Origin of the sequence: Vibrio sp. 10N.222.55.C6, from assembly GCF_041473395.1 — a bacterium.
Classification (GTDB): Bacteria; Pseudomonadota; Gammaproteobacteria; order Enterobacterales; family Vibrionaceae; genus Vibrio; species Vibrio crassostreae_C.
In genome coordinates this window covers 1-57671 of record NZ_JBFRSD010000019.1, presented here as the reverse complement: position 1 = coordinate 57671, position 57671 = coordinate 1, and the positions used below count along the sequence as shown (strand labels likewise).

General features: G+C 45.4%; 58 protein-coding genes (1 of these 58 running past the window's edge). 23 read left to right on the top strand and 35 right to left on the bottom strand.

Annotated elements, in window-relative coordinates; translation table 11 throughout:
- The 30 genes from AB4486_RS13435 to AB4486_RS13290 form a co-directional block, all read right to left on the bottom strand.
- Positions 1-831, bottom strand: partial view of a flagellar hook-length control protein FliK gene (locus AB4486_RS13435; protein WP_372106525.1) — the 5' portion only. 1299 nt of this gene lie to the left of the window's left edge; the window shows 831 of its 2130 coding nt (coding positions 1-831); the start codon lies at positions 829-831; its stop codon lies off the left edge, out of view.
- 182 nt (positions 832-1013) lie between these two features.
- Positions 1014-1451, bottom strand: a complete 438-nt coding sequence (gene fliJ / locus AB4486_RS13430) for a flagellar export protein FliJ (RefSeq protein WP_102332837.1) — start codon at positions 1449-1451, stop codon at positions 1014-1016.
- A 19-nt stretch (positions 1452-1470) separates the two neighbouring features.
- Entirely contained in the window at positions 1471-2790 is a 1320-nt protein-coding gene (gene fliI / locus AB4486_RS13425; RefSeq protein WP_017060680.1) for a flagellar protein export ATPase FliI, read from the bottom strand.
- On the bottom strand, positions 2790-3590 hold the full coding sequence (fliH, locus tag AB4486_RS13420) for a flagellar assembly protein FliH (RefSeq protein ID WP_017060681.1): 801 nt from the start codon (positions 3588-3590) through the stop codon (positions 2790-2792). The genes fliI and fliH overlap by 1 nt, the downstream gene beginning before the upstream one ends.
- 124 nt (positions 3591-3714) lie before the next feature.
- Positions 3715-4776 (bottom strand): flagellar motor switch protein FliG, encoded by a 1062-nt coding sequence (fliG, locus tag AB4486_RS13415; RefSeq protein WP_017060682.1) that lies wholly within the window; start codon positions 4774-4776, stop codon positions 3715-3717.
- Complete coding sequence (gene fliF / locus AB4486_RS13410) at positions 4769-6511, bottom strand: flagellar basal-body MS-ring/collar protein FliF (protein ID WP_017064120.1); 1743 nt, start codon at positions 6509-6511, stop codon at positions 4769-4771. The genes fliG and fliF overlap by 8 nt, the downstream gene beginning before the upstream one ends.
- Before the next feature lie 16 nt (positions 6512-6527).
- Positions 6528-6839 carry a flagellar hook-basal body complex protein FliE gene (fliE, locus tag AB4486_RS13405; RefSeq protein WP_017060684.1) on the bottom strand — a complete coding sequence of 104 codons (312 nt, stop codon included), beginning with the start codon at positions 6837-6839 and terminating at the stop codon, positions 6528-6530.
- A gap of 132 nt (positions 6840-6971) precedes the next feature.
- Positions 6972-8381: a sigma-54 dependent transcriptional regulator gene (locus tag AB4486_RS13400; RefSeq protein ID WP_017060685.1), complete on the bottom strand. Its 1410-nt coding sequence runs from the start codon at positions 8379-8381 to the stop codon at positions 6972-6974.
- A gap of 33 nt (positions 8382-8414) precedes the next feature.
- The gene (locus AB4486_RS13395; protein WP_017060686.1) at positions 8415-9455 is read right to left on the bottom strand and encodes a PAS domain-containing sensor histidine kinase; all 1041 of its coding nucleotides are present in this window, start codon (positions 9453-9455) and stop codon (positions 8415-8417) included.
- 184 nt (positions 9456-9639) lie between these two features.
- Positions 9640-11106 carry a sigma-54 dependent transcriptional regulator gene (locus tag AB4486_RS13390; RefSeq protein ID WP_372117354.1) on the bottom strand — a complete coding sequence of 489 codons (1467 nt, stop codon included), beginning with the start codon at positions 11104-11106 and terminating at the stop codon, positions 9640-9642.
- Between the two features lie 228 nt (positions 11107-11334).
- Complete coding sequence (gene fliS, locus AB4486_RS13385; protein WP_004736194.1) at positions 11335-11745, bottom strand: flagellar export chaperone FliS; 411 nt, start codon at positions 11743-11745, stop codon at positions 11335-11337.
- A gap of 12 nt (positions 11746-11757) precedes the next feature.
- A complete protein-coding gene (locus tag AB4486_RS13380) occupies positions 11758-12063 on the bottom strand; it encodes a flagellar protein FliT (RefSeq protein WP_017060688.1) in 306 nt (101 codons plus the stop codon).
- Positions 12064-12066: 3 nt separating this feature from the next.
- On the bottom strand, positions 12067-14094 hold the full coding sequence (gene fliD / locus AB4486_RS13375; protein ID WP_372117352.1) for a flagellar filament capping protein FliD: 2028 nt from the start codon (positions 14092-14094) through the stop codon (positions 12067-12069).
- A gap of 22 nt (positions 14095-14116) precedes the next feature.
- Positions 14117-14542: a flagellar protein FlaG gene (gene flaG / locus AB4486_RS13370; RefSeq protein ID WP_017060690.1), complete on the bottom strand. Its 426-nt coding sequence runs from the start codon at positions 14540-14542 to the stop codon at positions 14117-14119.
- A gap of 81 nt (positions 14543-14623) precedes the next feature.
- A complete protein-coding gene (locus AB4486_RS13365) occupies positions 14624-15754 on the bottom strand; it encodes a flagellin (protein WP_102321179.1) in 1131 nt (376 codons plus the stop codon).
- Positions 15755-16341: 587 nt separating this feature from the next.
- Positions 16342-17475, bottom strand: coding sequence for a flagellin (locus AB4486_RS13360; RefSeq protein ID WP_048616124.1), 1134 nt, complete (start codon positions 17473-17475; stop codon positions 16342-16344).
- Positions 17476-18123: 648 nt separating this feature from the next.
- On the bottom strand, positions 18124-19260 hold the full coding sequence (locus AB4486_RS13355; RefSeq protein ID WP_017064128.1) for a flagellin: 1137 nt from the start codon (positions 19258-19260) through the stop codon (positions 18124-18126).
- Between the two features lie 418 nt (positions 19261-19678).
- Positions 19679-20869, bottom strand: coding sequence for a flagellar hook-associated protein FlgL (gene flgL, locus AB4486_RS13350; RefSeq protein ID WP_017064129.1), 1191 nt, complete (start codon positions 20867-20869; stop codon positions 19679-19681).
- Between the two features lie 10 nt (positions 20870-20879).
- Positions 20880-22760 (bottom strand): flagellar hook-associated protein FlgK, encoded by a 1881-nt coding sequence (gene flgK / locus AB4486_RS13345; RefSeq protein WP_017067655.1) that lies wholly within the window; start codon positions 22758-22760, stop codon positions 20880-20882.
- 220 nt (positions 22761-22980) lie between these two features.
- Positions 22981-23898 (bottom strand): flagellar assembly peptidoglycan hydrolase FlgJ, encoded by a 918-nt coding sequence (gene flgJ / locus AB4486_RS13340; protein ID WP_017064131.1) that lies wholly within the window; start codon positions 23896-23898, stop codon positions 22981-22983.
- 13 nt (positions 23899-23911) lie between these two features.
- Positions 23912-25003 (bottom strand): flagellar basal body P-ring protein FlgI, encoded by a 1092-nt coding sequence (locus tag AB4486_RS13335; protein ID WP_017062257.1) that lies wholly within the window; start codon positions 25001-25003, stop codon positions 23912-23914.
- Between the two features lie 94 nt (positions 25004-25097).
- A complete protein-coding gene (flgH, locus tag AB4486_RS13330; protein ID WP_017066181.1) occupies positions 25098-25874 on the bottom strand; it encodes a flagellar basal body L-ring protein FlgH in 777 nt (258 codons plus the stop codon).
- An 88-nt stretch (positions 25875-25962) separates the two neighbouring features.
- Positions 25963-26751 carry a flagellar basal-body rod protein FlgG gene (gene flgG, locus AB4486_RS13325; protein WP_017062259.1) on the bottom strand — a complete coding sequence of 263 codons (789 nt, stop codon included), beginning with the start codon at positions 26749-26751 and terminating at the stop codon, positions 25963-25965.
- A gap of 21 nt (positions 26752-26772) precedes the next feature.
- Positions 26773-27522 carry a flagellar basal body rod protein FlgF gene (locus AB4486_RS13320; protein WP_372117350.1) on the bottom strand — a complete coding sequence of 250 codons (750 nt, stop codon included), beginning with the start codon at positions 27520-27522 and terminating at the stop codon, positions 26773-26775.
- 252 nt (positions 27523-27774) lie between these two features.
- The gene (flgE, locus tag AB4486_RS13315) at positions 27775-29079 is read right to left on the bottom strand and encodes a flagellar hook protein FlgE (RefSeq protein WP_017062260.1); all 1305 of its coding nucleotides are present in this window, start codon (positions 29077-29079) and stop codon (positions 27775-27777) included.
- A 49-nt stretch (positions 29080-29128) separates the two neighbouring features.
- Positions 29129-29842, bottom strand: a complete 714-nt coding sequence (gene flgD / locus AB4486_RS13310) for a flagellar hook assembly protein FlgD (RefSeq protein ID WP_010439286.1) — start codon at positions 29840-29842, stop codon at positions 29129-29131.
- Between the two features lie 17 nt (positions 29843-29859).
- A complete protein-coding gene (gene flgC, locus AB4486_RS13305) occupies positions 29860-30273 on the bottom strand; it encodes a flagellar basal body rod protein FlgC (protein ID WP_004736176.1) in 414 nt (137 codons plus the stop codon).
- A 4-nt stretch (positions 30274-30277) separates the two neighbouring features.
- On the bottom strand, positions 30278-30673 hold the full coding sequence (gene flgB, locus AB4486_RS13300) for a flagellar basal body rod protein FlgB (RefSeq protein ID WP_004736175.1): 396 nt from the start codon (positions 30671-30673) through the stop codon (positions 30278-30280).
- Positions 30674-30928: 255 nt separating this feature from the next.
- Positions 30929-31756: a protein-glutamate O-methyltransferase gene (locus tag AB4486_RS13295; RefSeq protein WP_004736174.1), complete on the bottom strand. Its 828-nt coding sequence runs from the start codon at positions 31754-31756 to the stop codon at positions 30929-30931.
- Positions 31757-31767: 11 nt separating this feature from the next.
- On the bottom strand, positions 31768-32694 hold the full coding sequence (locus AB4486_RS13290) for a chemotaxis protein CheV (protein ID WP_017062261.1): 927 nt from the start codon (positions 32692-32694) through the stop codon (positions 31768-31770).
- Between the two features lie 77 nt (positions 32695-32771).
- Here AB4486_RS13290 and flgA point away from each other — a divergent pair, with 77 nt between their 5' ends.
- From flgA to AB4486_RS13275, 3 genes are all read left to right on the top strand, one after another.
- Positions 32772-33518, top strand: a complete 747-nt coding sequence (gene flgA / locus AB4486_RS13285; RefSeq protein WP_017062262.1) for a flagellar basal body P-ring formation chaperone FlgA — start codon at positions 32772-32774, stop codon at positions 33516-33518.
- A 178-nt stretch (positions 33519-33696) separates the two neighbouring features.
- Positions 33697-34014 (top strand): flagellar biosynthesis anti-sigma factor FlgM, encoded by a 318-nt coding sequence (flgM, locus tag AB4486_RS13280; protein WP_017062263.1) that lies wholly within the window; start codon positions 33697-33699, stop codon positions 34012-34014.
- 66 nt (positions 34015-34080) lie between these two features.
- Positions 34081-34506, top strand: a complete 426-nt coding sequence (locus tag AB4486_RS13275) for a flagella synthesis protein FlgN (RefSeq protein ID WP_017064136.1) — start codon at positions 34081-34083, stop codon at positions 34504-34506.
- A 257-nt stretch (positions 34507-34763) separates the two neighbouring features.
- Here AB4486_RS13275 and flgP read toward each other — a convergent pair whose 3' ends face one another.
- Both flgP and AB4486_RS13265 read right to left on the bottom strand, forming a co-directional pair.
- Positions 34764-35195: a flagellar assembly lipoprotein FlgP gene (gene flgP, locus AB4486_RS13270; protein WP_102428633.1), complete on the bottom strand. Its 432-nt coding sequence runs from the start codon at positions 35193-35195 to the stop codon at positions 34764-34766.
- A 9-nt stretch (positions 35196-35204) separates the two neighbouring features.
- Positions 35205-35840, bottom strand: a complete 636-nt coding sequence (locus tag AB4486_RS13265) for a FlgO family outer membrane protein (protein WP_017064137.1) — start codon at positions 35838-35840, stop codon at positions 35205-35207.
- Positions 35841-36032: 192 nt separating this feature from the next.
- On the opposite strand from AB4486_RS13265, the gene AB4486_RS13260 reads away from it, so the two are divergent.
- Positions 36033-37166, top strand: coding sequence for a flagellar assembly protein FlgT (locus AB4486_RS13260; RefSeq protein ID WP_017062267.1), 1134 nt, complete (start codon positions 36033-36035; stop codon positions 37164-37166).
- A 140-nt stretch (positions 37167-37306) separates the two neighbouring features.
- Positions 37307-37813: a hypothetical protein gene (locus tag AB4486_RS13255; protein ID WP_017062268.1), complete on the top strand. Its 507-nt coding sequence runs from the start codon at positions 37307-37309 to the stop codon at positions 37811-37813.
- Positions 37814-37941: 128 nt separating this feature from the next.
- Here the strand turns inward: AB4486_RS13255 and AB4486_RS13250 are convergent, their stop codons facing one another.
- The 3 genes from AB4486_RS13250 to AB4486_RS13240 are packed head-to-tail and all read right to left on the bottom strand — an operon-like array spanning position 37942 to position 40698.
- Positions 37942-39183 carry an NAD(P)/FAD-dependent oxidoreductase gene (locus AB4486_RS13250; RefSeq protein WP_372117348.1) on the bottom strand — a complete coding sequence of 414 codons (1242 nt, stop codon included), beginning with the start codon at positions 39181-39183 and terminating at the stop codon, positions 37942-37944.
- Positions 39184-39206: 23 nt separating this feature from the next.
- Positions 39207-40280, bottom strand: coding sequence for a methyltransferase (locus AB4486_RS13245; protein ID WP_017062270.1), 1074 nt, complete (start codon positions 40278-40280; stop codon positions 39207-39209).
- 28 nt (positions 40281-40308) lie between these two features.
- Entirely contained in the window at positions 40309-40698 is a 390-nt protein-coding gene (locus AB4486_RS13240; RefSeq protein WP_017062271.1) for a hypothetical protein, read from the bottom strand.
- 72 nt (positions 40699-40770) lie between these two features.
- Here AB4486_RS13240 and AB4486_RS13235 point away from each other — a divergent pair, with 72 nt between their 5' ends.
- From AB4486_RS13235 to AB4486_RS13150, 18 genes are all read left to right on the top strand, one after another.
- The gene (locus tag AB4486_RS13235) at positions 40771-41520 is read left to right on the top strand and encodes a beta-ketoacyl synthase chain length factor (protein WP_170962821.1); all 750 of its coding nucleotides are present in this window, start codon (positions 40771-40773) and stop codon (positions 41518-41520) included.
- Positions 41517-42287, top strand: a complete 771-nt coding sequence (locus tag AB4486_RS13230; RefSeq protein WP_017064140.1) for a 1-acyl-sn-glycerol-3-phosphate acyltransferase — start codon at positions 41517-41519, stop codon at positions 42285-42287. Before AB4486_RS13235 ends, AB4486_RS13230 begins: the two co-directional genes overlap by 4 nt.
- Positions 42288-42392: 105 nt before the next feature.
- Positions 42393-42653, top strand: coding sequence for a phosphopantetheine-binding protein (locus tag AB4486_RS13225; RefSeq protein ID WP_004736154.1), 261 nt, complete (start codon positions 42393-42395; stop codon positions 42651-42653).
- A gap of 10 nt (positions 42654-42663) precedes the next feature.
- On the top strand, positions 42664-42921 hold the full coding sequence (locus tag AB4486_RS13220; RefSeq protein WP_004739745.1) for an acyl carrier protein: 258 nt from the start codon (positions 42664-42666) through the stop codon (positions 42919-42921).
- The gene (locus AB4486_RS13215) at positions 42921-43478 is read left to right on the top strand and encodes a septation protein IspZ (protein ID WP_017062274.1); all 558 of its coding nucleotides are present in this window, start codon (positions 42921-42923) and stop codon (positions 43476-43478) included. Before AB4486_RS13220 ends, AB4486_RS13215 begins: the two co-directional genes overlap by 1 nt.
- 6 nt (positions 43479-43484) lie before the next feature.
- Positions 43485-44867: an AMP-binding protein gene (locus AB4486_RS13210; protein WP_372117345.1), complete on the top strand. Its 1383-nt coding sequence runs from the start codon at positions 43485-43487 to the stop codon at positions 44865-44867.
- A gap of 88 nt (positions 44868-44955) precedes the next feature.
- Entirely contained in the window at positions 44956-45318 is a 363-nt protein-coding gene (locus AB4486_RS13205; protein WP_017062276.1) for a 3-hydroxyacyl-ACP dehydratase, read from the top strand.
- Positions 45311-47110, top strand: a complete 1800-nt coding sequence (locus AB4486_RS13200; protein ID WP_372117344.1) for a glycosyltransferase — start codon at positions 45311-45313, stop codon at positions 47108-47110. The genes AB4486_RS13205 and AB4486_RS13200 overlap by 8 nt, the downstream gene beginning before the upstream one ends.
- A complete protein-coding gene (hutH, locus tag AB4486_RS13195) occupies positions 47088-48635 on the top strand; it encodes a histidine ammonia-lyase (protein WP_372104567.1) in 1548 nt (515 codons plus the stop codon). Before AB4486_RS13200 ends, hutH begins: the two co-directional genes overlap by 23 nt.
- 39 nt (positions 48636-48674) lie before the next feature.
- Complete coding sequence (locus AB4486_RS13190; protein WP_372117343.1) at positions 48675-49202, top strand: acyl-CoA thioesterase; 528 nt, start codon at positions 48675-48677, stop codon at positions 49200-49202.
- Positions 49189-49869, top strand: a complete 681-nt coding sequence (locus tag AB4486_RS13185; protein WP_017067760.1) for an outer membrane lipoprotein carrier protein LolA — start codon at positions 49189-49191, stop codon at positions 49867-49869. Before AB4486_RS13190 ends, AB4486_RS13185 begins: the two co-directional genes overlap by 14 nt.
- Entirely contained in the window at positions 49841-52213 is a 2373-nt protein-coding gene (locus AB4486_RS13180; RefSeq protein WP_372117342.1) for an MMPL family transporter, read from the top strand. Before AB4486_RS13185 ends, AB4486_RS13180 begins: the two co-directional genes overlap by 29 nt.
- Positions 52210-52833, top strand: a complete 624-nt coding sequence (locus tag AB4486_RS13175) for a DUF3261 domain-containing protein (protein ID WP_372117341.1) — start codon at positions 52210-52212, stop codon at positions 52831-52833. The genes AB4486_RS13180 and AB4486_RS13175 overlap by 4 nt, the downstream gene beginning before the upstream one ends.
- A gap of 5 nt (positions 52834-52838) precedes the next feature.
- The gene (locus tag AB4486_RS13170; RefSeq protein ID WP_372117339.1) at positions 52839-54038 is read left to right on the top strand and encodes a beta-ketoacyl-[acyl-carrier-protein] synthase family protein; all 1200 of its coding nucleotides are present in this window, start codon (positions 52839-52841) and stop codon (positions 54036-54038) included.
- A complete protein-coding gene (locus tag AB4486_RS13165) occupies positions 54031-54495 on the top strand; it encodes a hotdog family protein (protein WP_372117337.1) in 465 nt (154 codons plus the stop codon). The genes AB4486_RS13170 and AB4486_RS13165 overlap by 8 nt, the downstream gene beginning before the upstream one ends.
- On the top strand, positions 54492-55217 hold the full coding sequence (locus AB4486_RS13160; protein ID WP_017062285.1) for a 3-ketoacyl-ACP reductase FabG2: 726 nt from the start codon (positions 54492-54494) through the stop codon (positions 55215-55217). The genes AB4486_RS13165 and AB4486_RS13160 overlap by 4 nt, the downstream gene beginning before the upstream one ends.
- On the top strand, positions 55214-56437 hold the full coding sequence (locus AB4486_RS13155; protein ID WP_017062286.1) for a beta-ketoacyl-ACP synthase: 1224 nt from the start codon (positions 55214-55216) through the stop codon (positions 56435-56437). Before AB4486_RS13160 ends, AB4486_RS13155 begins: the two co-directional genes overlap by 4 nt.
- Before the next feature lie 128 nt (positions 56438-56565).
- On the top strand, positions 56566-57671 hold a 1106-nt coding region (locus tag AB4486_RS13150; RefSeq protein WP_372117335.1), incomplete at its 3' end, for an ISL3 family transposase.

Sequence of the window (57671 nt, the reverse complement as noted above, 5' to 3'; positions counted from 1 at the left end):
CAACTGTCGAATTTCAGTATCAGTTAGCTGAGAAACACCCTTACCTCCGGTAAGTACAGCGATTTCAGAATCGACTTCAAGGCTCTTCTCCTGATTTGCAGCCTTAGCTTGTTGTGTCGCCTTATCCGTAACGGAAACTCCTGCAACAGAAGCACCGGTGATATTACCTTGGGCTTGTTCTACCTGACCTTGCTGAGGCAAGCCTTTGCCGTTTGGCGCTTGATTTAGGGTTTTGTTTGCCTCATCCAATTGACCAAGCAATTTATTGCCTTCGCTCATCGCTGCATTGGCTTGCGATGCCTGCGTAGCACCATCTACCGCTGATGGACCCTGAGTTTGGGATTGAGCAATATGTTCTTTAGATTCGTTAGTCGTATCCTGCGCATCTTTACCATCTGCCTTATCTGCAACAGTCTTATCAGCGACAGTGCTATCAGTGCCCGAATTGGCTTTGAGCTGAGCCTCAGATCCAGACGCAGCCTCTGCTGATGTTTTATCAGCAGCTTTCTCGCCTTCTACTTCTGAAGCTGCTTGCTTGCTTTGCGCTTCGCTCACTTCGTCAGTAGCCTTTGATTCAGCGGAATCACCTTTGTTCGCTTCGGCTGACGCTTCACCTTCGGTAGATGTCTGTTTAGTATCAGGTTTCGCAGTGCTTTCTGTGTCTTTTGCTGCGACTTTACTGTCACTTTCTTCAAAGCCGAGCGCTTCTTTAAAGGACTCAAAGAAACCTTTAGAGTCGCCGGTTTCTTCTACCTTGGAAGAGGCAGAACCGGTGTCCAACAACGATGACATTTTGTTGGTCGCTGAATTTGAGGAAAGACTAACATTCATATATACAAGCTCTATCTACTAGCTTTGCTGCCATGAATCAGGCAACAAAAAGAAAGTCGGATGCTTTTCATGCCTTTGGTGGGCATAACGCGCAATTTTATATAAAACGGAGCAAGAAACATGCCTATAAGTTCGGTTTTCACAATATAGAGAACAGCACTGACGTCATTCGTGGCTTAGGATCACATCTTCTTTCGGCTGTATAACAGAGTCGAAAACTCATCCATTTGCTTTTGTTCTCTTCGATCTTGCAGCTTTGCTTTCTCTTTCTGCTTTTTCTCCATCAACCACTCGTAGGATTTACGTTTTTTGTGTAACTCCATCCAGTAGCTTTGGCAGTTGTCGACTTGATTTTTAAAGTGGTGCTCGGCTTCTCTCTGTTTGGATAATGTTTCATCCAACTGAGTTAAGAAGCGGTTCAAGTGACCATATTGGCTCGCCGTTAAGCCTGCCTTGCCGCGGTCAACGAGCTGCTGACAGTAGTCCAGTCGATACTTTTCAATCTGCGCAACCTGCTCATAGTAGCCTTGCAGCTCAGAGTTCGCTTTGTTGAGCGCAAGTACCGCTTGGTTCTCTTGATCTTTGGCTTGATCGAGCAAAAATTCTAATGCGTTATCCATGACTAACCTTATTCACCCGTTAGCCACCCAATACATGTTTCAACATGTTGACGCACATGTCGTATGGGACGGTCTCTTTCATCTTCTGCTGCAAGTACTCATCCAGTTTTGGTTTCAACGTGAAGGCACTATCGATTGCTGGATCCGTTCCTGGCTTGTAAGCACCAATCGACACCAAATCTTGGTTTTTACGGCAGATAGACAGCACTTGCCTTACCGCTTTCGACATCAAGACATGTTCTTCAGTGGTGATTTGCGGCATAACACGACTGACGGATTTCTCAACGTCAATCGCTGGGTAGTGACCGGCATCGGCCATCTCACGAGATAACACAACGTGACCATCGAGAATTGCTCGCGACGCATCCGCAATCGGATCTTGTAAGTCATCGCCTTCGGTTAACACGGTAAAGAAAGCCGTGATAGAACCTTGTTCATCATTGCCGTTACCTGCTCGTTCCACCAGCGCAGGAAGCTTAGCGAAGACTGATGGCGGATAGCCCTTGGTTGCTGGCGGCTCACCCACAGACAGAGCAATTTCACGCTGAGCTTGAGCAAAACGGGTCAATGAATCCATGAGTAGCAGAACATCTAAGCCTTGGTCGCGGAAGTACTCGGCGACAGCCAACGCGGTTTGACAGCCTTTTAAGCGCATCAATGGTGATGAGTCGGCAGGAGCGGCAACAACAACCGAACGCTTACGGCCATCTTCACCAAGAATCTCTTCAATAAATTCTTTAACTTCTCGTCCACGCTCACCGATTAGGCCTACGACCACTACTTGCGCAGTTGTGCCTCGAGTCATCATGCCCAGAGTTACGGATTTACCGACACCAGAGCCAGCAAACAGACCGATACGTTGCCCTTTACCCACGGTTAGCAAACCATTAATGGCTTTCAAGCCGACATCGAGTGGTTCAGAAATCGGTTTACGAGCTAACGGGTTGATTGGCTCCGCATTAAATGAAGCGCGTTGCTCTGTATAGATTGGACCTAAACCGTCGAGTGGATTACCTACGCCGTCGATCACTCGACCGAGCAGTTCCATTCCAACAGGGATACCACTTTCGGTAGTCATTGGCGTGACGCGAGCGCCAGGTAAGATCCCGGTGATTTGCTCACTCGGCATCAAAAATAGGTTATCGCCAGAGAAACCGACGACTTCGGCTTCCATCTGACCAGACATGGTTTCGACTAAACACAAACTGCCGATTGGCGCTTTACAGCCGGTCGCTTCAAGCGTTAAGCCAACAACGCGTACTAATTTACCAGAGGCAATTGGTCGCGATTTTAGCCCCTCGACTTTGTACTGACTGAGACGATTCGCTAACTCAAGCATTACTCATGACCTTGGTGACGATTTGCGCCGCAGAAATTTTGAATAACGTTCTTTACACGATCTTCCATGCGGTAGTTAACGCTCGACTCACCTGCTTCGATTTGCACGTCACCACGGTTGAGTGCTGGCTCTGCTACCAGTGTCCAATTACGACAGTCCAATTCAGTTTCGCCATACGCAGAGCGAATGATCGCGACATCTTCCGGATTGAGTTTCAATGTGATTGCGTGACCAGAAATCGGCAACGACTCTACCGATTCTTTAACGGTATCTAATATGATTTGTGGGTTGGTTTGCACTTCAACATGAACCACTTCTTTGACCATCGTAAGCACCATGTCGACCAATTGCTTCTCCACCTGAGCGTTCATCAACTCTAATGGTTGAGCGAACTGGTTTGCCAGCCCCATGAAGACGGCCACCTGCTGTTGAATGTACTCTTGACCCGCGGTTACGCCTTCAAGCTTGCCGGCTTCGTTGCCTTCTTCGTGACCGGCAGCAAAACCTTCTTCTTTGCCTTTTTCATAGCCTTGCTTAAAGCCCGCCTCTTGGCCTTGATGCAGCCCTTCCTGATAAGCGCCTTGTTTAATCAGCTCGATTTGCTCTTCAGTCAGAACCAGCTCTTCATCTTCAATGGCTTCTTCAACCGTTGGCATCCAACTAGGGTCGTAGTTAAAAGCGGTTTCTTTGGCTTGTTTGCTCACGTCAGAGGTGTAGTCAGGCAGCCCCCATTTCTGAGGTTGGGCAACCGTATTATCTTCTTCAGGGCGAAGGAAGCCGCGTTTTCTATCACCTGACATATCAGTACCTATCTATGAGTGGCTTAACTGTATTGTGAATTCAAGCAGTTAAACTGAGTTAATCTGTGGTTCGAGATTGGATAAAGAAAAGCCCCAACAGTGTGGGGCTTTTGAGATTTCTGTATTAAAGGAACTCGTCGGCGCCACCAGACAGCATAATTTCGCCACTGTCTGCCATCTTCCTCGCGATACCCAAAATCTCTTTCTGAGCCGCTTCAACATCAGAGACTTTGACTGGCGGCATCGCCTCAATATCGTCTCTCATCATATCGGCAGCACGTTTAGACATGTTCTTGAAGATCTTCTCACGTAGACCTTCATCTGCACCTTTAAGTGCTTTCTGTAGAATATCTTGTGGAACATCACGTAGTAGTCGTTGAACACCTTGGTCATCAACTTCAATAAGGTTTTCAAAGACAAACATCAGATCTTGAATCTGTGTTGCCATGTCTTCGTCTTGGTCACGGATTTGATCCATCAAGACGCCTTCCACGTTGTTATCCATGTAGTTCATGATCTCAGCCGCGGCTTTCAGGCCACCAATTTTGGCAGCTTGAGCACCCGCTTGACCCGCGAACTGTTTCTCCATGATTTCATTCAGTTCAGCAAGCGCCGAAGGTTGAACTTCTTCAAGGTTGGCAATACGCATCATCAGATCCAGACGAACTCGCTCTGGGAACTGAGACAGGATCTCAGCCGATTGATCGGCATCGAGGTACGACAACACAATAGTTTGAATTTGAGGGTGCTCGTTGATGATAATGCTCGCCACCTGACGAGGATCCATCCACTTAAGCGAATCCAAACCTTTCGAACCTGTGCCGAGAAGGATTTGGTCAACAAGGTTATTCGCCTTGTCTTCACCCAGAGCAGCAACTAACGCATTACGCATGAAGTCTTCGCTGCCCATACCAATGTTGGTGTACTTCTGAATATCATCTAAGAAAGCACGGTGCACAGCGCCTACTTTCTCTTGGGATAGGTCTGTAGCTCGCGCCATCGCACTACCCACACGCTGAACCTGCTTTGGCTCTAGGTGACGAATAATACCAGCAGCATCTTCTTCATTTAAACTGAGCAACAAGATCGCAGCGCGCTCATCGCCTGAGATAGAGCCGATATCCACGCTAGAGACATCAAGCACTTCACCGCCTTCAGTTTGTTGTGGAACTATTTCGTTAGCCATCTACCATCCAATTCTTAACTACTTGAGCTGCTAGCTCTGGTTCATTCGCTACAAGTGCACGTACTGCTTTCAGCACGTCCTCGTCTTTATGAAGGTTTGGTAAGTCGATACTTGAACCAAATTCAAACAGCTCACCACCTTCAATATCACCACCAATTAAGCTGGTTTCGCCGTCGGCACCAATTGGCATGCCATCAGGTCCGTACATCTGTTCATCGTTGTCTGCTGCTGGGTTAAGCAGTTTCTTCATTGCAGGGCGAACAAGTACCAACACCACCACAATGATAACCAAGGCACTTGCAAACCAACGAACCCAATCATTGAAGTTTGGATGCTCCCAGATTGGCACATCAGCAACAACATCTGTTACTTGAGGTGCAAACTGCATGCTTAATACGTTGAGCAAATCACCACGAGTTTCATCAAAGCCCACCGTACCAATCAGTACTTGGCGAATCGCATTGATTTCGCTCGCCGGGATTGGCGTATGAACCACTTCACCCGTATCTGGGTTCAAGGATTGGCGGTCTTTGATCGCAACAGAAACCGTCTGACGATTAACCGTGCCGCTCTGTTTACGTTCATGACTGATGGTGGTGTCTAGCTCAAAGTTTCGAGTCGCTTCTTTGTGAACAGAGCCTTGACCTGTCATCGCGCCGTCTTTCATCTGAGCCACATCTTGTGGAATTGAGGCATCCGCTGGAGGCTGGTTACTCAACGCACCCGGAATACCCGCCACCGTATTTCCATTGTTGTAATCTTCTAAGGTGTATTCACTTCGAGTCGCCGGTGTATTCGGATCAAAACGTTTTCTGGTTTGCTCCACAGCACTGAAATCGAGCTGGATATCAACCTGAGCGGTGTAGTTACCAAACCCAAGAATAGGAATCAGGATGGAGTCAATTTTTTCACGCAGCGCTTGTTCTTGATTGCGCTCTAACTCGTGTTCTTTACGACGCGCCGCTGACATAGGGTCTTGAGAGCCTGAGCTCAACAATCGGCCATGCTGATCGGTCACCGTAATACGTGAGGTTTTCATTCCCGGAACGGCACTTGCCACCATATCCACAACAGAATCAACTTCTTGCTGCTTGAGGTTAGTACCTGTTTTTAGAGTTAGGAATACAGAAGCAGAGGCTTCTTGATTATGACGTACAAAAACACTCTGCTTCGGCAGGGCCAATAAAACCTGAGCTTTACGCACCTGTTTCATCTGCTCAATGGCTTTGGCAAGTTGTCTTTCGCGGCTTAATTTAAGGCGTTCTTGTTCTAAACGTTGTGATACACCAAAACCCATGTCTTGCATGAGGATGTCATCACCCGCGTTTCGCTCTTGATTCAAACCCGCTCGTACCATATTAAGCTTTAATGAGTTGTACTCACTCGCCGGTACTGAGATGGTATTGCCTTCAAGCGTGTACTGGATCTTTTGCAGATCCAAGTAATCAAGAACGGGGATCAATTCTTCTGTTTCGTAAGCCCCTAATGGACGCATTTCTGGCTCTTTTACCCAGAAAAACAGCATCACAATCAGCGCTACACAGATAGAGATAGAAAGGACTAAGACGACCTGACGAAGTAAATCAAGATCACCGACAGCCATATCGAACTTCGATGAACTGCGTTCACCTAGATCGGGATTTTGCCCTTCTCCGTCTAGCTCAGAGCCTGCAATAAGTGCATGGTCGTTGCTATCGCTTACGGTTAAATCTGTTGTTTGACTATTATCTGCCACTATTTAACTACCCAACTTATACCGGCATATTCATCAGCTCTTTGTACGATTCGACCAATTTATTTCTAATTTGGATCGTCGCCTCAAAAGCCACACTAGATTTATTACGAGCAATCATCACGTCCGATAGGGATACGCTTTGGTCGCCACTATCAAAACGAGCTTGAAGATCACCTGAGGTCTTTTGTAATGAGTTCACATTATTGATGGCATTAGTCAGCATGTTGCCAAAATCTGCACCGACCGCTTGCCCCGTTGCTGCGGGACGCGCGCTGGCAGCTTCGACCATCATTGCCTGCATTTCGCCTTGTAAACCATCTATTCTCATCTACTACCTCAGGAGTCAAAATTATGACCATCTATTTAGCTATATTATTGACAGAGCAATTAGCGTGCCACACATTTAATTGACTAGATATCGTATTACACTAGTCAGAAAGCTGACACTACTAATCTATCCTCAGTTTGGGATATCTATTCCAGCATCGCGCATTTTAGCCAACTTGTAACGCAATGTGCGAGGGCTAATGCCCAGTTTTTCAGCCATATCTTTGCGTCGGCCATTACATGCAATCAGGGTTTCAAGAATGATCGCATACTCTTGATCTCTAAGCTCATTACCTAACCCTTCGCTGCTAGCCGCGATTTTATTGATTGGGTTTGCTTCGGCAATCGGCTTGATTTCTGGCGCAGCTACGTCACTGCCTTCAACGATTTGTTGTAGGCTGCTTGCGTCTTGCCAATCGACACCTTCAAGAAGGATATGCTCACCAGAGATGTTCTCTTGTTCGCTCAATATTAGCGCACGCTGTACCACATTGTCTAATTCGCGAACATTGCCCGGCCACGGATAATTGACGAGTTTGCTGATCGCTTGTGCTGACATAACGGGTACAGGCATACCAAGTTTGGTGCAGTGGCGCTCAACTAAGTGCTTGGCTAAAGGCTCAATATCGCCTTTACGCTCGCACAATGGAGGCCAAGAAATTGGGAATACATTCAGGCGGTAGTATAAATCCTCACGGAAATTCCCTTCAGAAACATACTGTTTAAGGTCTCGGTTACTGGTCGCTAATACACGAACATCCAATTTGATGCTCTTACGACTACCTAATCGCTCAACTTCGCGCTCTTGCAAAACACGCAGTAGTTTGGCTTGTAGGCTAAGATCCATTTCACTGATCTCATCCAACAGAATTGTACCGCCCTGCGCTTGCTCGAATTTCCCCGGGCAAGCTTGAATAGCGCCAGTAAATGCGCCTTTTTCATAACCAAACAGGGTCGCTTCTAACATGTTGTCTGGGATCGCCGCGCAGTTAATCGCGACAAACGGGCCATCTTTTCGGCTAGAAGCATTGTGAATGTAGCGAGACATCACCTCTTTACCAGAACCACTCGGGCCCAACACCATGACGTTGGCATCGGTTTTCGCAACTTTATCAGCCAGCATCATTAGCTTGATACTTTTTTCATCAGCAACGATAGCGTCGCCGTTGTCATCCGACTTTACAGGCGCATAACGGCTGACCATGTTGAGCAGCACTTCTGGCGCAAATGGCTTTGCCATATAGTCGATAGCGCCCTCTTTCATTGCAGCAACGGCATCTTCGATGTTGGCGTACGCTGTCATTAGCAATACCGGCAAATTTGGCCAATGCTGCTTAATGTTTCTCAATAGTGCCAAGCCACCCATGCCCGCCATCTGCACGTCAGATACGACAATATCAACGGAGTTCGATTTTAATTTGACCAGAGCATCTTCCGCACAATCCGCTTCCAGCCATTCATAGCCAGCAAGCGCGAGTGTGTCGACAAGGGCTTCGCGTAGACCTTCATCATCTTCGACGATTAACACTTTGCTTTGAGCCATAGGATTCTCCAGTGTAAATTCAGTTAAAACTTATTAGTCTTCAGAAGAAGCACTTCTTTCAAGCGGTAGACACATGGTAAAGCATGCGCCGTCGCCTTCTTCTGATATCAATTCCAGTCGGCCTTCATGTGCTCGACATACCATTTGTACAACCGCTAAGCCTAGACCTGTACCTTGTGAACGAGTGGTAAAGAAGGGTTCCATTATTTTACCTTGAAGCTCTTTCGGTACGCCGGGGCCACTGTCTTGCACTGATATCTTAAGCTCGCCATTTACGGGCCTAAAAAACACATCGATCTGCGATTCCTTACCCGCAATTTGAACCGCGTTCAACACTAGGTTGCTTAACGCTGAGGCGATAGCATTGGCGTTGCCGAACATTTGAGTCTGTTCGCCCTCAACTTCTTGGCAATAATCAATCTGGTTAGTTTTCAATGCCGCTTCCACCATAGGGTGAAATTCAGTGATCAATTCAGCCACAGTAAATGGCTTAACGACTTTGTTGTCACCACCTTTGGCAAACAACAGCATGTCGTTCACTTGCTTCTCTAAGTCATGCAATCTATCCATAAGCTTAGATTGAAAACGCGTTTTTGTTGCCGGCGGCAGATTTGGCGCGGCAAGGTTTGATGCATACAGCATCGCACTTGAAAGCGGCGTTCGCACTTGATGGGCAAGCGAGGCCACCATTCTACCTAATGAAGACAAACGCTGAAGATCACTCACGCGAGACTGCAATAGTCGGGTCTCGGTCAGATCGGTAATCAAAATCAGCTGACCCGTGGTAGAGGCTGAAATCGCCAAACGCACTTTTCGCCCGTTCTTCAATGAGATCTCATGACCGTCATCGTCTTTTGGGTCAAAGGCACTTTGAATCACTGAAAACCACTTCTCGCCAACCAACTCAACACCAAGAATACGATGCGCTTCAGGGTTCGCTTCTCTCACTTCGCCGTGTGTATCTAACAAGATAACCCCAGCTGGCATCACGTCGAGTACTTGCTTATAGCGCTCAACCTGCTGTTCAACAGAATCTAGGTGTGATTGATTTTCTGGTTCGTTAGATACGCGCATGTCAAAAATTTGCCTCAAATACTAAAACAGCCTGAGACGTACAACACGAGTCAGGCTATTTGCTATATTTATCACATAGTTAAGCAAGCAACAACTCGACTATGGTTTATCTGTTCACTTAGCTAGAGTTACCAAATAGCTAAAAAGTGTGTGCTAGTTTTTCGTTTTCATCGAAAACTGGACACTATCGCTGCAAGTTATATTTACGCATTTTTTCAACCAGAGTGGTTCTACGCATTCCAAGCATGTCAGCAGCACGAGCAACAATGCCGCCCTGCGCTTCCAAAGCTTGGTTAATCATGTTCACTTCCATATCCGCCAACAGCTCTTTCAAATTAACACCTTCTGGTGGTAACTCTTGAGGCGCATTCGCGTTATCGGCAAGATCATCTTGCTGGTCAAAGCTGAAATCTTCTGAGAACAAATCAGAAAGTGCATCACGTTCTTGCTCTTCTTCCGACACAAAGCGATTAAACTCTGGCTGGAACTCAGGGATATCGCTGTATCGATATTTAGTTGGCAGGTGATTCACATCAACCAAGCTGTTTGGATACAAGATAACCATTCGTTCAACCAGGTTCGCTAGTTCACGAACGTTACCTGGCCAGTAATGCTCCATCAAAGAGTTGATAGCACGAGCCGTGAAACAGATAGGCATGCTGCCTTCCGCTTCCATTCGAGTCATCAGCTCTTGAAGCAACAGTGGAATATCTTCTTTACGATCTTGAAGCGCCGGCATTTCAATCGGGAATACATTTAAGCGGTAGTAAAGATCTTCACGGAACGAATCATCGTCGATCATATCTTCAAGGTTGCGGTGGGTTGCCGCAATCACTCTAACATCAGCTTGTATGGTGCTATTGCCACCTACACGCTCAAAGCATCGCTCTTGCAGTACTCGTAGCAGCTTAACTTGCATCGCCATCGGCATATCGCCAATTTCATCAAGAAACAGTGTGCCACCTTCAGCCAATTCAAAACGGCCTTTACGTGCGGTAATCGCCCCAGTAAATGCGCCCTTCTCATGACCAAACAGTTCACTTTCAAGCAAATCAGGTGGAATCGCGCCACAGTTTACAGGAACAAAAGGCCCTGAACGACGTTTAGAGTGATAGTGAATGTTACGCGCTACGACTTCTTTGCCTGTACCAGATTCACCAAGAATCAGCACGTTCGCTTCCGTAGAAGAGACTTGTTCAATTAAGTGACGTACTTCTTGAATGCCAGCACTTTGTCCTACTAGGCTGCGAAACAGGGTGTTCTTGCGTGCCGAAGACACAACTTGAACACCTTTGCGGCCTAAGAAGTCTTTACAGTGTCTTAATGCATCACTTAATTGCGGGTAGTTAAGAGGAAGTTCAAGCTCACCAACATAGTTAGTCAACTCGTCAACCGGGTGATTGTTTTTGCCAATCACCAGTAAAGGGATGTGATTGGCGTGAACAAGCTTCTCATTCAGTAATGCGTTGAAGCCTTTACCTTTAATGGTACCAATAATGCAGCCGGCCCACTGTAGTGACCAGTCAACTTTACGTGCTTGTTCAGAGCTGATTACTTCGCAGCTCTCTCCTACAAACTCTAATATTGTGCTTAAATTGTGACGATCTTGAGCGTTATCGTCGACGACAAGCAGTTTTGCCAAACCTTGCATAAGTAGGAATTATTGCCTTTATTTTGGTGCGATGCGGAAAAACGGTGAGCAACGTAGTCTATAAAACAGTGAGATGTATCAATGATTATGGTCTACGTGGACAAATTTAGGAAATCAGCAACGAAAAAAGCCATTAGGCTATCTAATGGCTTCTATTTTATTTGATTAAAAAAATAAGGCAACCAACCAATTAAGGGATATGAGATTGGTTAAAACTGCAATTTTTCTTTAAATACCTACGTCAGCGGACGTCAAGTTGTGATATTCGTTCGGAATTTGGTCCCAAGCGCTCTTAATTTCGCGAATAATATCGATAACATCATCAATAGGCTGTGGGTCATTTTTGTGATTTGCCGCAGAAATTTGCGTGATCATGAACTCATAAAGTTGATCTAGGTTTTTCGCAATATCGCCACCATCGTCCATAGATAGGCAACTACGTAGGCTAATAATGATATCTAGAGCCTTACCAAGTCGCTCACCTTTCACTGGGATGTTGCCTGCTTGCATTGCCGCTTTGCCTTGAATCAAACGCTCGATAGCACCGGCCATTAGCATTTGTACAATCTTATGCGGTGAGGCAGCCGTTAGCTGACTATCCACTGATACCTTTTTATATGCCTGTAAAGAACCGCGCATAGTAAACCTCTTCTATAAAAACTTTTTGTATTGTTGAACTGATTTAGCGCCGTGACGGTATTTATGTAGGGTCTTACCTACTCGACTCGTCTCAGACTGCATCAATTCGACTAATTTTCTGGTTCTGGTAATGGCTTCAAACCATTCAGAACTTTGCTTAACGTCGGGATGTGAGTCGATTATTTGAAGCACGTTTTGCAATAACTGTTCTCTGTTATCGACAAGCTGCGTTATTTCTTCAGCATTAATTTCACTAAATTCCAGTTTAGAGATAATTAGTTGATCGAGTTCACAAAGCTCTTGTAGCTGGCTATTCATCTATTAGCCCAACGCATTCATCATACTGCCCAGCTGAGATTGCATCTTACTGGTCGCATCTTGCATGGCTGTGAACTTAGAGTGGGTACGGCTCTCTAGGCTGTCCATGCGGCGATCTAGTGCGCTTTGGTCATCAACCAAGCGGTAGTTTTGCTCGACTAAGCTCTTTTCTCTAGTACGAATCGAACCTGTGATACCAGTGATACCTTGAATCGCATCTTCCACTTTTTTGGCGAAACCGTTGTTGCCGCCAAAGAACTCACCCAACTTATCGAAGTTATTATTAAGTTGACGATCAAGCATGTCGTAGTTAATTTCTAGCGAGCCTTGCCTTGTGGTCGTGATACCAAATTCAGTCAATGACTTGAGATTAGCAGGCGCGCCTTCAATACTTGATGAGAACACCCCTTTCAATCGCGAGTCGGCATTACGCACGGTACTGTCACCAGACAGCGGGCCTTTTTGGCCAGTCGTTGGGTCAACACCCGCCAAGTTTTTAGACACTTGGTAAAACTGATTATAAGAATTAACAAAAGCTTCAATGTCTTGGCGAACACTATTACGGTCGTACTCCACACCAATTTCTGCCGACGGCTTATCTTTTGGCGTTTTTCCTTTCACCGTAATATCAATACCTTCAATGGCATCTTCAATTACATTGTTATTACTAGAGAGTTGAGCAACACCATCTAGGACAACCATAGAATCTTGGCCAGCCTGAACTTCAGTCATTCCACTATAGGTATCAAAAGATTGCTGTGCTTGTTCAAGGTCTGCTTGCGCTTTATCGACCTTCTCTAAGAGCTCGCGCTCTTCGGGTTCTAATTTGGCACGCTCAATTTTCTTGGCTTGCTCTGCGGTGAGTTCGCCTTTTTGAACTTTCTCAGCCAACTCCGCTTTTTCTTGTGAAATCTTCTCTTCGATACGCGCTTGCTCAGCCTCAAGCTTTTGTTGGGCTTCTTTCGGTGTCACGTATGAATCGGTCAGAGTACCTGAGGCAGCATTTGACCACCCCGGCACATCGGGTGCCTTCTCTATCGCTTTTTCATCAAGCTCAAGTTCTGGTGTGTAGTAAGAATCTAAAAGCGTACCTGACGCGGTTTCAGTCCAACCAGGGATATTGTCTTCAGGCATCACCGACTTTGCCGCTTGAGCTGCGTCTAGGGCAGCTTGACCGTCGGCTGCGGCTTGCTCACCGTAGCTGAGACTTTGAGAGTCTCCGTCAACATCTGAAGTAGAATCGGTTTGAGCTGCAGGGATGATATTGCCATCTTTATCGAGTGTTTCATTCGCATTTGGGTCATCGTTAGCGATCACTTCATCGATGAGTTCGACGGCTTTTCCTGCAGGGGTTAGAGCTAGAATATCTTGAGCAGCAACGCGCGCTTTCTCTAGCGCTTTAACACGTTCTTCAAGCGTTTTGTATTCGAGTTTTTTCAGGGGATTGGCAGCATCTGACTCAACATTAATGCTGATTTGCTGATCTGAACCAGACTGGTTCGAGGCAATAATAAGTCTTGGGCCTTCGACATCGTTGATAATAGATGCACGAACGCCTGGGTTGCTATCTGCACCGTTGATACCACGAACAACTTCGATAAGTCTCGATCTGTCGCCAACTTGCACATCAAAGCTGTCATCACCAAGCGAAATCTGCAGCTTACCTGGGCCAAATTTCATGTCCTCTGACAGTACATCAGAAGCCACTTTATGGCTTTGGGCAAGCTGCAACACATCGATGGCATATTTGCCAGCGATCGCTTCGGTAGTCGCGGTTGCAGAGACAAGACCTTCATCGGTACTTTCGACTGTTCGCACAGCAAAAGCTTTTTCCTGACGAAAGTTTGTCATCAGGTTTTTCATCGAATCAAGGGATTCTCTGAGTCTTCCATAGGCACTAATGCTGGTATCGATTCGCGTTCGTTCATTGTCGATTCGTTGCTGTTTAGGTACACGCTCCGAATCAACAATTGTGCTGACCATGGAATTGATATCCATGCCAGACGAAATCCCCATTGGGCCAAAACTCATTAAATCACCTCAATAATACGACTTAAACCTTCACCTCAAATATTCGACTATTCGAGTTTTGGGCTGCTAGGCGTCTTAGAATTTCAAGCATTTCTTCATCAGGGATCTGGCGAATAATATCACCGGTTGTGGTCTCATAAATGGTAACCACATCTCTCCCAGATTCTTCATCGACCTTAAAAGCCACACCTTTATTGAGAGAGGAGATAAACTCGTTTACCTTCTCCACCATTTTGACTCGCTCTTCATCATTTAACTCTTGTCTATGTTGAGCTAATTGAATCGCCGCTTCAGTAGCTTCCTCTTTCGATTTCTCTACCTTGCCATAAGATGTTGCTTCTTTTAGTCGCGAAATACTCGACGCACTACTACCTTCATCGCTTGCAATTTTAATGCCATTAGGTGAGCCATAAGGCTGGATGTTCGATGCGTTAGATGGTATTTCCATAACACTCTCCCTCCCTCCTTTATGAGCCAAACAGTAAAACTCTACCTAAAGTAGAGTTTACCGCTACTTACCGAGGTAAGTTTAGCCCAATAAGCTTAGAGCTGCTGATGGTGACTGTTTTGCTTGAGCTAGGATAGAAGTACTCGCCTGTTGTAGGATTTGAGACTTCGTCATAGCTGTTGTTTCTTTCGCGTAATCGGTATCTTTGATACGGCTCTTAGACGCATTAACGTTTTCGTTGATGTTGTCTAAGTTGCTGATTGCATGGTCAAAACGGTTTTGGAAAGCACCTAGAGAAGCACGTTGGCTATCAACAGATTTTAGAGCACCATCAATGATAGATACTGCTTCGTTTGCACCTGCAACAGAAGTTACGTCGATATCGTTAACGGTAACGTCTTTACCAGCACCGATACCTAGTTCGCCCGCAAGGCTGCCGCCAAACTCAACATCACCTTCAACTTTTTGGCTTGAAGCGAAAAGTTGCAGTTTACCGCCTTCACCCACAGACGCTTTAACGTCTTGGCTTTGACCATTGATGTAAGTTGCTAGCTCTTCGATATCGTTGCCTTCTTTAGCAGAGATAGATAGCTCTTGCGCTTCACCAAACTTATCGTTGTATTTGATTGTTAAATCAGCACCCGCACCTACACGCCAAGAAGCATCTTTGCCTTCTGTAACGCCGTAGCTCTTACCACCCATGTCTTGAGTGTCGGTGCGCATGTTCCCCATAGAAAGCATTACCGCCTCACCAGAATCTGCACCGATTTGGAAAGATTGACTACCGTAAGTTCCGTTAAGAAGCCTGTTACCACCAAAAGAAGTTGTTTCAGCAATACGGTTAAGTTCTTTGTTCAGAGCAGAGACTTCTTCTTGGATCGCAACACGTTCAGATTTGCTGTTTGAACCATTTGAAGATTGAAGAGAAAGGTCACGCATACGTTGCAGAATGTTGGTTGACTCATTCATTGCACCTTCAGCTGTCTGTGCAATAGAGATACCATCATTCGCGTTTTTCACAGCCATATCTAGGCCACGGCTTTGCGACGTTAAGCGGTTAGAGATTTGTAGGCCTGCAGCATCATCTTTTGCGCTATTGATTTTATAGCCAGAAGACAAACGCTCCATTGATTTTTGAGTACCTTCAGCCGCGCTATTCAGGTAGCGCTGAGCCGTCATTGCAGACACATTAGTGTTTACATTAATCGCCATAGTTGATCTCCTTTAGGCATTTTTTAATGCACTTATGTGACTCTCACCTCACACAAATACATGTCAATTTGTTTATGCACCAGTGTCTCTCTCACCTTACATTGGTACATATCATTTCTCTCAATCCCTTTAACGGCCCCTTAATTAGAAGCTTTAATAAAAAATGCGATTTTTTTCGTATTCTTTTCAACAACAAAGAAAAGTGTGATCAGGCTTCAATTAATAGGGCGACATTCGCTAAAGTTGCCCCATTATTTAAGTTAATCAGCGTAGTGTTGAATATAAAGTCAGAAGAGATCCCTGATATCTCGTTCTACTCGATTCTGGGGTGACGAAAGACTGCTTCGATGTAGTAAGCGAGGAAACCATCATTTCCCAATTCCCGTCACTCCCTACAGTGAGGAGCGAGCGTGATAGGGAATCTCGCTTTCCAATCAACGACCAACACCAAAACTCCCCCCTTCTCCAAATTGCAGGCAATAAAAAACCCAGCCGAAGCTGGGTCTGTTTAGCGCTCATCTCTCACCACGAGCTAATTTGTGGAAGCCTAACGTTGACGCTTATAGTCAACGTAGCTTTTTAATCGATTAACCTAGTAGGCTAAGTGCCGAGTTCGGAGCTTGCTTCGCTTGAGCAAGAATCGAGCTTGAAGCTTGAGAAAGGATCTGAGACTTAGTCATCTGAGTCGTTTCTTTCGCGAAATCGGTATCTTTAATACGGCTCTTAGATGCGTTAACGTTCTCGTTAATGTTGTCTAAGTTGCTGATAGCGTGGTCGAAACGGTTTTGGAAAGCACCTAGCTCAGCACGGTGGCTATCTACATACTTAAGTGCCGCATCGATAATAGCTACAGACTCTTGTGCGCCGCCAACTGATGTTACGTCGATAGTATCAACCGTTACGTCTTTGCCAGGTTGCATGCCTAGTTCGCCAGCCAGGCTGCCAGAGAATGCCACTTCGCCTTCAACCTTGTTGTTACCAGTGAACATTTGTAGCTTACCGTCTTCAGTTACAGACGCTTTAACAGAGTCTTGTTGACCGTTGATGTACGTTGCTAGCTCTTCGATGTCGTCACCCGCTTTTGCGCTGATGTCGATTTCTTGTGCTTGACCGAAGTTATCAGTGAACGACATTTTTAGGTCGTTAGAGCCTGCTTGAACGTTCCAATCTTTATCTTTCGCGTTCTCAGTTTGGTAGCTCTTACCACCCATCTGAGCGTTATCAGAGCGCATGTCTTTCAGTTGAAGCATTACCGCTTCACCGTTGTCTGCACCGATTTGGAATGATTTAGTACCGTGAGTACCGTTAAGCAACTTGTTGCCACCAAAAGACGTCGTTTCCGCGATACGGTTCAGTTCGTCGTTCAGCGCTGTTACTTCTTCTTGAATCGCTACACGCTCAGATTTTGAGTTTGAGCCGTTTGAAGATTGTAGAGACAAATCACGCATACGTTGCAGGATGTTAGTCGTCTCATTCATTGCACCTTCAGCTGTTTGTGCAATTGAGATACCGTCGTTCGCGTTACGTACAGCAACATCAAGACCACGACTTTGAACGTTCAAACGGTTCGAGATTTGTAGACCCGCAGCGTCATCTTTTGCGCTGTTGATTTTTGAGCCAGAAGCTAGACGCTCCATTGATGTTTGTTGTGCGCTGTTTGCGTTGTTTAGGTAACGTTGCGCTGTCATCGCTGAAACGTTTGTATTTACATTCACTGCCATGGTGATTTCTCCAATTGATTTTCCGGTATAGCGGTTTCCGACGTCTCGGAAAACCAAGTAGTTCTCTCAAAGTTACTTTTAATAACGGCGCGAAAATCAGAAGCTTTAGAAAAACTTTCAAAAAACCACAAAAAAAATATTAATCTAATATTTATCAACAACTTAATTTTCATCATTTTCTAATACAGCGATAGATTTCAATTGGAAAAAGATCTTAATCTGTTCAGAAAGCGTACGAACCGCCGTCTAAATGGCTCAAGGTCGAGAAATGATCAATCGCCAAAGATCTCTGACTTACGCAAATCTTGTGTAATAGATGACATTATTTGTCGTGAAGAAGAACCATCAAATAGAGATTTGGAAAAGGTAGTGCGAGAAAGTTCACAGGAAAATAAATAGCAAAAACAAGAAATACAGAAAGGAAAAAGCCCCTTTTCCTTTGAGAGAACCGGGGCTAGTTGGCGCGTCAGAGCCTGTGTGGAGATCATCGAGAAATGAACACATTTCCGACTTGCCGTTGCATTCTTACTGCAAAAATGGATAGCAGGTGAGAGATGAGAGAGCTAAACATTCAATAGTAAGTATGCTTGCCAGTTTCCCTTGCTGCATGGCTCACGTCTGAACACGAGCAGCAAGTTCAACCAATAACTATTGCAATAATGACATTGCAGAGTTAGGCAACTGTTTTGCTTGAGCAAGTATTGAAGTACCTGCTTGTTGCAGAATTTGTGATTTGGTCATTTGCGTCGTCTCTTTCGCAAAGTCCGTATCTTTGATTCGGCTGTTTGAAGCGTCTACGTTCTCTTGTACGTTTGCCAAGTTATTAATACTGTGGCTTAGACGGTTCTGTTTTGCACCCAAATCAGCACGCTGTGAATCCACGTACTTCATTGCAGAATCAATCACGCTGATCGCGTTCTGTGAACCCGCAACGCTGGTTAAGCTAACATCTTGAACCGAGGTTGCGCGGCCTTCACTCTTAATACCTAGCTCAGACGCTAGACCACCAGAGATCGACATTGGGCCGTCAAGGTCAGGTTCAGCAACGAACAGTTGAATGCGACCATCATCAGTAACCGATGCGTTCACAAGATCAGACTGACCATTAATGTAAGTCGCAAGCTCTTCGATATCATCGCCCGCTTTGGTATTGATATCTAAAACGATGTCTTCACCCGCTTTGGTTTTGAATTCGAACTTAAGATCGCTCGCTGTTGGCGGCACTTCCCAGTTCTTATCTTTCGCGTTTTCTGAATCGAACGTAGTACCACCCATACGGTAGTCATCTGCACGGATACTTGTCAGAGCCATGATCATTGCTTCACCAGAGTTAGAACCGATCTGGAATGAAGCTTCACCGAATGAACCGTTCAGTAGACGACGACCACCAAACGATGTGGTTTCCGCAATACGGTTAAGCTCATCTTGAAGTGCCATTGACTCTTCGTTCAGTGCAGTACGCTCTGCCGGCGAGTTAGTGCCGTTTGATGATTGAATCGCTAGATCACGCATACGTTGTAGTACGTTAGTCGATTCGTTCATCGCACCTTCTGCTGTTTGAGCAATCGAAATACCGTCGTTGGCATTACGCATTGCCACATCAAGACCACGAGACTGAGCGGTTAGACGGTTCGAGATTTGCAGACCTGCCGCATCATCTTTCGCGCTGTTGATCTTGTGACCAGATGACAAACGCTCCATAGAAGTCGCTAAATCATTAGATGCTTTATTCAGGTAACGCTGTGCTGTCATAGCAGATACGTTAGTGCTTACATTGATAGCCATTTTGCTCTCCTTATGAGTTCGCAAAGTTTCTGCGAAGCGGCCAGCTTTACTCTCATATGGATAAGCACTGACCGTGTATTACTCGATAAACCCTATACAAGGTTTAAGATCTGTATTAATCATTTATAACCAACACAGATACAAGTTGTATGCCAAGTTTAATATCATATAAATAATTTTTTAATTATCTAAAAATCAGAAGCTTACAAACAACACTGCGCAATTATGATTTTCTACTATTAGAAGATGAAAAACATTCACCTTCCTTATTGCCGTTTTTTGCCGCTATTCTAGAAACATCATGCTTCGTACAAAAAAGCGGCAAACTGTGGCGTCATTCGCACGTATGGCATAGCACATACGGCAAGGAATCAACGCCATGGTGATCGACAAGCCACCATTAAATACCGATTGATCGTTAAATATAGTTAAACAAGGTCAGGTCTTTGGTTTTGCCAAACGCTTGTTGAGAAGCTTGTAGTGCTCGAGAGTTTTCATTGAACTCAATGATCGCTTTCGAGTAATCCAAGTCTTCAAAGTTGCTTTTTGCTTTTGCTAAAGACAACTTGAAATCTTCATGTTGTTGCTCTTGAATATCCAAAGTACTCAAGCGTGCACCAACATCGGTTCTTGCCTTGGTCAAATGGATAAACGCAGCGTGGAACTCTTCAGTTACTTGGTGCAGTTTCGCTGTTGCTGATGCATCCGATACCGGGTTTTCAGCCTGCTCAGCAGCCTCTTTGAACGTATCAAAGATAGAGAAAGTCTCTCGTGGTTCTAAGGTGATCGAATCACCTTTAGTGATTTGGCCTTTGATTTGAATATTCAGCCCTTCATAAACAATGCCTGTCGAAGGATCAAAATCTTCTGCCGCAACCACTGCGCCGTCTTTTTCAAGCTGATAAGCGAAATTGCCCGTCTGCATGTCGACAAACGTCACTTTATAAGTAGACCCATCTTCATCGCTGTTGGTCGCACGCCCGAGCAATAACTCAGACGCAGGTTCAAGCTCGTACTGAGGTTCGTAGTCACCGAACGGGTTGTCTATTTCCATAAACATCTTGCTGCCCGGATCATTCATTGCCATTTCAAAGCTGCTTGCCACACGCATCTTGCGTTGGTAGTCATCACCTTGATATGTCACATTCCCTTCGTTATCTCGAAAGAAAGGCTGATTTTTCGGCTTAGTGCCTGCAAACGTGTAGTTACCCGACTCATCTTGAGAGTTGGCTAAATGCAGGAAGTTATTCGCCAGTTCTTGAATTTCACGCTTCTTAGCTAAACGGTCTTCCGGAGAAAGCGCACCGTTGATCATTTCCATCACGGTTCGTTTTGCTTCATCAGCAAAGCCTTCAGTGTTAGAAACCAATACTTCATGATGCTCAAGACGGTTTCTGACTAGAGTAATCGCATCGACATACTGTTTAAGCTGTTCTGACTGCTGACCAATGTTCTGTAAATAGTGCGTCGCTAATGGGTCATCACTTGGCGACTGTAACTTCTTACCCGAAGCAAGTTGTGCTTGGTTGTGATGCACCTTGTTCTCTTGACGGCGCAAGTCGTTTTGTACTGACTGATAATTATGGAAGCTAGAGATACGATTCAACATTTATACCTTCCTATCTCAGAGCCAAAATAGTGTTAAACGTATCGTTGGCTGCTTGCATGATACGTGAAGAAGCCATATACGCTTGCTGAAATTTCATCATGTTTGCCGCTTCTTCATCGAGGTTTACTCCCGAGATAGAAGCAATACGTTCTTGAGCCGACTGTTTTTCTAATGTCGCAATATCACTCAGGCGATTTGCCGTTGAAGACTTCAAGCCCGTATTAGTATTCAAGTTGTGGTAAAGGTCTAAAATCGTAGACTCACCATCATTCAACAGCTTTCCTGTTTGAAGATCTTGTAGCTTACGCAGGTTACCGTTGTCACCTTCTGATGGGACAAGGTTTGCCGTAAACTTATCATTTGCCACCGCACCGGGTGTGAGCTCAAACGTTGTACCGTTGATGGTCACTGGCCCTTGTGGCGGATACGGTTGAGGCTGCATTAAAATGTTACCCTTCGGATCCGTCACAGCAAACTGCTCACCTTTTGGTGAGACAATCACTTCAAACTCACGCAGTTGACCTGCTTCTAGGATTTTAAATCCCGCTGTACCCTTGGCAAACGTGGTCGATGCCTCATAACTTTGCGCAGCAATGTCTTTCGGGTCTTTGGTTTCCATATGAATCTGCGCAGCAAAATTACGCGTTGGACGCAGTAACAGTTTCTCTCCTAGTTCAGGAGGGTTACGTACTTCCACTCGCATGCCATCAAGATAAAAAGCACTACCGCTAGAGTCGGTCGCCATCTTAACGGTCTCACCGTTCGGCTTAGTCACGACATAATCACTGCCATCGTATTTCAGTCCATACTCACCGCCTTTTAAGGCAGAAGTATCATCAATGTATACCGCAACATCGGCTTTCGATTGCCCGCTAGCCGTGACACGAGATTTTGCCACCAGCTCTGAGTTCACGTCGGTAAACAAGTCCTTACCTACGTTGCCGTTAAGATCCAAACCTTGTTCTTGAAGACTATTGACCTCATATGAAAACGCGGTCGCCAAACGACCAAGCTCATCCATGATTGCTGGGATATGTTCGTCACGCATGTCTAACATGGCGCCGATTTTTCCGTCGATATCACTGCTGGTGATCGGTTTTAAAGACTTACCTTCAACAATCGCTAGGCGGCGCTGATGTGCATCGGGTAAGCCATCAACCATCTTCAGCTGACTCGCTTCACTACCAGAGACCAAGGTATGGCCATTACCAATATGGACATTAAACCCTTCGGCATTTGAGCGTGGTGTCACCGTAACTTTGGTGTAACCAGAAAGCTCATTAATCAACTTTTCATGCTGATCTCGTAGGTCATTATGAGGCCCAGGAGTTCGCATCATTAAACGCTGAACATCACGGATCTCGTACGCAAGTTGGTTAACTCGCTCGATACCCATATCTAATTTTTTATTCGTAGAATCAGACTGTTGACGAACTGTTTCATGAAATTCATTCAAGGTTTTAGTTACAAGCCCTGCTTTCTCTAACACGACCTTACGCGCACCCACATCATTTGGGGTATCGGCGAGAGTCTTAACGGAATCAAACCATTCGTTGAGGTTTTCTGGAATCTTCTTTGAAGCGACCGACGACAACATGCTCGACAACATATCGAGGTTGGCTTCGGTATCGCCTTTGTTGGCGGCATTGGTTGTCGATAAGTTAAGTTCTTTGACGGCAAACTGATCCCAAGAGCGGCGAACATTTTCCACATGTACCCCCATACCGTAGGATTGCCCACCGTACTGGCGCGGGTCATTCACACCTTGAATCACAGACTGGCGGCTATAGCCCTCTGTGTTAGCGTTAGAAATGTTATGACCTGTGGTGTTGAGCTGTCTCTGAGCCGTAAGAACACTTTGTGCCCCTACATTCAGAAGATCCGACGCCATAATGCCCCCAAAAAACTTAACAAAACCAGAATGAACTGATTAACTACAACCGTATATTACTAAGATAATTGCAATATATGTGCCAACAAAAACAATAGGAAATTAAAAGACGATAATTTATCGAAGTGTAAGGAGATAACTATGGATTACGCGTAAGAACTGAAGGGGCGGAGAAGAAAAGAGCCTGCCAGTAGCAAGCTCTCTATGTTGATTTATGACGCTAGTTCATCTCATCAATCTTGGCTTTAACTCGTAAAACCTTGTCTGCATAGTTAGGGTCAGTTGCGTAACCAGCCTGATGAATACCTTTGATGAAATTCTCTGAATTGCCTTGATGCTGTAGCGCCGTTTCGTATCTTGGATTTTCGTTCAAGAACTTCACGTAATCATTAAAGCTATCTTCGAAATTAGAGTAAGAACGGAAGGAAGCTGACTCTTTAACGGCGGTTTTGCCATGGAACTCAAGAGTTTGAGTCGCGACCTTATCGCCCTTCCAACTTCTATCTGCTTTGATGTTAAATAAGTTATTGCTGTTGCCCAAAGAGTTCTTAACCATTTTAGAACCCCAACCCGTTTCAAGGGCAGCTTGTGCCAATAGAAGAGACGAGTCCACACCAAGCGCACTTGCCGCTTTTTCCGCGTAAGGCTTCATTGAGGTCACAAACGATTCTGGAGAATCAAAGGATACTGGCTGTTTTGCTGCTTGCGCAGGTTGAACGTCTGACGCTCGCTCTTCCGAACGGCCTGAATATTGCGGTCTTTGCAATGAAGCATCAAAGCCTTCACTGCGAACCTTCTCTTCAGACGTATCGCTTGCTTGGCCAGCGCTTAGTTGAGCCACGATCATATCTGCAAGACCTAACGAACCTGAAGCGCTTAACTCACTCGCCATTTGGTCATCTTGCATCTGACGATAGAACTGCTCGTTCTGGCTGTTCAACATATCCGACTTAAAGCTCGAGTTAGCATCGCGCATTGACTTAAACAACATCGAGGTGAAAATCGATTCAAACTGTTTTGCCGCCGCGGTTAATGCTTCTTTCTCGCTACCTTCTTCACCGTTTACCGCTTGTTGACGAAGGCGGTCTAGGCTACCGATATCGTGAATAAAGCCGATGTCATTGTTATTTTTAATCATGCTTTACCCCTTCTTAGATAATGATCAATTGGCCTTCAATTGCACCCGCTTGTTTCAGTGCTTGAAGGATTGCCATTAAATCAGAAGGTGCAGCGCCCACTTCATTGACTGCGCGTACCAAATCGTCCAGCGTTAGGCCAGGTTCAAATTTGAACATCTTACCATCGCCTTCCGTGATTTCGATATCAGAATCAGGGACCACTACCGTTTGGCCACCAGAGAATGCATTCGGTTGGCTTACGTTTAGATTTTCTTTAATTGCAACCGTCATACCACCGTGGGTGACCGCCGCCGCTTTTAGGCGAACGTGCTTACCAACCACAATCGTACCTGTACGAGAGTTGACGATGATTTTTGCAGAGCCTTCAGCAGGGTCGAACTCGATGTTTTCGATAGCCGACAAGAATGCTACACGCTGGCTGATTTCACGCGGTGCACGAACTTTTACTGAAGTTGCGTCTACCGCTGAAGCCATTTGTGGGCCTAGGAAATTATTAACCGCATCAGCCATACGCTGAGCCGTTGTGAAATCTGATTGGATTAGGTTGAAGGTGATGTAGTCACCACGACCGAATGGCGTTGGGATCTCTTGTTCAACCGTCGCACCGCTAGAGATGATACCAACGTTAGGGTTGTTACCGACAATCTTAGAACCGTCGTTACCTTGTGCACTAAAGCCACTTACCACCAAGTTACCCTGCGCGACCGCATACACTTGACCGTCTAGACCTTTCAAGAAGGTCTGTAGCAAGGTACCACCACGAAGGCTTTTTGCTGAACCGATAGAAGAAACTGTTACGTCAACTTCTTGGCCTTGCTTAGAGAATGCTGGCAGTTCAGCAGTCACAATAACAGCCGCGACGTTTTTGGTTTTTGGCTTAGTGCCGGGCGGCAATTGGATGCCAAAATTTTGCAGCATTGCGTTAAATGTTTGATCGGTAAAGGGAGTTGTCTCACCAGTACCCGGCAAGCCCGTGACCAAACCATAACCGACAAGTTGGTTACTACGAACACCCGCCACTTTTGCCACGTCTTTGATTCGCGCAGCATGGGCACTGGTGGCAAGAAATAGCATGCCGAATAGTACGAGTGTCAGTTTTTTCATTGAGTAACCTGTCTGTATTGCTTTAATTTATAATAGCTTAGCTAAATGTGGCTCAGTGATAGAGGCTGTCAGTATGTCGTCGTCCTATCAAGCTCTACAGAGATACATTAAAGAATCGTGCCAAGAATCCAGGCTCTTGCATATCTTTCTGTACGCCAGTCCCTGAGTACTGAATTCGTGCGTTAGAAACACGGTTTGAAGCAATGGTATTTTCGAAGTCAATATCGTCTGGACGGATGGTACCGCTTAGGCGGATGTACTCATCGCCGGTGTTCAGTGTCATCCACTTCTCACCACGAACCACTAGGTTGCCATTAGCTAATACTTCGATGACTTCAACGGTAATGTAGCCGCTGATGCTGTTACTTTGGTTGGCTGACGCATCACCAGCAAAAGTATTGGTGTTACTCAGATCATAAGAGAAGTTGTACTTGTCGATCGTCAGATCTTGACCACCAACAGCCAGCGGCTCCATTGATGCATCATTCGACTTAGACATGTCTGCGTTGGCTTTTTTGGTCGCTCGAGTATTCTCATCTAGCGCTACAGTGATGATGTCACCAATACCACGAGGCTTTGAGTCGTCATACATGCTGCCAATGTGGTTCACATTAAACAGTGAGCCCGTTGCCGCTGCATAATGCTCTGGCTTCTGCTTGGGGTTGATTGGCGCCCATGCAGGGTCACCAGCAATTGGATCGGTTCGCCCACGAAGCGTGTCAATAATGCCAGAGCTCTCTTGCGCCGACTTATCACCTTCCACAGCATCAACCACTGTGGTTGCATTTTCTTCTGCCGGAGTCTCGATCGGGTCCAGAACAGCACATCCCGACATAGACATAAACAAAGCTAAACAAAAAATACGTTTCATGGCGATATACTCTCAGCAGGCAGTGGTAAATGGGTCAATTAGCAAAAACAGATAGATTAATTAAAAAAGTAAACGGCGAATAAACCAATTACAGCTGTTGGTTAACAAAGCTCATCATCTTGTCTACTGACGAGATAACTTTCGAATTCATTTCGTATACACGCTGAGCTTCAATCATGTTTACCAGCTCTTCGGTTACGTTTACGTTCGATGTTTCTAGCATCGATTGGCGGATGTTACCCAGGCCATCAAAACCCGGTACACCCTCTTGTGGGTCGCCACTCGCGCCAGTTGGCAAATAAAGGTTTTGACCTACTGGCTCTAGACCACCTGGGTTTACAAAGTCAGTAATGGTAATTTGACCAACCACGACGTTGTTTTGCTCGCCACGTAGACGAACCGATACTTCACCGTCGTTACCAACCGTTACCGAGATCGCGTCTTCAGGAATCACAATTTCTGGTTGTAGAGGATAACCTTGGCCCGACGTTACGATCGCGCCTTCACCGTTCAGTGTGAACTGACCATTGCGGCTGTAACCTGTTTCACCGTCTGGCATTTCAACTTGGAAGAAACCGTCGCCTTCAATCATCATGTCTAGGCTGTTAGATGTCGTTTGTGCGTTACCGTGAGTGTGCACTTTTTGAGTCGCGACGACCTTAGAACCGGCACCCAGCATCAAACCACTTGGCAGCTCAGTATTCTGAGACGATTGACCACCCGGTTGATTAATATTCTGGTAGAACAGATCTTCAAATACCGCGCGGCTCTTTTTAAAACCAATGGTTGAGGCGTTGGCAAGGTTGTTCGAAATCGTTGAGATATTGGTTTGTTGGGCGTCTAAACCCGTTTTACTTACCCATAATGCTGGATGCATAGCAATGTCCTTTAAATTCTATTAGCTCATACGAAGCAGTGAATCAGACGACTTGTCCATTTCCTCTGCTGTGCTCATCATTTTGACCTGCATTTCAAACTGACGTTGTAAGTCAATTAGGCTGGTCATTTCACCTACGGCATTTACGTTACTGCCTTCGATAGCACCTTTTAGCAACGTTACCGCTGCATCTGCTTCGTATGCCTGATCTGGGTTTTTCGAACGGAATAGACCATTCGTGTCTTTAAACAAACTTTGGTTGTCTGGACGTACAAGCTTAATACGATCAACCACGGCCAATTCTTCAGCTGGAGCGCCTTGAGGAATCACCGAAATCGTACCGTCTGTACCAATTTCTACTTTGCTGATTGGGATTGGCAGCGTGATTGGTGCATCGTTTTCACCAAGCACTAAGTGACCGCTTGCGTTGGTTAGTAAACCGTTTTGGTCAACCCTTAGGGTACCGTTACGTGTTAAACCTTCACGGCCAGTATTGTCCATCACTGAAATCCAACCATCACCTTGAATGGTAACGTCTAGATCTCGGCCAGTAGTAACCACACTACCCTGAGCGAAATTATGACCCGGACGCTCTGTCATGCTGAAAACACGAGTAGGCATGCCTTCGCCATACGCTTGCATTGAACGTGCCTGTGCTAAATCAGCACGGAAACCCGTTGTACTTACGTTGGCAAGGTTGTTTGCACGTAGCTGCAAAGCTTGCATATTTTGCTTAGCGCCACTCATGGCAAGAAACAGTGCGCGATCCATAATTTTGCTCCAAAAATCATCTTCTGGGGCTAATAAAGCAAACACTGTGCCAATATTTTTAACTGTTATTTATCAATAATTTAAATAGAAAACAAACGAAGATGGGTGATCGTCAAAGGATCATTGAGGAATAATTGTTGCCAGAGGCATTACCGGGCGGCAATAGGGGCGGCAAATAAGAAGACAAACAACAATACCCAATTCAATAACATTGAATTGGGTATTCGCAGATGATTCAAACGCTCGAAACGATTAACGAATCTGAAGAATATTCTGTTGTAGCTGGTTGTGTACTTCTAGAGAACGCGAGTTCGCTTGGAAGTTACGTTGAGCAGAAATCAAATCAACCAGTTCTTGAGTCATATCGATGTTCGACTGCTCTAGCGAGCCGTTGTTGATGCTACCAAATGAACCTTTGTTCGATTCACCCCAGATCTTGTCACCAGAGTCGTTGGTAGAATCCCATTGAGTACCGCCTTTCTTATCCAGACCTTGCTCATTTGGTACACGAACCAAGCCTACACGGCCAAGCATCACGTTTTCACCATTTGAGTAAGTACCTAGAACACTGCCGTACTCATCGAAATCGATTTTTGTTAAGAAACCTGTTGTCGCGCCATCTTCATCAAACTTAGTCAATTCAAACGGAGCGGCAAACTGAGTTGACGAATCTAGACCAAACTTAAGCACTTGAGTTGGATCAGCACCGTTCAAGTCAATTGGGTTCGCGCCAGCACCCAGTGGTTCCGAGTTAATCGGCTGACCATTGTTTAGGCTTGCTAACGTACCGTCATTGTTGAACTTCATTGTGTGACCAACATGACCTTGTGCATTCGTCGCATCACCACCAGTAATGTTGACCGGCTTTTCACCGTTCTCATCTGACATGGTGTAGTACGTTTGCCAAGTGTTTGGTTGAGTCTGATCTTTGAGGTAGTAAGTCGTTAACTTGTAAGACTGACCCATAGAATCGTATACCGTCGAAGACGTTGCACGGTTATAAGTATCAGCATCTTTGAAGTTAAATGCAGCCGGGTCTTTAAGATCACCGTTTGCAGGAAGGTTAACCCCTACTTCAATGTTTTCTGTCTGTTTTGGTTTACCAAACTCAGCAGGAATGTCGAGAGGCTTTGGCGCATAAGAAAGAACTTCCCCCGAGTTTGGATCAACATCGTAACCTAAAAGAAACTCATCATTAGCGGTAACCATGTAGTTGTCTTTGTTTAGGTGAAATGCACCATTACGCGTTAATTCGTTAATCTCTGGCACCATGCGGTCTTTAGATACTGCAAAGAAACCTGTACCACTTACACGTAAGTCCATTGGGTTGTTCGTATAAATACTTGAACCTTCGTGGAACTGTTGCGCCACTTGGCTAGCTTGCGCACCGCCACCTGCCGTCGTTTTTGCGTTAGTGAACAACGAGCTTGAGTAAACATCACCAAACTCGGCACGAGACTCTTTAAAGCCAAATGTGTTCGCGTTCGCAATGTTGTTACTGGTTGTATTAAGGTCTAATTGTGCAGCGGATAGGCCGCTTAAAGCTACATATGACATTCCATTATTCTCCTAATCTATCTAGCTAGCATAGTCACTCAATAAAGAGCTACGCTTTACCAACTTCTAGTACTTCAGCAAGTCGTACTGGCGATGTGAAACCAGCCAGATTGAGTAGTACGTTGCCATCGCCCTTACCAAGAAGCACACTGTTCACGTTCGCATAACTGGAAACTTGGAACTCTGTGTTCTCGCCATCCAGCAAACCCGACGCTTTCACGTTGTATTTACCGGCCGGCAATGGGTTACCGTCTTCGTCTTTTCCGTCCCATTCAACACGTGTATCACCAGATGGTTTAGAGCCGATATCAAATGTGCGAACCAATTGGCCAACTTCGTTCTCAACACGGACCATTACATTGTCCATTGCCTGAGGAAGCTTAACCATTGCCGCCATACCGCCATCACCGGGTTTTACACCTGCCGCACCAGGAACCAATACATCACGCCCAACTAAAGAGGAGGCCTGAAGAGCTTGGTTAGAGGTCATTGATGAATTCAAGCTTTCAAACTGTGTATTCATTTTGCCAATGCCATCTACGGTCGCAAATGAAGCCATTTGCGCAATCATCTGGTCATTGCTAACCGGCTTGAAAGGGTCTTGTTGTGCTAGTTGCTTAGTCAACAAAGATAAGAAGTCTTCTTGTTTAAGATCCTGCTTACCTGTTGTTTCGTCGGGCTTTTTAGCGCCATCTTGAAGACTCTTCAGCTGGTCAACATAGGACAAGCCGCTTTGACCAACATTGTTGTTGATTCCAGCCATGTGCTACCTCCTTATCCTTATTGACCCATCTGCAGCGTACGCAGCAGCATTTGTTTACTCGAGTCAGCAACCTGTACGTTTGTTTGGTACGCACGTGATGCCGAAATCATGTTTGCCATTTCTTCCATAACGTTGACATTAGGCTTGTAGATATAGCCTTCGTTGTTCGCTAATGGGTGATCCGGGTTGTACTCCGCGCTTAGCGGCTTATCGCTTTCCACAATACCTAATACTTTCACAGGCACAGTGTGACCACTGTTGCGTGCTTTATTTAACTCAGCGCCGAACACTGCGTGACGAGCCTTGTAAGTTTCTTCAGCAGAACTACTTACACTGTCCGCGTTCGCAAGGTTGCTCGAGGTCGTATTTAGACGAACAGATTCAGCACTCATCGCAGAACCAGTCACATTGAATACATTGAATAAACTCATCTAATTATTCCCCTTTAATCGCTTTAGTTAAATTCTTGAACTTACTTCCTAAGAAGTCGAGAGAGGCTTGATGCCTAATTTGGTTTTGCATGAAAAGGTTTCTTTCCAAATCCAAATCAACCGTGTTGCCATCTCCTGTATCAGGTTGGGTAGGAATGCGATACTTCGTTTCCCCGTTCACCGTTGTTGAGGCAGAAATGTGCCGACCATCTGTACGGCTAAGACCAATGCTTGCCCCAGAACTTGCCGCTTGCAGTGATTTCTTAAAGTCTAATCCCTTTGCTTTATACCCAGGCGTGTTTGCTTGCGCGATATTGGTGGAAAGCACCTCAGCGTTACGCTCACGTACACCAACTGTGTGCTGGTGAATGCCCAAAGCATTGTCAAAAGAAATAGCCATGTAAACCTCAACTCAAGAACTGACTGTTATGAAATAACCAAAGCAATATATATACCAACTTTTGAAACAAGGCGGTCTATCAATGCTTTTACAGGTTACTCGTGGGTAAACTTGCAATAAACAAGCCAAAAAATAGAGTAAATTGGAATGTCACTCTGACTTAAAGATATAGCTTAAGCAGGAAAAAGAAAACCCAGCACTTGGCTGGGTTTTAAATTTAGACGGTAACCTTACACCTAATATCGGTGCCGCTCGTTACTTTAATTTGTAGATGATGCCTGGATTACAGCGAACCATTTCAAAACGATCCGTTAAGCCTGTTAGTGATTCCGACGCACCTAATAGCAGGTAACCACCTGGGTTGAGGCTATTTGCCATCTGGTTAAGTACCTTTGACTTCATATCAGGTGAGAAGTAGATCAGCACGTTACGACAGAAAATGATGTCGAACTTGCCTAACAATGCATAGCTGTCCATCAAGTTCTGAGGGCGGAAGTTCACCATGCGCTTGACGTTATCTTTCACTTTCATACGGCCATCGCCCGCATCTTCAAAGAAAGTACGACGGCGCTCTGGAGAAAGTCCACGTCCCAATGCAAGGTTGTCGTAAGCGCCAGTGCGGCACATATCCAACATACTTGCTGAGATGTCAGTTGCGGTAATCGATACATTTGGCAGCATACCTGGCTTACGAGCTTGAGTTTCAAGAATCGTCATTGCCATTGAGTATGCTTCTTGGCCTGAAGAGCTTGCCGCAGACCAAATCTTAATAGGACGTTTATTTGCCGCTATTTCCGGTAGAAGCTTATCCGCAAGCACAGCAAACGGGTAAGTATCACGGAACCAAAGTGTCTCGTTCGTCGTCATGGCATCGACAGCAGCCACACGCAGCTCACGGTTTCGACCTGTTACTACATCTCTCAACAAATCAGACAAAGAAGCTAACTTAAACTTCGTTACTAATGGGCTTAGACGACTGCGCACTAAATACTGCTTGCTGTCACCTAATACAATGCCACATTGAGATTCTAAGAAACGGCTGAAATCGCGATACTCTTGATCACTTATTGTTATAGCAGTCATTAATGTCTCTTTTAGTTAGTTAACGCAGCTTTTACAGCTGCACCAAGCTCATCTGGGTTGAATTTAGCGATGAAGGAGTTAGCTCCAACACGCTCAACCATGGCTTGGTTAAATACACCACTCAACGATGAGTGTAAAATTACGTATAAATCTTTAAGTTCGGCGTGACGACGAATCTCAGCAGTCAGCGTGTATCCATCCATTTCTGGCATTTCGATATCAGAAATCACCAATGAAATCTGATCGTAAATACTGCCTTCTGATGACATCTGCATCAGCTTCTCATAGGCTTCTTTACCATCCTTCACCGAGATAACTTCAAAACCAATCGACTCAATAGCACGCTGAACCTGCTTACGAGCAACGGTCGAGTCATCAGCAATCAAGATGCGGCGAACCAGTTCTTTCTCTTGTTCTACTTTCGCAATATCTTCAGCAATCTTGCTGTCCATTGTTTCATCAACAGGAGAAATTTCTGCAAGGATCTTCTCAACATCAAGAATTTCTACCAATTCATTATCAATGTTGGTTACCGCTGTCAGGTAGTTAGCTCTACCTGCGCCATCTGGCGGCGGAAGAATCGATTCCCAGTGCATGTTAATAATGCGCTCAACTGAACTTACCAAGAAACCTTGAATGGTTCGGTTAAACTCAGAGATAACCACAAAACACTTTTCAATATCCGTTGTAGGACGGCCACCAATCGCTAAGCTCAAGTCGATCACAGAGATCGTTTGGCCACGAATGTGTGCTACACCTTTAACCAGTGGGTTCAAGTTTGGCATCTTTGTCAGCTTAGGGCATTGCAGCACTTCTTTTACTTTAAAGACATTAATGCCGTAACGCTGACGCCCCATTAGGCGAAAGGTTAGTAATTCTAATCGGTTTTGACCGACGAGTTGCGTACGCTGATTCACCGAATCAAGAATACCCGTCATGAGCTCATCTCCATATCAAACTTTTTTGTATAAAAAGTGTTAGTCTACTGCAGGCTACGAACCACCAGAGAAACGGAATGACGTATTATAAAACAAATTTGCCACCTCTTTCCATAGCAATGTGTAGAGCTACTTTTAAAACTGTCGCTAAGTTTATCGGCATTTTATCAATATTGTTTAGTTTTTTTGTACAAGCTGCGACCCCAGAACAAATTGAGATGATTCAGTCTGCAGCGGAGCAACATATCCTTGATACAGTTGAGCAGCCACAAGGTGGCGAACTCTTTGTTAATTCAGCAAATGTTGACTCAAGAATCAAAGCGACAGACTGCCCAGTGCCTTTAGAGACCAGCGCTTCAACGACCACCAATACCCGCAGCAGTATTACGGTTTTAGTTCAATGTGTTCCTGATGAGTGGCGAGTTTATGTACCGGTGCGCCTTTCGATGTCGGTGCCTCTTGTCACCACCACTCGCTCACTCGCGAGAGGCGAAATCGTCGGTCAATACGATGTCACCACCGCTATGATTTCTCTTAACAAGTTTCGTCGCCAAGGTTTCACAGCCCCACAACAAGTCATCGGCGCTAAGGTAAAAAAGAACCTAAGACCGGGCGATGTTGTAGAAAGAGGTGATATCTGTGTCGTCTGCCGAAACGAGAAGGTTATCATACAGGCAGTAAAAGGTGGCATGACCATTACCACCAAAGGGACTGCGCTTACCGATGGCTCTATGGGTGATCAAGTAAGAGTGAAAAATGACAAATCACAGCGTATAATTGAAGGAATTGTTACCAGCATGTCTGAAGTCACAGTTTACTTTTAACTCTTTACTTCTAAATTGACGGTATCGTTAGCGATTTCACTCTCTACTCTAACGCCAAATGTGACGGCGGCGGTGTTTTGTCGCTTTTCGACTATTGAGCTAAAAATTGCTAAAGTATTCGAACCCTTGGTCGATATTGACTGTACAGGTTCCCATTTTTGAAGAAAAAGGCTTAACTATGGCAGGCATTGATAATATTCGTTCAGGGCAAACCCTAACGACCACTAACCGATCAGCAGTACGCTCTGATTCTAGTTCTGAGGCATCACGTTCTGATGTATCAACTAAATCACCAGCAAGCAAAGATGCGGTTTCACTTAGCCAACAAGGCAAAGCGATTGGTCAGCTCCACCAAGATATGGCAGCACAACCAAGCTTTGATTCTGTGAAAGTAGCAGCGATCAAAGAAGCGATTGCGAACGGTTCATACACTGTTGATCCAGAGAAACTGGCTGACAACATGATCAAGTTCGAAGATGAATTAAAAGGCCTTTAAGAAAACACTAACTTTTCATTGAAGTTATTGTCTTAAAGTACACGAGGTTATGAATAGGTTTACGTTATGGCGGCACTAGCAGATTTAGTTAATTTTCAACTTCAAAATGCCAAAGCCTTATCTGAATTACTAAGTTCAGAGAAAACCGCTATTACGAGCCGACAATCAAACGATATTGAGCGAATCGCCAAAGAAAAAGTGGTCCTAGTTGAACAACTAAGATCAACCGATCAGCGAATCGCAGCCCATACCAATATCTCAGAACTGACCGAGAACCCTGAACTTGCTCAGTTAGTCACTAAGATCCAGTCCATAGTGCACGATTGCCAGCAAGCGAACCTTGTGAATGGCGAAGCCTTAAATCGAGCGCACCTTAGCTTCAAAAAACTCAGCAATATGATGCAGCAAAGTCACGGAAAAATTGGCATGACCTACAATGCCGGTGGTCAAACGCATACTATCTCTACGCTGGGAACCAACGTAAAAGCCTAGTTAAGTTAACTCTTCCTCTTCAGTAATACCCCTTGTTAACCGTTTATCTGTATCTCAGACTATTCCTGTCGTTATCTTTTATTAAAACACCTAATCAGCCTTTGAACGCCCTGACAAAATCGATAAACAAAAAAGCGGCAAGTATTTTCATACTTGCCGCTTTTACATTCATATTAGTTATTGGTTGCCGATACGCCATCTGGAAAACGAAAGCAGCCAATATAACTGGATAGTCCTATCGCTAGACGCCCCTTGGGCTAGAACAGCGTTTGTTGTCTCTTTTCAGGTACAGGTTGAACTTCACCGTAATTACGTAGCTGTTCCATCTTACGGATATCAAGCTGAAGCTCAGTAACATAGCTATCGCCCACAGGGTAGCTGCGTACCACTTCTGCACCGCGGATTACGCCATCAACCGCACCAGAAGTACGTTCCGTACCAAGGCGTTGATCTTCCAACTCTGCCCGACCACTCACTCGCATGCCGTAAACCTGTTCAGCAAGCTCACGATAAGCATCGATCTTAGAGGCTCTCATCGCGCGGATACGTCTCTCTTCGTCGTTACGACCTTTCTGCTCACTGATACTCGCATAGCCAACAGCCACTAAGAAATCATCAGGTCTCATGCTCTGCAATGGCTGACAGCCAACAAGCAATAAAGCGGCAACAACAAACATTAACTTCTTCATCTCGAACTCCTAAGGGCGAAGAATAACAGTATAAGGCTGACTGATCGTTGGATCGGAACGAATGATCACGCCATCTTGAGTTCGAATACTGTTGAGAGTATCTAGGTCACGGCCAATACGGTCTGCAGGTAAGAAGCCTTGTGCCGTCGCCACTACAATTCGAGTTTGCATGCCAACAACGCGAGCATTTACTAGTACACCGCCTTCTTGGCGAAGCATGGTGCCTGTCAGTACATACTGTACGTCTTGCTCTTGAGCTAAGTCTTTCCAATCGCGGCTCAACGCAAAGTCACCTTGGTGAGTCACTTGGATAGAGCCAGTAGTTTTAAAATCAACCACCTTGAAGCCACGACGCTGAAACTGATGAATGAAGCCTTCTGATACCGAGTTGCCTAGCCAGTTCGTTGTGTCCATGTGCTGCAGGTCCACAAACGAAGTAATTGCTATTGGCGTTCTCGCTGAAATACTTGTATTCGAAATGATCAAATCTTCAGTCATACTTTCCACAAAAAAATCCATGGTATGACGAGGGCTGTCCATCAACATAAACTGACTGCCTGAATATTCAGACTTGCCGTTATAGATCGGCGAATAAGCGCATGATGTCAGTAACATGACACTCATTACTACGAGCCATTTTTTCATTCTCTTATCTCCAGATAGGTTTAGTGCTCCCTGTTCCAATATGTTCTCACCATTATTCTTTTCAATGGATTACAATGTTGGAACAGTCTTTGCTTTTCATTAATGGTTCAGATTAAGAAAAACGCACTTAAGTCAGCTTCAAGCTTATAGTTATTTGTTAAGCAATATTTATACCCAACTGGTAACGAATAGATGAAAAAAATAATTTCTTACTTATTTTCAATAAGTTCACTGATAACCATAAGCTTCAGTGCTCATGCCTCTTGGTATGAAGTTACCGGTACCGCAGCCATCGTATCCTCAGAGGAAACGGCAAGGGTTCATGCTCTGGAAGACGCGGTATATAAAGCGATCCAGTTCTCAGGAGCCGACATTGGTAGCATTGCCAACCTCACGCCCTACCTCGACGCAAACAAAAAAGAGTTTCAATTTACCAATCATGAAGTGCGCTACATCTTGGTAGAAAAAGAGAAAAAACGCAGTGGCAATATAATGATCACCGCAAGGATCGATATCTATCCTTCGGCAAATGCTTGCCATGAGAGCCAATATAAGAAGACATTTTTGGTCGGCAACATCGATGTGACTTCCCCACAGCAAGCTGTAATGGGCAGAATCTATAACATCGGTGATGATTTTGGTCATGTCGTAGATCGACAGCTGGCGCAAGAGTCTCGCAGCTTTGTTTCCGTTGGCACGACCAATTACGACATCGACAAACGTCGACCTGAAGTGATCAAGATGATCGCCCAAGACACTGGCGCACAATACATCATTGGTGGCGACATTACCGATTTAACCGCGACCATCGAGTCCAAACTGTTGAAAGACGACATCATCAATCGCCAGTTTGCGTTAGAGATGCAAGTCTTCGATGGTAAAACAGGACATCAGGTTTACAACCGTAGCTATCGTGAAGTGGCAAAGTGGCCATTTGCTAAGACCAGTGAAGTCGACACCCGCAGTGCCCGTTTCTGGGCATCAACCTACGGCAGCATGATGCTGCGTGTTAGCCGTAATATTATGTTGGACTTAGAATCGGAAGTGTCATGTAAGATCACCCTTCCAGAGGTTGCAGCGGTATTTGGTAACACTGTGACCATTGATTTAGGTCGAATGCATGGCGTACAACAAGGTGACAAACTGCAACTGTGGCACACAGGTTCGTTTATCGACCAACGCGGCTTGCCACGTAATAAGGTATCTCAAAGCGATATCACACTGACCGTTTCTCGCGTTTATGAAAACGAAGCAGAACTGACGATCGACCAACCAAGCCTTGCTGGAAGCATTCAAATTGGTGATGTGATGCAGAAAATCATGTAGTTAGCGACACGCCCGCCTCACAGTTTCTAATAAAGCCTTAGCACTTTTGTTAAGGCTTTATTTTTTTTCATGGGTATTAGTTTCGGTTTTGCAGTATTTGGCGTAATCTTATTAATAACATAATCATCACTTAGCAAACTATGAGTCAGAATAATCTAATTGGTGCTACCGGTTACCGCTTTATCTCGAAAGGTAAAACCGCTTTTAAGATCCACATTCATACTCCCGAAGATACGGTGTTGCATCGGTCGGTCGGTTTTGTTCGTATGGGTGAAGACAAAGCACTGAAGAAAACCATTAAATTAAGAGATGAACTGGGCAGACAGCTATGGGGCAAATTTTGGCCCAAAGTCCTCAAAGAGCCCTACCTGATGACGCGCCTGCCTCATAGTCTAGAACCCAAAATTGTATTCAAACCAAATCCAACTCAGAGTGATCCCGAACACCGCGACGAATGCTACATCGCTAAGTGGCGTGTATTCTCTGAGAATGGTGACTACAAGTACAAAACCAAGGTATGTTCAATCAGAAAGCACGGCAGACTTGCCGCTTACAGCCAAACCAAACGTGCGCTGCTTGATGCTCACAAAGACGTAATTGATCTACTTATATTTATGGGACGATTGAACAGCATCGACTTAAAATAGGCTTAAATCCGATTAAGCTGACCGCCCATATTTTTCAGATACAAAAACAGCCGCACATTGCGGCTGTTTTTAATTTATGACGATCCATCGTGGCAATTTAGAGTATTGCTACATACAAAATCGATTACCTAGTTTCGGCATATCTCAGCCAGTGTCGCCAATCGGCGCTTAGACTCTTTCACATAAGGGTTGGCTTGATCCCATGCGTAACCCGCCAGAATTGAGCACACCATCTGCTTAATCTTTGGATTTGGATCTTGATAGAAAATCACATCCTGCAAAGTACCTGAGTACCACCCCTCAACATACGTTCTAAAGGTGTTTACACCAACCATCAAAGGAGCGGCATAATCGCGTTCCCAATCTACCTTCTCACCGTTAAGTTGCTTTTCGACACACTCAACCGCAAACTGTGCCGACTTCATCGCAATCGTCACGCCTGACGAGAACACCGGGTCAAGGAACTCGCCGGCATTGCCAAGCAACGCGTACTTATCCGTCGCCAAATGTTTTACATTGGCAGAATAGCCACCAATTTCACCCGCAGGGTTTGGATACTCGGCGCTTGCCAGTATCTCAGCCAAGCCCGGCTCTTCCGCTGCCAGCTGTTTAATTGCAGCAATCTTGTCTTCTGGATAGGACTCAAAGAACTTAGGCTCTCCTACGACACCAAACGAAGAGACACCGTTACTAAACGGGATCAACCAATACCAAACATCAGGGTTGGTTGGATGCACAGAGATAAGAATTTTATTTCGGTCATATTCAAGATCGGTATCCACCTCTGCAATATGATCGTTAATGTGCGTAAAAATAGCTTTGCGTGGAGGGAGCGATGACGGCTCTGCCAAGTTAAGCATTTTTGGTAGCACTCGACCAAAACCACTGCCATCCAGAACGTATTGCGCTTCTATCTGATAACGCTCTCCACCCAGCACTTGTACATCTAAAATGGTGCTGTCGTCGGTGAAATTAATGCCCATTAACTCATGTTGGTAATCAATGCAGACACCCTGCGCCTCAGCCGTATCTGCCAAAACCTTATCAAAGGCACCTCGCTGAACCTGAAACGTAGTTCCAGGGCCAGAAGAGAACTTGTCTTCAAAATTAAACGCCGTATAAACGCCATTTTTGCGAAAGGCAGCGCCATCTTTGTATTGGAAGTTAGCGTTGATCACTGCGTCAGTCATCCCAGCCTGTTCAATCATTTCCATACAAGCTGGTAATAGGCTTTCACCAATAGAAAAGCGAGGGAATACGCTCTTTTCAATCACTCGAACATCGATGCCTTTTTTATGAAGTAAAGACGCAGCAATAGACCCTGATGGCCCAGCTCCGATGATCACCACTTGAGTTGATAGTTTTTTCATTATTTAAGCCATGTTTGTTATTTTTATTGCGCGCCAGCTTTCAATTCTAGAAGCGTGTGACCAAGACCGATATCGTCGGTACGCGTTACCACTTCAAAGCCCGCTTCTTCAACAATCTCTAAGAAATCTTCACTGCGGTAAAAACGACTGTTGCCATTGGCCAAGCAGGTAAAGTAGAGAGACGTCGCGTTTAAGCTATAAGAAGCCGCATCGTATTTCTGTGAATCCCAAAACAGTTCAAGGATATAGACAGTCGCATCTTCTGACATATGAGAGCGAACGCGCTTTAATATGCTCAGAATCTCCATTGGCGAGAAACAATCAAGGAACTGACTCATCCACCAAACATCCGCGCCCGTTGGCAGAGTTTGCTGTTTATCGAGCATATTCGCTGGGAATGGCGTGACTCGCTCTTGATGACCATGCTTTGCCGCGTTTGCCATTGCCATTTCTAGCTGCTGTGGCAAATCAACAATCGTCACCTCAACGTCCGCATCATGGTTGCAGCATTGCATCGCCCACTTACCCGTGTTGCCGCCGATATCCACCAGCGACTTAGGTTTCTTGCTGAAGACTTTTTCAAGTAACACAGGGAACGAGCGATCCGAATAGAAGTGATCAAACTTGAACCAACTCTCTTTTGCTTTTTCTGGCAATTGAGACAAGCCTTGGTAAATGGTTTCCCAATCACCCAACTCTTTCAAGCCTGCAGGTGTGCCTTCTTCAATCGCTTCTGTTAGATGCATCATCGCGGCATAACAAACATCGGCTGTGAAATCCATGTTTGCGTTAGTCATACCATCATGCAGAAGGTAGAAACCAAGGTTAGCCATTTTGTAGTTAGGCTTTTCCCAAGTCACAATATGAGCACTTAACGCCATATCGAGCAGGACTTTCACGCCGTACTCAGAGACACCGGTCGATTCAGAGATAGACTCTGCTGGTAAACCCTCGTTGCCCGCGTCATCTAACGCTTTCAAAATGCCTAAATCACGAAGTGTACGAGCAGTATGAAAAACAATCGGAGCGAAAGACAATTTCTGCGCTTCTGTTTTTGCTTCTAATGCGTTGAATGGATCTAATTTATATTCCGACACGAAAAACCTAACTTTAAATAATAGAGAGTTACTCAGCTGCCATTTGCGCAAGCTTACGTTTAATATCAACGTTTAAGTTATTAACCCAACGGTTGTAATTACGGTGTATTTCACCATCGTCGTACTTCAAATTCTCTGATTCAACGTAAAGAATAGAGTAAAACTTATCACTATAAGGAATTTCAACCACAGCGTGGTGCGAACGAACATACAATTCAGCGCGGATCAAACCAGGCTTTATTTCTGAAACCAACCAGCCTCGATTTTCAGCAGATTCAGAAATAGCTGATTTAACCTGTTTACTTTGAAGATTCAGTGCAACTGGAGTATCCTCAACATTCATTACAGGTTGGACGCGTCCACATCCTGCAAGAACGAATATGAATAACATTGAAACTGCTATTTTTAGTAATTTCATTTAAATTCCTTATCTGTGTTTATTTATAAGCGCGCATAGTATTTAGTTAGACTCAAAGCAAATCAATACTCTATGTCAAATCAATCCCAATTAATGTCGTTTAATATTGAGAAATGGTCTGCAAATTCGGCTGGTCTCAATTCTGTTGCCCAATGGCAAGCGTGGAGCACTAATTTAGATTGGCCACAAGATGGCTCAACTGAATTTAAAGCGATCCCACCGATGATGCGCCGCCGAATGAGCCTACAAAGTAAATTGGCCGTTCAAACTGCATTGACACTCTTAAAAGACAACTCGATTGATTATCTGGTTTTTGCCAGTCGACATGGTGAACTGCACCGAACCGCAACCTTGATCCAGTCGATATTGGAAGGTGATGATGCCTCGCCAATGGCATTTTCACAGTCGGTGCATAATACAGCTGCAGGGTTAACTACCATCGCAGCGAAAGCACCAATCCCTCTGACCTCTATTGCGGCCGGCCAAGATACTTTCCACAACGCTCTGATCGAAGCTTATCTTTACCTACATCAGTACCCGTCACATCGTGTACTCGTCATTGACTTCGACCAGCCTTTGCCTGAGCTTTACCAAGAATACGAAACACAAGACTATACGGATTATGCTCTGGGCTTAGTGCTCAGCGTTGGCAGTGAATATTCTATTACTAGAACAGTAGAAGCCAACCAAGCACCTTCCGTGTTACCACAAGGGCTACAAACGCTCCAACATATCTTATTGGGCGCAAATAAGTGGGCTATTGCTGGCAAGCACCAAACTTGGTCTTGGGTAAATAACACCGAGACAGGTCCACAATCATGAGCAAAATCGACCAATATTGGCGAGTATTCGCGACAGGGCTGTGCTTTACCATCTTTGGTCTAGGTGGCTTAGTATTAAGCTTCTTAATCTTACCCACTATCGCGCTAACGACTTCCAACACCATTAAAAGAGAGCTTAAAGCACAGCGATTGATTCGTTTCTCATTCAACGCCTTTTGCCAAATCATGAAGTTCACCGGAGCAATCGATTACCGAATTGATGGTGCAGAACTACTGCGTAACGACCGTAACTGCATTATCGTCGCCAACCACCCAAGTTTGATTGACTATGTGCTGATCGCCTCTCAACTTCCTCAATGTGATTGCCTCGTCAAAGCGGCCATTTGGGAAAACCCTTTTATGAAAAGGATTGTCAAAGCGGCAGGTTATATACCGAACCAAGCCCCTGACGATCTTTTAGAGCGCTGTGAAGAACGCTTCTCACGTGGCAATGTCATGCTGATTTTTCCCGAAGGAACTCGCACAACGCCAGGAATTGAACCATCCTTACAGCGTGGGGCGGCACAAATCGCGACTCGAACACAAACCGATTTACGCGTGATTCATATTACGGTTTCTCCGACATTCTTAACGAAAGAGAAAAAATGGTATCAAGTTCCTGCGTCGAAGCCCTTTTTTCATGTCGCGGTGAAAGGTAAAATAGAAGTCGAACCATTTATTGAAGGCTCAAATAATTTAACTTCGGCAGCAAGGCGCCTTAATCATCATCTTGCACAAACAATTTTCCCTTCCGAAGAAAACATTTAGCGTATCAATAACATAACAGGCGATATCGGCATTTCGAAAATACCTCATATAATGTAGAATCGCCCCCTTAAAGCAGCATTCAGATAAAGCATTAAGTAGGCCAAAGTGGAAACATTACACAACGAACTGAAACAACTGATCATCGACGCATTGAACCTTGAAGACATGAGCATTGATGAGATTGAAACGGAAGCTCCACTATTTGGTGATGGACTTGGACTAGACTCTATCGATGCCCTTGAGCTTGGCCTTGCTATCAAGAAAAAGTACAACATTGTTATCGATGCAGATGATTCAAACACTCGACAGCACTTTGCGTCAGTTGAAAATCTAGCGAACTACATCTCTTCTCAAACGAATAACTAGACAGATCTTTATGACACAAGCTAACCAACAAGAAGTATACAACCAGGTTAAAGATGCGCTTATTGAGCTGTTCGAGCTTGACGCTGAAGATATCACCCCTGAAGCTCATCTCTATCTTGATCTAGACCTAGACAGCATTGATGCCGTTGATTTGGTCGTTCACCTACAGAACGTCACAGGTAAGAAGATAAAACCTGAAGAGTTCAAAGCAGTGCGCACCGTTAATGACGTTGTCGAATCTGTGGTTGAACTATTGAAGGACGCCTAATGCGTCCTCTGCTGACTTTACTGTCGGCAATTATACTTTTCACTTATCCAATAGCGGTTTACTTTGGACTCAACAAGTTTGGCTTACAAACCGTTGGTATTGCCTTAGCCGCTATCTTTGCTGTACGCATTTTCACCGGCGGTCAGGCTAAAATCAAAGAGCTAAAACACCTAGCTTGGATCAGTGGAAGTGCCGGTATTGTTCTGCTGGCTTTAGGCTTAGCCTTTAAGCAACACGGCTGGCTAACCTATTATCCCGTTATCGTTAATGTTTGTATGCTGGTTGTATTCGCTTCGAGCCTATGGCAACCACAAACGATTATCGAACGTCTTGCTCGCCTTCAAGAGCCTGAACTTCCGCAAAGTGGCGTTGATTACACACGAAAAGTCACCAAAGTGTGGTGCTTGTTCTTTGTTATCAATGGCTCTATTGCCCTTTACACCTGCTTCCAACCGCTAGAAGTATGGACCCTATACAATGGCTTACTCAGCTATCTGTTTGCAGGGTTACTCTTTGCAGGAGAGTGGGTAGTAAGACAGCGCATTCGTCAGAGTTAAATTGTTATGACCCAAACCGTATCTTACACCTCGTTGTCTGAGCTTCTTAGCCAGGACAGAGCCCCTGAATCTATTGTCTGCTTTGACGACAATAGCGAGATTACGTGGCAAACATTTAACGACGACTTATCTCAACTCGTACAATTTTTGTCTTTATCCCCTTTTCAACGAATCGCGATTTGTACCCAAGACAGCTACCTATTTTCGATAGCATTTTTGGCGTGTGCAGCAGCTAACAAACACATCATCTTACCGGGTAACTACCAACCTTGTGCACTTGCTGAGTTAAGTGAACAGTTTGATTGCCTGCTAGTTGATGACTCGATTGGCGAAGTTGAGGTGAGTGACGTTCGCAATATCCAAACCTTATTAGACACCGAAACACGCGAGCCTCTAACCGATAATCTTCCGCCCATTGATTTGGCAGCAATCCATTTGACCCTGTTTACTTCAGGTTCAAGCGGTACGCCGAAGGCAATCAATAAAACACTAGAACACCTAGATATTGAAACGGCTCAGCTAGATAAGAACTGGGGCAAATTACTCAAGGGTAATCGAGTTCACAGTACGGTTTCACATCAACATATCTATGGTTTGCTGTTTAGAATCTTATGGCCACTATGCTCTGGTGTTCCATTTGCTCGAAGCAACCTTGAGTACCCTGAGCAGATTCTGTCTCACGCCAATAAAAACTGTGTGCTGATCAGCAGCCCAGCTCTACTCAAACGATTAAAGCATGAGACCAATACCGCGTCGCTTGCTGGTGTGTTCTCTTCAGGTGGCCCGCTACCCACTGAATCGGCTCACCAATCTCGGAATCTGCTTGGTCATTTACCTATCGAGGTTTTTGGCAGCACAGAAACCGGCGGCATCGCATTTCGTCAGCAAGAAAGCGCTCAAACACCTTGGCAGCTTTTTGACTGTATTGAGGCTAGTCTCAACAGTGAGAATTGCATTAAGTTATTGTCGCCGTACATCGATAAGAATAACTGGTATCAAACCTCTGATGAGTGCGAGATGGTCTCGGAGAATCAATTCATATTGAAGGGCCGAACGGACCGAGTGATCAAGATAGAAGAAAAGCGAGTATCACTGGTTGAAGTGGAAAAGCGACTGGAGCAACTGCCTTGGATAAGTGAGTGCGTGGTTATTCCATTTGAGGAGCCTGAGCGATTAATATTAGCCTCTGTTTTGGTATTATCAGATGAAGGCCAAGCCGCTCTATCGACCATGAGCAAAGGTAAATTCTGGTTGATGCTGCGTACAGAACTCAGAAAGTGGTTAGAGCCAATCGCAATCCCGAGAAAATACCGTGTTGTCGATGAGATCCCCCTCAACAGCCAAGGTAAGCGATTAACATCTCACATAGAACAGCTAATAAAATCATAGAAACCGCTGATCGTATTTTACACTGAGATTATCTTTTTATATTTTTGTCAAAGAACCAATATTTGCCCAAGGATTCTAAGTGCGCCCTATGGATAAAAGAAAACCAAACATCATTGCTGTAGACACGGTAGAAAATGAATCGACCCTGACACTTCATGTTAGCGGAGATATCACCGACTTTAATGGGCACTTCAAGAGCTTCCCTATTCTACCTGGCGTCACGCAAATTGATTGGGCACTTCACTACGCAGTCCAAGAGTTAGGCGTTCCTGGTTTCTTTAAAGGAATGGAAGTCATTAAGTTCCAAGAGCCTATCCTGCCTGACGCTACAATCCAGCTATCACTCAAATGGGATGCTGACAAAGACAAGCTGAGCTTTAGTTACACATCAAACAACGGTGAACAGACCCACTCTTCAGGCAAAATGAAGCTGGGAGAAAAAAGTGAATAGCGCTCCCGTCGAGGCTACTTCTCAACACCACACAAAAGAAAGCAGCTACAAGGCTTGCTTCCTTATCCCGTGCTTTAACCATGGCGCAACCATGCCGGCTGTGGTGTCGTCACTTCATCATTTTGAGTTACCGATCATCATCGTTGACGATGGCAGTGAACTCACAACAAAACAGTTTCTGTCTCCCCTAGCAGAGAATTCAAACGTAACCTTGGTGACGCTTGAACAGAACCAAGGTAAAGGCGGCGCAGTAAAAGCCGGAATCAAAAAAGCGCAGCAACTAGGCTTTAGCCACGCTATTCAGATAGATGCTGATGGGCAACACGACCTGGAAGCCTTGCCAACATTGATTGAGGCCTCACAAGCTAAGCCACAACGTCTGATATCAGGCCAGCCTATCTACGACGACAGCGTACCCAAAGCAAGGCTCTATGGGCGCTACGCGACACATATCTGGGTATGGATAGAAACCCTTTCTTTATCAATTAAAGACAGCATGTGTGGCTTTAGAGCGTATCCTATCAACCAAACTCAAACTGTGTTGAATAAGTACGATGTTGGTTCGAGAATGGACTTCGATATCGAGATTTTGGTTCGCCTGTATTGGGAAGGTTGCGACATAGACTTCGTTGAAACGCGCGTTATCTATCCTGAGAACGGCATCTCTCATTTCGATGCGTTGTGGGATAACGTCAAAATCAGTTGGATGCATACACGTCTATTCTTCAGCATGCTGCCAAGAGCACCAAAACTGATTGCTCGCCATTTCAAATCCGATTCAGCTGATAATAACCCAAATTTATCGACTGATTCAGAGCCGCAAGCTTCTGAACAACCACACTGGTCCCGCACTCAAGAACGCGGCACAGTATTAGGCATTAAGCTGTTATTAGCCATTTATACCTTGTTAGGTCGCGGTGTGTTCAACCTCATTCTGCGTGGTGTGATGCGTTACTACCACTTGACGGGCCAGCGTGCGCGAAACGCTTCCGAACAATATCTATTCCAATTAAAAGCCTATGCGGAACAGCAAAATATTGAGCTCCCCGGAGAACTAACCAGTTACAACCATCTGCTTTCATTTGGCCATACGATGCTCGACAAGCTCGCGGCATGGAAAGGTGATTTCTCGGCAAATAACCTGACTATTCATGGCCAAGACCAGTTCGAGAGCATGGTGGCAAATAAGCAAGGTGTGCTAATCCTTGGATCTCACCTTGGCAATATTGAGCTGTGCCGAGCTTTAGGTCGCAGACACTCGAACATCAAAATCAACGCCCTGGTTTTTACAGAACACGCCGAACGTTTTAATTCCGTGATGAAAGCGGTTAACCCGCAGTCTGATTTAAATCTGATTCAGGTGACATCGATGGGGCCTGATACCGCTATCTTGTTACAACAGAAACTAGAGCAAGGCGAATGGATCGTGATTGTTGGCGATCGAACTTCCACCAGCAAAGAGAGCCGCTCAGTATGGGCTGAGTTCTTAGGTAAGGAAGCTCCATTCCCTCAAGGTCCATTTATGTTAGCCTCGGTTCTCAAAGCACCCGTATTTTTGCTGTTTGGGTTACGTGACGACTCACAATCTAAGCCGCATTTTAATGTCTATTTCGAGCATTTTAGCAACAAGATCGAGCTACCAAGAAAGACTCGCGAACAATCTTTACAGCAAGTCGTGCAAAAATACGCAAATCGACTTCAGCACTACACACTGCAAGCACCGCTTCAGTGGTACAACTTTTTTAATTTTTGGACATTGAGCAAGCACCATGACGAAAAAGAATCCAAATAGCATCACCTTTGGTGCCGAGCGCCTCACGATTGAGGATGTTGTCGCTATCTCACAAGGCGCAAAAGCCTCGATGAACACAAGTGAAGCATTCACATCTAAGATCGACCGTGGTGTCGCTTTCTTAGAACGCCTATTGAAAGAAGAAGGTGTGATTTACGGTGTAACGACGGGTTACGGTGACTCATGTACGGTTGCGATTCCGCCAAACCTAGTTGACGAGCTACCACTGCATTTAACACGTTTTCACGGCTGTGGTTTAGGTGAAATATTGTCTCACGAACAAGCTCGTGCAGTCCTTGCAACTCGTCTTTGTTCGTTATCACAAGGTGTCTCTGGTGTGACTCACGATCTACTCAACCAGATCGTTACCCTAATCAACCAAGACATCTCACCACGCATTCCTCAAGAAGGATCGGTGGGTGCCAGTGGCGACTTAACGCCGCTATCTTATTTGGCTGCAGCCCTAATCGGCGAGCGCGATGTTATCTACAAAGGCGAAGTTCGCCCAACCAGTGACGTCTACAAAGAGTTAGGAATTAGCCCTATCAAACTTAAGCCAAAAGAAGGCTTGGCGTTGATGAATGGTACGTCTGTAATGACGGCATTAGCTTGTATCGCTTACAAGCGTGCGGAATATCTAGCTCAGCTATCAACTAAGATCACCGCTATGGTATCAGTCGGTATGCACGGCAATGACTTCCATTTCGATGAAGCGCTGTTTGCAGTCAAACCTCATCCTGGTCAACAACAAGTTGCTGCATGGCTGCGTGATGATCTGCAAGCGGATCGCCCGCCAAGTAACAGTGATCGCCTCCAAGATCGTTACTCTCTGCGCTGTGCTCCACATGTTATCGGCGTGGTTCAAGACTCTCTGCCTTGGCTACGCCAAATGATCGAGAACGAGCTAAACAGTGCCAACGACAACCCAATTATCGATGGTGATAATGAGCGCGTACTGCACGGTGGACACTTCTACGGTGGACACATTGCAATGGCGATGGATACGTTAAAAACTGCAGTTGCGAACCTTGCTGATCTGCTTGACCGTCAAATGGCTCAGCTGATGGACTACAAGTTCAACAACGGTTTGCCATTCAACCTAACGGGTGCTGAAGGCGAACGTAAGCCAATCAACCACGGCTTTAAAGCAGTACAGATTGGCGTTTCAGCTTGGACAGCAGAAGCATTGAAACACACCATGCCAGCAAGCGTATTCTCTCGCTCAACTGAGTGTCACAACCAAGATAAAGTGAGTATGGGCACCATCGCAGCTCGTGACTGTTTACGCGTTCTAGAGCTAACCGAACAAGTGGCAGCAGCGTCACTACTGGCGGGGACACAAGCACTCGAACTTCGTAAGCGCCACAATGAGCTTGATGAGCACCACATGAGTGAGAACCTCAAGCACATTCGCGACGAAGTGCTTAAGGAGTTTGAATTTATCGTAGAAGATCGACCACTTGAAGGCGATCTACGCCACTTCATTGCTCGTATTCAAAGTCAGCACTGGTCACTTTACTCATAAAGTAGCCAACCCTTTACGCAATATTGTTGAGAGCGATTTATGTCTGAAATCCTTCACCCATTACAATCTGAGGTGACGCTTATCACCTCATTCCAAGATGCCGACCCAATGGGCGTGATCTATCACGGCAACTACTTCCGATTCTTTGAAGAAGTTAGGCGCATCATGATGGATAAGATTGAGTACAACTACCATGAGATGAAGGATTCTGGCTACATGTGGCCTATCATCGATACCCGCGTGAAATACATTAAGGCGATACCGTTTAATCACAAGATTAAGGTAACGGCGAAACTCACCGAGTGGGAAAATCGCCTGCGCGTCGATTATGAAATTCATGATGCTCTAACCGGTGCTCGAATGACACGTGCTCACACCATGCAGGTTGCCGTCACCATCGAAGAACAAGAGATGTGCTTTGCCTCACCCAAAGTGTTTACTGACAAAGTAGAACACTGGCATCAATTTGGCTGCTTATCCCAATCAACTGAGCAACAGCCAAGCGACCAACAATCCGGCCAATCTCAAGTATCTAACACACAGCAGGTGAAACATGAGTCTGTTTAAGCGTGGACGTAAGCAAATCAGCATCGTACTACTAGGGCTTGCCTCTGTGATGGCGAGTAACCTTGTTATTGCTAACGAAAATTCAGCAACCGTCGGCTCTATTTCAGATCTGCAAACCGTATTAAGCGCAAACAACATAGTGCGTGGTGAGTTCACTCAAACACGCAACATGGAAATGTTCGCCCAGCCTTTAACGTCACAAGGTACATTTCTGTTAGACAAATCAAGTGGCTTACTCTGGACACAAACCACTCCGTTTCCCGTGAACTTAGTGCTCACCGATAACAAACTGAGCCAAAGGTTTGCCGATCAACCCGCAAAAATCATCACCGACAAAGAAAATCCAATGGCGTTTTATTTCAGCCATATCTTCTTGTCAGTGTTTCATGGGGACACGCAAAAACTTCAGGAACAGTTCGCACTCAATTTTGAGCCCGCAACTAACACCAGCTCTGATGAAAATGTACAAGCATGGACACTGACTCTAAAGCCCAAAAATGCACCGATGAATGCGGTGTTTGAGGCTATCACGCTGCAAGGCAACAGCGATATTGAACGTATTGAGTTGAAAGAGATTCGTGGAGATAGCACAGTGATCGAATTCAGTCAGTTAAGCCATCTACCGGAAGTATTATCAGATGCTGAAGCGAAACAATTCCAACTCTAGTCTTGCCCTTGTTTGGCTTGTTGTTGTAATGCTGTTTAGCGGGTTGTTGACCAAACAATTCGCTTTTTCTTCGTCGGTACCGATTGAAAGCAACATTCTAAAGTTACTGCCCGAAAACCAGCAAGACCCAATGGTAGAGCAAGCCTTTCAGCAGATATCCAGCTCGATGAGCGAGCAAGTGGTATTTATCATAAGCGCTCCCGATATCGAACAAACCATGGTTGCGACCGACGCTTTTGAAAAAGCTCTCAACCAAAGAACTTTTTCAAGTCAGCCAACTCTGTTTAAGCAAGTTCAAGGTAAAATCAACGCCAGCACTCAAAGCCAGTGGAGCGATTTCTATTTTCGTCACCGATCTCAACTGCTGACCCAACAACAAAAAGAGACGCTGACACACTCGCCTGATTCGCGAGCTCAATATGTCATTCAGTCTCTGTACAATCCATTCTCAGGCGTCACTGCAGCAGAGTTATCTCTCGACCCATTCTTGTTATTTCGCGACTACATCAGTGCTATTGGCGTCCAATCAAGTAACTTTGTTCTGAAAGAGGGCTATCTCACGGCCCAGTCGAATGAGCAAACTCATATTTTAGTCACGGCTACTCTGGCGGACTCACCTTATAGCTTGGCGATTCAAGAACAACTTCCCGATCTTGATTCAATTGAGCGCGAGGTCGAAAAACAATTTGGCGTCAAGGTGCAGCATACTGGTGTGGTGTTCTACGCCAATTACGGTACCGAAAGCGCGAAATCAGAAATCAGTACCATTGGTTTGGGCTCATTGGCAGGCGTTATTTTATTGGTGTGGCTGACATTTCGTAGTGCGCTACCACTTGCCTTATCTTTACTCTCAATCAGTACAGGATTATTGGTTGCACTGGCAAGCACTGTCGCTATCTTTGGTAAGGTGCATCTATTCAGCTTGGTGTTTGGCGCTAGCTTGATTGGCGTATCCATCGATTACTCTTTTCACTATCTCACTGACCGTTTGGCCGCAGGAAGCCACTGGCAGAGCGATAAAGGCCTAAAGCATATTTTCATTGCCATCACTCTAGGTTTAATCACCAGCTTAATCGGATACTTAGGGCTACTGGTTGCGCCATTCCCAGGCTTGCAGCAACTGGCTCTGTTTTCGTCGATTGGACTGATCGCAGCTTACGCCAGTGTGGTGTGCTGGTACCCCGTTTTAGCGGTAAAACCAGGCCAAGAGCGCCCTCTTCCCCTGTCGAAACTTTGGCAGACTTGGTTAAGCCTCTGGAGCAACCAAAAATTTAGAATTGGCCTTCCGTTAGCTGTGACTGTCTTGAGCCTGATATCACTCAGTCAAATTCGCTACGACGACGATATTCGCCAACTTCAGGCGATGCCAGAGCAACTCAAACAGCAAGAGCAAGCCATTACTGAAATCTCAGGATTGGGCAGTGGGCAAAATATGCTGTTGGTGACTGCCAACAGCGACCAGAAGCTACTCAAAAAACTGGCAGAAATCACCACAAGCTTAGATTCTCTAGTCGATAGCCAAGCTATCTCTGGGTATCGCAGCATCAATCAACAGTTGCTAAGCGAACAAGAACAACATGATAACTATCAGTTAGTTGAACAGCTCTATGGTCAACAAAGCCATATATTACAAAACACGCTAGGTTGGTCTACTTTTCCACAACTACCAAAATTCGCACCCATCACGGTATCTGGATTTTTGGAGTCACCGGTGTCAGAACCTGTTCGACCACTTTGGTTAAAGCCGATCGACGGACAAGCGGCGTCAGTCATTTTGATCAAAGACGTCACAAATTCAGAACTGTTCTCTCAATGGCTCGATTCAAACTTTGCGCAGCAACAAGGTGTTAAATACCTCAATAAAGCCGATGAAATCTCTGCTCTCTTTGCGGAATACAGAGTCAAAATCACAGAGTTATTATTGATAGCGTTAGCCGCTATTGGAATGCTGTTAGGTTGGCGTTACGGTGTGAAGCAAAGCCTATTAATGCTGTTGCCTTCATTAATTGCAGGAGTGGCGGGATTAGCGGTCACGGGTATTTTAGGTTCCACGTTGAACCTGTTTAATCTGCTGGGCTTGATTCTGATTTTAGGGATTGGCATCGACTACACCTTGTTCTTTGCTGAGCAAAAGAAATCGCTGAGCACCTTATTAGCGATCACCTTGTCAGGTCTCACAACACTACTTTCATTCGGCTTACTGTCGCTGAGCCAGACTCATGCTATTCATAGCTTCGGGGTGACGGTTCTGACAGGGATCTTTGTCGCTTGGCTGCTTTCTCCACTCGCGATCAACAGTAGTAAAAACGTAGAAGGACCAATTACTCGAGAGGCTTTTAGATGATCCAGACATTAAAGGTAACCTTCGCCATACTAGTGGGCATTCTAATGAGTGCCTGCTCGATGGTTTCTCAGCAGCCAAGTGGTGCGAGCGTGTCTATCGATCAAGACACCGAGCTAGCACTACCAATGCCAGCTGAACTAGGGTATTCCCTCACGGCCAGTCAATTGATTAGCGCTACGTGGGAAAATGATACACAGCAGCTTCCGGTTCAAGTCGAAGTCACACCAGGTAAAGTGGTTTTGGCGGGGTTCTCCTCTTGGGGTACTCGCATTCTATCGCTGCAATACCAGAATCAAGTAATTGATACGCAGGTTTTGTCTGGGCTTGGCGCAACTTTGCCACAACCTGAACAGGTGCTATTTAATTTAATGCTTACCTTATGGCCGGCTGAAGCATGGGCTCAGCCTTTACAAAGCATAGGTTGGCACCTAGTCGATACCGACAAAACAAGAACCGTATTTGATGAAAACCAACAGGCAATCATTCAAATTGATTACCAAACAGATCCTGGTACACACAAAACGGCAGGCGACATTGTTTTCAAACATTTGACCCTGGGCTACAACATCACCATACAAACGTTGAACTCAACGATTGTCGACAATCCAAGTAAGAGTTGAACACTATGCCTATTTACATCCAAGACTGTGGTTTCCACTCAGCGCTAGGCTCAGAGATTGCCGATATTCATGGCTGTCTAAAAGACGAGCGTGAATCAAATATGGTCGAAGTGCACGATATGCTGAACGATGGTAAACACACTGTCGTTGGTCAGATCGCGGGTGAGCTGCCACCGATTCCTTCAGATCTTACGCAATACGCCACTCGCAACAATCAACTGGCGCTGTCGGCTCTTCACCAAATTGAAGATTCTATCGAGCAAGCCAAATCTCAGTTTGGCGCAGATAGAATTGCAGTGGTTATCGGCACCAGTACTTCGGGAATTTCGGACGGTGAATCCGCTTTTAAACACAAACTCGACCAAGGTTCTTTTCCCGAGAATTATCACTACTCAAAACAAGAGCTAGGGAACACTTCCGAATTCGTTAGCCAGTATTGCGCATTAACGGGGCCAAACTACGTCATATCTACGGCTTGCTCATCCAGTGGCCGCGTATTTCTGACCGCCCAGCGCTTATTAGATTCAGGTATGGCTGATGCCGTGTTAGTGGGTGGTGTGGATACATTGTGTAAGCTGACACTCAATGGTTTCCACGGTCTTGAAGCACTCTCAACAACACATTGTAAGCCATTTAGTGCAACCCGAGAAGGTATCAACATAGGAGAAGCAGCGGCATTTATGTTGCTCAGCAAAACAAAGTTAGCCGGTGTTAATGCAGCACAAGACACGTCAAACATTGCCTTATTGGGCTGTGGGGACAGCTCTGATGCACACCACATTTCAGCGCCTCACCCTGAAGGCAATGGTGCTGAACAAGCAATGAAAAAAGCGTTACATTCTGCACAGTTAAACGTAGAAGACATTGGTTATATCAATGCACATGGTACAGCAACGCCACTCAATGACTCGATGGAAAGTAAAGCCATTCATCGTATTTTTGCAAACAAGGTTCCCGTCAGTTCTACCAAACCGCTGACCGGGCATACTCTAGGCGCAGCAAGTGCGATTGAGGCTGCAATTGCGTGGCATATTTTGAAATATGACTTACCGCTTCCCTTACAAAAATGTCAGGATAAAGCTGAAGATATTGAGATTGATTTGGTAAACTGTTCACAGAAACTTAAAGCAAAGAACATCTTAAGCAACTCGTTTGCTTTTGGTGGCAACAACATTAGCCTGATTTTTGGTGTAGTAAATGACTGATATCCCTTCTGTAGACCAACTTCTCCCTCACGATGATCCGATGATATTAATCGATCGTGCTATCAGCGTAGAGGCGTTGTCGATCCACTGTCAGGTCGATATTGGTGACCATAATCTGTTCTTTGACGCCGAATATCAAACGGTACCAGCATATGTTGGAATCGAGTTTATGGCGCAGTCTGTAGCGGCATGGTCTGGATATCACGCACTTAAAAACGGCACCACGCCCCCAATCGGATTCTTACTCGGCTCTCGTCGCTATAAATCACTGTGTGATGAGTTTACTCAAGGTCAGACCCTTGATATCTACGCCGAACAGATGATGGAAGACAGCGGTATGGCTGTGTTTACCGCAAGAGTCGAAGACCGAGGTGAGTTAGTGGCTCAATGCCAACTCAACGTCTACGTGCCGACCGAACAAAAATTACAAGAAATGAAAACTAGGAGCCCATCATGAGCCGTCAGGTTTTAGTCACTGGTGCCAGTAAAGGTATTGGTAAAGCGATCGCTATTCAACTCGCGAAAGACGGGTTTGAAATCGCCGTTCATTACATGGGTGACAAGCAAGGTGCTGAAGAGACGCTAAAGTCGATCACCGAACTGGGTGGCGCTGGACGTCTTATTCAATTTGATATCAGCAAACGAAGCGAGTGTCGCGAAAAGCTTGAGTCTGATATCGCTGAACATGGTGCTTACTATGGTGTAGTGAACAACGCGGGCATTACTCGTGACACTGCATTCCCCGCGATGACGGAAGAAGAGTGGGATGGTGTGATCCATACCAACCTAGATAGCTTCTACAACGTACTTCACCCTTGTGTAATGCCTATGGTTCAAAAGCGTAAAGGTGGCCGTATCGTCACTCTAGCGTCGGTATCCGGCATTATGGGTAACCGTGGTCAAACTAACTATGCTGCAGCAAAAGCGGGGGTGATTGGCGCAACTAAGTCTCTTGCTCTAGAACTCGCAAAACGCAAGATCACGGTAAACTGTGTCGCTCCTGGCTTAATTGACACAGGTATGGTTGACGAGCACGTGAAAGATCATGCACTTCCTCAAGTACCACTGCGCCGTATGGGTGAGCCGGAAGAAGTAGCCGGCCTAGTCAGCTACCTAATGTCTGATATTGCAGGCTACGTAACTCGCCAAGTGATTTCAGTAAATGGAGGCTTAGTATGACCCGCCGCGTTGTTGTAACTGGAATGTCTGGTGTTACTGCTTTTGGTAACGACTGGCAACAGATAGAGCCTAAGCTAAAGGCCTGTGAAAATGCGACTCAATATATGCCAAGCTTCGAGCAATATGATGGTCTCAACACAAAACTTGCCGCGCCTATTGATGACTTCCAACTGCCTAAACACTACAAGCGTAAGCAAGTGCGTGGCATGGGCCGTGTATCACGCCTAGCTACCGTTGCGACTGAGAATGCATTGGAGCAAGCCGGCTTAATTGGTCACGATGTATTGACCAATGGCGAAACTGGTATCGCTTACGGCTCTTCAACTGGCAGTACCGATGCGGTTGGTGCTTTCGGAGTAATGCTGAACGAGAAGTCGACACGAGCAATCACAGCAACTACTTACGTTCAAATGATGCCACACACAGCCGCGGTAAACGTAGGTCTGTTCTTTGGTCTGCGTGGCCGCGTGATTCCCACCAGCAGCGCCTGTACTTCAGGAAGCCAAGCCATTGGTTACGCCTATGAAGCGATCAAGCATGGTTACCAAACCGTAATGGTTGCCGGTGGTGGTGAAGAGTTATGCCCAACTGAGTCTGCCGTTTTCGATACCCTTTTCGCTACCAGTTTAAAAAACGACACACCCAAGAAATCCCCTAGCCCATACGACAGCGAGCGTGATGGCTTGGTTATCGGCGAAGGCGCTGGAACCCTGATCCTTGAAGAGTACGAACATGCTGTTGCTCGTGGCGCAAAGATCTACGCAGAAATCATAGGTTTTGCGAGCAACTGTGATGCGGCTCATGTGACTCAACCTCAGATGGAAACCATGCAAATCTGTATGGAGAAAGCATTGAGAGACGCACAACTTCCAGCTGAGAAGATTGGCTATGTTTCTGCGCACGGTACTGCGACTGAAAAAGGTGATATTGCAGAGAGTAACGCGACAGCGAATATCTTTGGTGAAGTACCAATCAGCTCTCTTAAGAGTTACTTTGGCCATACGCTTGGTGCGTGTGGTGCAATTGAAGCGTGGCTCAGCCTAGAGATGATGCATAGCGGTTGGTTCAGCCCAACCCTAAACCTTAAGAATGTCGATGAACAGTGCGGCAAGCTCGATTACATCACGGGCTCAGGTCGCGAATTGGATGTTGAATACTTGATGAGCAACAACTTTGCTTTTGGTGGAATCAACACCTCTATCATCTTCAAGAAAGTCTAAGCTTAGCTACATAAAACGCTAAGTAAATAAAAAGGTTCATCGCGGATTAGCGGGAACTAAAAACAAAAACGGTAGTAAGTGATATGGTTTAGTCGCCAAACAAAAATCATACACAAACTACCGTTTTCATGCCGAATCATACTTTCCTATCTTCATTCTGGGAAGGCTTTCAAATAGTAAAGTCTCACCAGACAGCATCACTTATTACCCTGACTCTTAAACCTAACTCTGAGGCTAAGTGCCTTTGTGGTCTTGAAGCCGAAGCTATCCATGAGTATCAATGGCGTCATGTGAAAGAAGCCATGTTGCTCGGTGTTCCTGTTGAACTTTCCGTTCAAACACGAAGAATTAAGTGTCGTGACTGCGGCATAAAAACAGAGTCTCTATCTTGGCTAGAGCCTTATGATCGCATCACGAAGCGCCTAAAAAGTTATATAGAACAACTGCTGCCTCTTCTTCCCATTAAGCATATCTCCCAGTTAACGAGCGTACATTGGCACACCATTAAAGAGATAGATAAACGCCGACTTCGACAAGTTGTACCGTCAGTGAAATGGGAAGAGCTAAGGCAACTCGTCATGGACGAGTTCGCTATCTTTAAAGGGCATAGGTATGCCACGGTCATTGCTGACGCTAAGACTCATCAAGTCATTTGGATAGGGTTAGGCCGTAGCCGCAAGGACATACGACCGTTCTTCGAGCTGTTAGGCAAGCATGGCAATAATATCGAAGCGGTCGCGATGGACATGAATACGGCTTTTGACCTTGAAGTTCAAGCGCACTGCCCGAACGCAAAAATCGTTTACGACTTATTCCATGTTGTTGCTAAGTTCGGTCGTGAGGTAATGGATAGAGTCAGAGTCGACCAAGCCAACAAACTCAAGCAAGATAAAAAAGCGAGGCAATGGGTCAAGCGCTCACGCTGGGTGTTGTTGAAAAATAGAGGCAACTTAAATCCACGGCAAGACAGCTATCTTACAGAAATATTGAATATCAATAAGGACTTAATGACCACTTATATACTCGGGGCACAACTCAAAGAGCTTTGGTATTGTGAATCAGAAGCACATGCTAAAGGGCTCTGGGAGGCGTGGTGGGCACAAGTACAAGAGAGTGGAATTAAGCCATTGAAAGAGTTCGCACGAAAACTGAGTCCTTATCTTCACGGTATTATCGCATCGGCAAGTTATCCGCTAAACACCTGCACCCTAGAAGGGATAAACAACAAGATAAA

Coding starts and splice junctions, on each gene's coding strand:
- fliJ (WP_102332837.1), bottom strand. CDS start 1,451: ATGGATAACGCATTAGAATTTTTGCTCGATCAAGCCAAAGATCAAGAG.
- fliI (WP_017060680.1), bottom strand. CDS start 2,790: ATGCTTGAGTTAGCGAATCGTCTCAGTCAGTACAAAGTCGAGGGGCTA.
- fliH (WP_017060681.1), bottom strand. CDS start 3,590: ATGTCAGGTGATAGAAAACGCGGCTTCCTTCGCCCTGAAGAAGATAAT.
- fliG (WP_017060682.1), bottom strand. CDS start 4,776: ATGGCTAACGAAATAGTTCCACAACAAACTGAAGGCGGTGAAGTGCTT.
- fliE (WP_017060684.1), bottom strand. CDS start 6,839: ATGAGAATAGATGGTTTACAAGGCGAAATGCAGGCAATGATGGTCGAA.
- AB4486_RS13400 (WP_017060685.1), bottom strand. CDS start 8,381: ATGGCTCAAAGCAAAGTGTTAATCGTCGAAGATGATGAAGGTCTACGC.
- AB4486_RS13395 (WP_017060686.1), bottom strand. CDS start 9,455: ATGCGCGTATCTAACGAACCAGAAAATCAATCACACCTAGATTCTGTT.
- AB4486_RS13390 (WP_372117354.1), bottom strand. CDS start 11,106: ATGCAAGGTTTGGCAAAACTGCTTGTCGTCGACGATAACGCTCAAGAT.
- fliS (WP_004736194.1), bottom strand. CDS start 11,745: ATGCGCGGTTCTTTACAGGCATATAAAAAGGTATCAGTGGATAGTCAG.
- AB4486_RS13380 (WP_017060688.1), bottom strand. CDS start 12,063: ATGAATAGCCAGCTACAAGAGCTTTGTGAACTCGATCAACTAATTATC.
- fliD (WP_372117352.1), bottom strand. CDS start 14,094: ATGAGTTTTGGCCCAATGGGGATTTCGTCTGGCATGGATATCAATTCC.
- flaG (WP_017060690.1), bottom strand. CDS start 14,542: ATGGAAATACCATCTAACGCATCGAACATCCAGCCTTATGGCTCACCT.
- AB4486_RS13365 (WP_102321179.1), bottom strand. CDS start 15,754: ATGGCGATTAATGTAAACACTAATGTGTCTGCAATGACGGCTCAGCGC.
- AB4486_RS13360 (WP_048616124.1), bottom strand. CDS start 17,475: ATGGCAGTGAATGTAAATACAAACGTTTCAGCGATGACAGCGCAACGT.
- AB4486_RS13355 (WP_017064128.1), bottom strand. CDS start 19,260: ATGGCTATCAATGTAAGCACTAACGTATCTGCTATGACAGCACAGCGT.
- flgL (WP_017064129.1), bottom strand. CDS start 20,869: ATGTTGAATCGTATCTCTAGCTTCCATAATTATCAGTCAGTACAAAAC.
- flgK (WP_017067655.1), bottom strand. CDS start 22,760: ATGGCGTCGGATCTTCTGAATGTAGGGGCACAAAGTGTTCTTACGGCT.
- flgJ (WP_017064131.1), bottom strand. CDS start 23,898: ATGATTAAAAATAACAATGACATCGGCTTTATTCACGATATCGGTAGC.
- AB4486_RS13335 (WP_017062257.1), bottom strand. CDS start 25,003: ATGAAAAAACTGACACTCGTACTATTCGGCATGCTATTTCTTGCCACC.
- flgH (WP_017066181.1), bottom strand. CDS start 25,874: ATGAAACGTATTTTTTGTTTAGCTTTGTTTATGTCTATGTCGGGATGT.
- flgG (WP_017062259.1), bottom strand. CDS start 26,751: ATGCATCCAGCATTATGGGTAAGTAAAACGGGTTTAGACGCCCAACAA.
- AB4486_RS13320 (WP_372117350.1), bottom strand. CDS start 27,522: ATGGATCGCGCACTGTTTCTTGCCATGAGTGGCGCTAAGCAAAATATG.
- flgE (WP_017062260.1), bottom strand. CDS start 29,079: ATGTCATATGTAGCTTTAAGCGGCCTATCCGCTGCACAATTAGACCTT.
- flgD (WP_010439286.1), bottom strand. CDS start 29,842: ATGGCTGGAATCAACAACAATGTTGGTCAAAGCGGCTTGTCCTATGTT.
- flgC (WP_004736176.1), bottom strand. CDS start 30,273: ATGAGTTTATTCAATGTATTCAATGTGACTGGTTCTGCGATGAGTGCT.
- flgB (WP_004736175.1), bottom strand. CDS start 30,673: ATGGCTATTTCTTTTGACAATGCTTTGGGCATTCACCAGCACACAGTT.
- AB4486_RS13295 (WP_004736174.1), bottom strand. CDS start 31,756: ATGACTGCTATAACAATAAGTGATCAAGAGTATCGCGATTTCAGCCGT.
- AB4486_RS13290 (WP_017062261.1), bottom strand. CDS start 32,694: ATGACGGGTATTCTTGATTCGGTGAATCAGCGTACGCAACTCGTCGGT.
- flgA (WP_017062262.1), top strand. CDS start 32,772: ATGACGTATTATAAAACAAATTTGCCACCTCTTTCCATAGCAATGTGT.
- flgM (WP_017062263.1), top strand. CDS start 33,697: ATGGCAGGCATTGATAATATTCGTTCAGGGCAAACCCTAACGACCACT.
- AB4486_RS13275 (WP_017064136.1), top strand. CDS start 34,081: ATGGCGGCACTAGCAGATTTAGTTAATTTTCAACTTCAAAATGCCAAA.
- flgP (WP_102428633.1), bottom strand. CDS start 35,195: ATGAAGAAGTTAATGTTTGTTGTTGCCGCTTTATTGCTTGTTGGCTGT.
- AB4486_RS13265 (WP_017064137.1), bottom strand. CDS start 35,840: ATGAAAAAATGGCTCGTAGTAATGAGTGTCATGTTACTGACATCATGC.
- AB4486_RS13260 (WP_017062267.1), top strand. CDS start 36,033: ATGAAAAAAATAATTTCTTACTTATTTTCAATAAGTTCACTGATAACC.
- AB4486_RS13255 (WP_017062268.1), top strand. CDS start 37,307: ATGAGTCAGAATAATCTAATTGGTGCTACCGGTTACCGCTTTATCTCG.
- AB4486_RS13250 (WP_372117348.1), bottom strand. CDS start 39,183: ATGAAAAAACTATCAACTCAAGTGGTGATCATCGGAGCTGGGCCATCA.
- AB4486_RS13240 (WP_017062271.1), bottom strand. CDS start 40,698: ATGAAATTACTAAAAATAGCAGTTTCAATGTTATTCATATTCGTTCTT.
- AB4486_RS13235 (WP_170962821.1), top strand. CDS start 40,771: ATGTCAAATCAATCCCAATTAATGTCGTTTAATATTGAGAAATGGTCT.
- AB4486_RS13230 (WP_017064140.1), top strand. CDS start 41,517: ATGAGCAAAATCGACCAATATTGGCGAGTATTCGCGACAGGGCTGTGC.
- AB4486_RS13220 (WP_004739745.1), top strand. CDS start 42,664: ATGACACAAGCTAACCAACAAGAAGTATACAACCAGGTTAAAGATGCG.
- AB4486_RS13215 (WP_017062274.1), top strand. CDS start 42,921: ATGCGTCCTCTGCTGACTTTACTGTCGGCAATTATACTTTTCACTTAT.
- AB4486_RS13210 (WP_372117345.1), top strand. CDS start 43,485: ATGACCCAAACCGTATCTTACACCTCGTTGTCTGAGCTTCTTAGCCAG.
- AB4486_RS13205 (WP_017062276.1), top strand. CDS start 44,956: ATGGATAAAAGAAAACCAAACATCATTGCTGTAGACACGGTAGAAAAT.
- hutH (WP_372104567.1), top strand. CDS start 47,088: ATGACGAAAAAGAATCCAAATAGCATCACCTTTGGTGCCGAGCGCCTC.
- AB4486_RS13190 (WP_372117343.1), top strand. CDS start 48,675: ATGTCTGAAATCCTTCACCCATTACAATCTGAGGTGACGCTTATCACC.
- AB4486_RS13185 (WP_017067760.1), top strand. CDS start 49,189: ATGAGTCTGTTTAAGCGTGGACGTAAGCAAATCAGCATCGTACTACTA.
- AB4486_RS13180 (WP_372117342.1), top strand. CDS start 49,841: ATGCTGAAGCGAAACAATTCCAACTCTAGTCTTGCCCTTGTTTGGCTT.
- AB4486_RS13175 (WP_372117341.1), top strand. CDS start 52,210: ATGATCCAGACATTAAAGGTAACCTTCGCCATACTAGTGGGCATTCTA.
- AB4486_RS13170 (WP_372117339.1), top strand. CDS start 52,839: ATGCCTATTTACATCCAAGACTGTGGTTTCCACTCAGCGCTAGGCTCA.
- AB4486_RS13165 (WP_372117337.1), top strand. CDS start 54,031: ATGACTGATATCCCTTCTGTAGACCAACTTCTCCCTCACGATGATCCG.
- AB4486_RS13160 (WP_017062285.1), top strand. CDS start 54,492: ATGAGCCGTCAGGTTTTAGTCACTGGTGCCAGTAAAGGTATTGGTAAA.
- AB4486_RS13155 (WP_017062286.1), top strand. CDS start 55,214: ATGACCCGCCGCGTTGTTGTAACTGGAATGTCTGGTGTTACTGCTTTT.